General features: G+C 66.8%; 36 protein-coding genes, 1 tRNA gene, 1 riboswitch and 1 other annotated feature (1 of these 39 running past the window's edge). Of the genes, 18 read left to right on the top strand and 19 right to left on the bottom strand.

What is annotated here, in order from left to right; genetic code table 11:
* From dcm to SM191_RS13520, 8 genes are all read right to left on the bottom strand, one after another.
* Positions 1 to 667: the 5' portion of a DNA (cytosine-5-)-methyltransferase gene (gene dcm / locus SM191_RS13555; protein ID WP_341506656.1), read on the bottom strand. It extends 524 nt beyond the left edge of the window; only the first 667 of its 1,191 coding nucleotides appear in the window; its start codon is at positions 665 to 667; the stop codon falls past the left edge of the window.
* A complete protein-coding gene (locus SM191_RS13550) occupies positions 664 to 2,301 on the bottom strand; it encodes a hypothetical protein (RefSeq protein ID WP_341506655.1) in 1,638 nt (545 codons plus the stop codon). Before SM191_RS13550 ends, dcm begins: the two co-directional genes overlap by 4 nt.
* A gap of 132 nt (positions 2,302 to 2,433) precedes the next feature.
* Complete coding sequence (locus tag SM191_RS13545; RefSeq protein WP_341506654.1) at positions 2,434 to 3,015, bottom strand: hypothetical protein; 582 nt, start codon at positions 3,013 to 3,015, stop codon at positions 2,434 to 2,436.
* 4 nt (positions 3,016 to 3,019) lie between these two features.
* Entirely contained in the window at positions 3,020 to 3,181 is a 162-nt protein-coding gene (locus tag SM191_RS13540; RefSeq protein WP_341506653.1) for a hypothetical protein, read from the bottom strand.
* Between the two features lie 3 nt (positions 3,182 to 3,184).
* Positions 3,185 to 3,967: a hypothetical protein gene (locus tag SM191_RS13535; RefSeq protein WP_341506652.1), complete on the bottom strand. Its 783-nt coding sequence runs from the start codon at positions 3,965 to 3,967 to the stop codon at positions 3,185 to 3,187.
* Positions 3,964 to 4,782 carry a hypothetical protein gene (locus SM191_RS13530; protein WP_341506651.1) on the bottom strand — a complete coding sequence of 273 codons (819 nt, stop codon included), beginning with the start codon at positions 4,780 to 4,782 and terminating at the stop codon, positions 3,964 to 3,966. The genes SM191_RS13535 and SM191_RS13530 overlap by 4 nt, the downstream gene beginning before the upstream one ends.
* Entirely contained in the window at positions 4,779 to 5,309 is a 531-nt protein-coding gene (locus SM191_RS13525; protein WP_341506650.1) for a hypothetical protein, read from the bottom strand. Before SM191_RS13525 ends, SM191_RS13530 begins: the two co-directional genes overlap by 4 nt.
* 213 nt (positions 5,310 to 5,522) lie before the next feature.
* Positions 5,523 to 6,176, bottom strand: coding sequence for a hypothetical protein (locus SM191_RS13520; protein ID WP_341506649.1), 654 nt, complete (start codon positions 6,174 to 6,176; stop codon positions 5,523 to 5,525).
* An 87-nt stretch (positions 6,177 to 6,263) separates the two neighbouring features.
* On the opposite strand from SM191_RS13520, the gene SM191_RS13515 reads away from it, so the two are divergent.
* The 6 genes from SM191_RS13515 to SM191_RS19870 all read left to right on the top strand — a co-directional run bounded on the left by SM191_RS13515 (position 6,264) and on the right by SM191_RS19870 (position 10,182).
* A complete protein-coding gene (locus SM191_RS13515; RefSeq protein WP_341506648.1) occupies positions 6,264 to 6,833 on the top strand; it encodes a hypothetical protein in 570 nt (189 codons plus the stop codon).
* 194 nt (positions 6,834 to 7,027) lie between these two features.
* On the top strand, positions 7,028 to 7,807 hold the full coding sequence (locus SM191_RS13510) for a hypothetical protein (protein WP_341506647.1): 780 nt from the start codon (positions 7,028 to 7,030) through the stop codon (positions 7,805 to 7,807).
* 75 nt (positions 7,808 to 7,882) lie between these two features.
* Positions 7,883 to 8,038, top strand: coding sequence for a hypothetical protein (locus tag SM191_RS13505; protein ID WP_341506646.1), 156 nt, complete (start codon positions 7,883 to 7,885; stop codon positions 8,036 to 8,038).
* 89 nt (positions 8,039 to 8,127) lie between these two features.
* Complete coding sequence (locus SM191_RS13500; RefSeq protein WP_341506645.1) at positions 8,128 to 9,183, top strand: tyrosine-type recombinase/integrase; 1,056 nt, start codon at positions 8,128 to 8,130, stop codon at positions 9,181 to 9,183.
* Between the two features lie 288 nt (positions 9,184 to 9,471).
* Entirely contained in the window at positions 9,472 to 9,711 is a 240-nt protein-coding gene (locus tag SM191_RS19875; RefSeq protein WP_445949858.1) for a transposase, read from the top strand.
* Between the two features lie 66 nt (positions 9,712 to 9,777).
* A complete protein-coding gene (locus tag SM191_RS19870) occupies positions 9,778 to 10,182 on the top strand; it encodes an IS3 family transposase (RefSeq protein ID WP_373461698.1) in 405 nt (134 codons plus the stop codon).
* Here SM191_RS19870 and SM191_RS13490 read toward each other — a convergent pair.
* Positions 10,159 to 12,264, bottom strand: coding sequence for a TonB-dependent siderophore receptor (locus tag SM191_RS13490; protein ID WP_341506644.1), 2,106 nt, complete (start codon positions 12,262 to 12,264; stop codon positions 10,159 to 10,161). The genes SM191_RS19870 and SM191_RS13490 overlap by 24 nt on opposite strands.
* A 92-nt stretch (positions 12,265 to 12,356) precedes the next feature.
* Positions 12,357 to 12,908 carry a TetR/AcrR family transcriptional regulator gene (locus SM191_RS13485; protein WP_307003009.1) on the bottom strand — a complete coding sequence of 184 codons (552 nt, stop codon included), beginning with the start codon at positions 12,906 to 12,908 and terminating at the stop codon, positions 12,357 to 12,359.
* A 99-nt stretch (positions 12,909 to 13,007) separates the two neighbouring features.
* On the opposite strand from SM191_RS13485, the gene SM191_RS13480 reads away from it, so the two are divergent.
* From SM191_RS13480 to SM191_RS13470, 3 genes are read left to right on the top strand one after another with little or no spacing between them, the layout of a single operon-like run.
* Positions 13,008 to 13,697, top strand: a complete 690-nt coding sequence (locus tag SM191_RS13480; RefSeq protein ID WP_341506643.1) for a DUF1349 domain-containing protein — start codon at positions 13,008 to 13,010, stop codon at positions 13,695 to 13,697.
* Positions 13,698 to 13,702: 5 nt separating this feature from the next.
* Positions 13,703 to 14,251, top strand: coding sequence for a sugar O-acetyltransferase (locus SM191_RS13475; RefSeq protein ID WP_341506642.1), 549 nt, complete (start codon positions 13,703 to 13,705; stop codon positions 14,249 to 14,251).
* Positions 14,248 to 15,363: an acyltransferase family protein gene (locus SM191_RS13470; RefSeq protein WP_341506641.1), complete on the top strand. Its 1,116-nt coding sequence runs from the start codon at positions 14,248 to 14,250 to the stop codon at positions 15,361 to 15,363. Before SM191_RS13475 ends, SM191_RS13470 begins: the two co-directional genes overlap by 4 nt.
* Positions 15,364 to 15,378: 15 nt before the next feature.
* Here the strand turns inward: SM191_RS13470 and SM191_RS13465 are convergent, their stop codons facing one another.
* Positions 15,379 to 17,634 (bottom strand): TonB-dependent siderophore receptor, encoded by a 2,256-nt coding sequence (locus SM191_RS13465; protein ID WP_341506640.1) that lies wholly within the window; start codon positions 17,632 to 17,634, stop codon positions 15,379 to 15,381.
* 100 nt (positions 17,635 to 17,734) lie between these two features.
* Complete coding sequence (locus SM191_RS13460; RefSeq protein WP_307003000.1) at positions 17,735 to 18,043, bottom strand: hypothetical protein; 309 nt, start codon at positions 18,041 to 18,043, stop codon at positions 17,735 to 17,737.
* Positions 18,044 to 18,129: 86 nt separating this feature from the next.
* Positions 18,130 to 18,347: riboswitch (cobalamin riboswitch) on the top strand.
* A gap of 181 nt (positions 18,348 to 18,528) precedes the next feature.
* On the opposite strand from SM191_RS13460, the gene SM191_RS13455 reads away from it, so the two are divergent.
* From SM191_RS13455 to SM191_RS13435, 5 genes are all read left to right on the top strand, one after another.
* On the top strand, positions 18,529 to 20,706 hold the full coding sequence (locus SM191_RS13455; RefSeq protein ID WP_341506639.1) for a TonB-dependent receptor: 2,178 nt from the start codon (positions 18,529 to 18,531) through the stop codon (positions 20,704 to 20,706).
* A 22-nt stretch (positions 20,707 to 20,728) separates the two neighbouring features.
* Positions 20,729 to 22,129 carry a hypothetical protein gene (locus SM191_RS13450; protein WP_341506638.1) on the top strand — a complete coding sequence of 467 codons (1,401 nt, stop codon included), beginning with the start codon at positions 20,729 to 20,731 and terminating at the stop codon, positions 22,127 to 22,129.
* A 52-nt stretch (positions 22,130 to 22,181) separates the two neighbouring features.
* Complete coding sequence (locus tag SM191_RS13445) at positions 22,182 to 22,853, top strand: glutathione S-transferase family protein (protein WP_307002995.1); 672 nt, start codon at positions 22,182 to 22,184, stop codon at positions 22,851 to 22,853.
* Complete coding sequence (locus SM191_RS13440) at positions 22,840 to 23,199, top strand: tRNA-binding protein (RefSeq protein WP_341506637.1); 360 nt, start codon at positions 22,840 to 22,842, stop codon at positions 23,197 to 23,199. Before SM191_RS13445 ends, SM191_RS13440 begins: the two co-directional genes overlap by 14 nt.
* 140 nt (positions 23,200 to 23,339) lie before the next feature.
* Positions 23,340 to 24,266 carry an alpha/beta hydrolase gene (locus SM191_RS13435; RefSeq protein ID WP_341506636.1) on the top strand — a complete coding sequence of 309 codons (927 nt, stop codon included), beginning with the start codon at positions 23,340 to 23,342 and terminating at the stop codon, positions 24,264 to 24,266.
* Between the two features lie 126 nt (positions 24,267 to 24,392).
* On the opposite strand, the gene pepN is transcribed toward SM191_RS13435, so the two are convergent.
* Complete coding sequence (pepN, locus tag SM191_RS13430) at positions 24,393 to 26,996, bottom strand: aminopeptidase N (RefSeq protein WP_341506635.1); 2,604 nt, start codon at positions 26,994 to 26,996, stop codon at positions 24,393 to 24,395.
* A 137-nt stretch (positions 26,997 to 27,133) separates the two neighbouring features.
* On the opposite strand from pepN, the gene SM191_RS13425 reads away from it, so the two are divergent.
* Positions 27,134 to 28,843: a M28 family peptidase gene (locus SM191_RS13425; RefSeq protein WP_341506634.1), complete on the top strand. Its 1,710-nt coding sequence runs from the start codon at positions 27,134 to 27,136 to the stop codon at positions 28,841 to 28,843.
* Positions 28,844 to 28,993: 150 nt separating this feature from the next.
* Positions 28,994 to 29,833, top strand: a complete 840-nt coding sequence (locus SM191_RS13420) for an NAD(P)-dependent oxidoreductase (RefSeq protein ID WP_341506633.1) — start codon at positions 28,994 to 28,996, stop codon at positions 29,831 to 29,833.
* On the opposite strand, the gene SM191_RS13415 is transcribed toward SM191_RS13420, so the two are convergent.
* The 6 genes from SM191_RS13415 to SM191_RS13390 form a co-directional block, all read right to left on the bottom strand.
* Positions 29,743 to 30,663 (bottom strand): DMT family transporter, encoded by a 921-nt coding sequence (locus tag SM191_RS13415; protein WP_341506632.1) that lies wholly within the window; start codon positions 30,661 to 30,663, stop codon positions 29,743 to 29,745. The two genes, SM191_RS13420 and SM191_RS13415, sit on opposite strands and share 91 nt — an antisense overlap.
* Complete coding sequence (locus SM191_RS13410; protein WP_341506631.1) at positions 30,660 to 31,661, bottom strand: threonine aldolase family protein; 1,002 nt, start codon at positions 31,659 to 31,661, stop codon at positions 30,660 to 30,662. The genes SM191_RS13415 and SM191_RS13410 overlap by 4 nt, the downstream gene beginning before the upstream one ends.
* Positions 31,662 to 31,720: 59 nt before the next feature.
* Positions 31,721 to 33,202, bottom strand: coding sequence for a SulP family inorganic anion transporter (locus tag SM191_RS13405; RefSeq protein WP_341506630.1), 1,482 nt, complete (start codon positions 33,200 to 33,202; stop codon positions 31,721 to 31,723).
* A 70-nt stretch (positions 33,203 to 33,272) separates the two neighbouring features.
* Positions 33,273 to 33,328: a sequence feature (sul1 is cis-regulatory element that is thought to sense ions involved in sulfur or methionine metabolism; They are found in Alphaproteobacteria), on the bottom strand.
* Positions 33,329 to 33,484: 156 nt separating this feature from the next.
* Positions 33,485 to 35,599 (bottom strand): transglycosylase domain-containing protein, encoded by a 2,115-nt coding sequence (locus tag SM191_RS13400; protein WP_341506629.1) that lies wholly within the window; start codon positions 35,597 to 35,599, stop codon positions 33,485 to 33,487.
* A 73-nt stretch (positions 35,600 to 35,672) separates the two neighbouring features.
* On the bottom strand, positions 35,673 to 36,965 hold the full coding sequence (locus SM191_RS13395; protein WP_341506628.1) for a dicarboxylate/amino acid:cation symporter: 1,293 nt from the start codon (positions 36,963 to 36,965) through the stop codon (positions 35,673 to 35,675).
* Between the two features lie 120 nt (positions 36,966 to 37,085).
* Positions 37,086 to 37,160: transfer RNA gene (locus SM191_RS13390), tRNA-Thr, on the bottom strand.
* A 515-nt stretch (positions 37,161 to 37,675) separates the two neighbouring features.
* Here SM191_RS13390 and SM191_RS13385 point away from each other — a divergent pair.
* Positions 37,676 to 39,337: a ShlB/FhaC/HecB family hemolysin secretion/activation protein gene (locus tag SM191_RS13385; RefSeq protein ID WP_341506627.1), complete on the top strand. Its 1,662-nt coding sequence runs from the start codon at positions 37,676 to 37,678 to the stop codon at positions 39,335 to 39,337.
* A gap of 8 nt (positions 39,338 to 39,345) precedes the next feature.
* Positions 39,346 to 57,671, top strand: an 18,326-nt coding sequence (locus SM191_RS13380; RefSeq protein WP_341506626.1) for a two-partner secretion domain-containing protein, incomplete at its 3' end; no start/stop codon positions are given.

Genomic DNA, 57,671 nt, shown 5'->3' with positions numbered 1-57,671 from the left:
ACCCTTGGCACGGTGGCCCACCGACCAGCGCAAGCGGCTTGGTGCGATCACGACCATCGGTCGCTCGCGCGAGATGCTCAATCACCCCATCGTCGTTCATGTCCCCGACGATGGCGAGCGGGGCCACGTTCTGGTTGAACGCGTCGACGGCGAATTTGTTGAAGTCCGTCGCTGCAAGCGTATTCCAACCCTGCCATTTGAAGCCGAGTGACAAGCCGCCGCACCCCGCGAACACATCGACCATGTCACCGGGCCTTCCTAGAGCCTCGGCGATCTGCATCGCAAGGAGCGGGGGTACGGCATTGCCGATCTGCTGGCAGACCGCACGCTGCGATCCGCTGAAGACGAAGTCGTCGGGGAAGGACTGGAGCCTCGCTGCCTCGCGATGCGATACGGTACGGTCCTGGGATGCATCCGGGTGCAGGAAGCATCCGTTTCCAGGGCGTGTGTAGTAGGTGCCGATCGTGTAGCTTGGCGCGTCGGGACGAAGCCGACCATAATAGGTGGACCGCGACCCCTTGCCTGCCGCACAGCTTTCCCGGATCTGTGCGAGCCGTTCTGATGGCACGCTCTCGGGGATGTCCCGCCAGTTGCCACCCGGGGGAACCGCTCTGGCGAATTGTAGATCGAGCGCGCTAAGCTTTGCGCTTTGATGGTTAGGTATCATGACGCCAACTCGTTCCAGGCAGTGCTGTTGGTCAAGCCATCGCGCTCGCTTTCTTCGAGCTTGGGAAAGTCGGAGAGCAGTCGAGCCATGTCCTGTCGATCCAGACCGTAGGCCTTCGCCACGGCTACCTCGAGGCGCTGTTCGGCGACGACGCCACCCCCTTCCAGGACACGGTTGGCTAAGGTCGAGAGTTGCTCGATCAGATTGTCGTCGAGGTCGGGAATTCGGGTCTGCCGCACGACACCGAGTGACATATGGCCGGTGGTGAGCCGATTGCGGACCTGCGCTTCGACCACGAAGGAGGAAAGCAGCGCGTGAAGCGCCGTGGTACGGCGTAGATCGCCGTCTCGATAACATGCCACATGAAGGGAATTGCCCGCGATCCAGCCGGCGGGAATGACGGTTCCGATCATGCGGCGCTTCGAGGTGGCTCGAGCGACATCGCGCCATACGGCGCGCGGACGACCCGCGGAATGGAAGCCCACGCAGAGGTTGGGCCGAACGGACATCGTCGGTTGTTCGACCACACCGTGTCGACCGATCATGCGTCCCTTGATGAACGGATGGCGTGATCCGGATGTCACCTTCTCGACGATCCGAGTTTCATCGAGTTCGCGCCCAAGCCAAAGATCGGATGCGCCCTCGCCTTCGAGGGATTGCAAGGTCGCCAGGCCAATGAACCTATCGGCGAGTTCGTCTGCGCCGGAACGGCGCCCAGTCGGAATCGTCCAGCCACGTGCCTCGAGCTGTCCAGGATCGAGCGATATCGTCTCTTCGGCCGCAGGCAGTCGATCGGCGTCGAACGATCGTATCCGGCCGGTCGAGGAGGTTCGTCGACCGACGCGCATGGTGAGCGCGACGACGGGCTGGTCGACCCGTTCGAAGAGCCTCGCTTCCGACGGGTAGCTCGCGACGTCCACCAGATTATTTGTTGTCAGGGCCTTCCGGCGAATGCCGATGGAGGACTGGTCGCCCATGATCGTCGCAGGAAGGATGATGCCGATGACGCCACCTTTCCGAGTGATGCTCATGCACAGGTCCCACCCGCATCGAGCGAGATTGGTCCCCCATCCACCCCAGGCACCTTCGCCTCGCGCATCAGGAAAGCGCTCGTCGAGAACGCGTGACGAATCTCGGAGATGCCGCTTGTAGCGTTCCGCCCCGCTTGCGGAGAGGTGCTTGATTTCCCTGGTGTCGGGCTTCAGCAACTCCCAGGGCGGATTGGTGATCACCAGATCGAAGCGCGCGGACAGATCGCCCGTGAAGGTGTCGCCCACTATCACCCTGGTTTCGACATCGAGCCCGAGACGGGCGGATGCCGCATGTACGCGCTCGGCCGCACTCTTGGCAGCGGCTTCCTCGCGGTCGCGCATTTCGATGGTCCAGGGCAGCTTCGCCAACTTCGGTATCCGCGCCGCGGCGGAAAGCAGTGCGACGACGAGGCGGCCATCTCCGCAGAAAGGATCCGTTGCAACGATCCTGGTGAGGCTCTGCTTCTTGAACGCGGCGACCATCTGTTCAGCGAGGTCGTCGGCCAACTGAGCGGGTGTATAGAAACGACCGGCCACGCGTTCGGCGAGGGTCTTACCGTTATACGTCTGCCCTCCGGCCATGTGGCTTGCGAGGTCAAGCACGGCCGGTGACCATCGTGGCGGGCTGCTGATGCAGGGGCAGGTGTTGAAGCGACATCTTTTACCTCATTCGGCTGTGATGCCGTCGTCCTGATTCTAGGATGGACAGGAACGAACCGACAACAGGATTTCCGATTATTTTTTTACTTGCGAGCAGTTGGTCCCGTTGACCGACCCCGCACGGGGGAGCTTGGTCGACGATCGCGAGGCAGGGATCTTGTATGTCGCGACTGGCGACCGCACGCGGATGCTGACACCAAGGGCTGGCTGTGCGGCATTCAGGTCGCGAATGGCACGCACGCCGACGGGTAAGGGGTCGAGAAGCGGGTGGCGCAAGATTGCCGTCAGTGGGACGTCGCGAAAGGCCATGACCGTGGCCGGCAGCATGACACCCCAGGTGTGGATTGTGTCGGATGGGTAATGGTACCAACAGGACTTTCCGATCTGCACGATGGCGCGAAAGCCGTCGCATGCGAGATACGCCTGGATGACAAGTGTCCGGTCGGCGGATCGGATGGCATCGTCCTGCCAGATCGATCCCTTCGACAATCGCGTGATGAAGCCGTCAACCGAGATGCCCGCAGCAGCCAGCGCAGCGACGAGGATGATGGGCAGTTCGAGCTCGGTATCGGAGAAACGGGATGTTTGGCCGTCAGGCCCCCTGTGGACCGCCGCGACGGTGGCGTCGCGGCGGTCGTTGGCATGCGATGCAGTCACCGGTTCAAATCCATGAGCTGCGCACGGCCCGATCCATCGTCGTCGTTGGCTCATCGTCATCGTTATCGTCGGCGGGGCATCCGATTGCGGCGACGCTTACGATAGGCCAACTGGACGATCCGGCATTATGTACCTGTGTCATGTGGAGAATGATGATGATGGCCATCGGTCAGGTCCGATCTTTCGATTGTGACGCTACGATCAGCCCGAGCAGATGCTGTGTGAACGCGTCACTGCCCCGGCGGTAGGCCATGCGCCCCCAGTGGTCCCAATGATCGACCCTGGCCGCGATCCAGGCGAACAGGTCATCGCGCACGGCTACGTCATCGAAGGCAAGCGACCAGGCCACGCGCCGTGTCGGCATTCTGGTGGGACTGCCGCTCGCCATCGAGGTCAGGGTGATCGCCTGCGACTGACCCACCGTCTCGCGTGCGAAGACATGACGCCGAAAGCCAACCTCGCGCTCGAAATTCTGTAGCGCCTGCTCGCGCTCCCGATCGGACGGATCGCAAGATGCCGCAACCACCGCCGCCATGACGTCCGCGATGGGTAGATCCTCCCACTCCGGGTCGCGGGTTGCCAGGAGCATCATCAGCACCGACTGACCCTCGGGACTTAGATCGTCCGTCGACCCGCGCTGCAGCAGACCGACGGTACCGAGCCAGCACATGTAGAAAGTCCAGAGAATCAGGTTGCCACGGAAGAGATCGAACCGTCGTTCGCTGTCATGGCGCTCAGCCATATCGATGGACAGCAGTACCCGGAGCAGGAACTCGAGTTGCTCCCGGACTGCGTGCGTGTCGGGAAAGCCCAGCTCGCCCCGCCAGAAGGCGTCGCGCACCGACCCCCACTTGCGGCCATCCTCATCCTCGAAATGAACACCGGCGGCTCGCAGCCACCAGCCCCACGGCAGCTCACCCGGCCGGTGCCGGTCCCGCGCCGTCGCCATCATCCGGCCCTCGGCTCGAGGCCGATGGGCGGGAGCGGCGGCCCGTCGCGGGCCGGGATCAAGCGTCCGTCACGGATCGCTGCGAGCTGCGACGCCAGGTTGTAGATCTCGCGCACGACATATCCGTCATCACGATACATAGCCTTTATCCCCGCACCCGCAGAGCTCTGGCGACCGCGCGATTCGCCGGGTACGATGTCGTAGACGTGGTTGCAGTCGAAGCCGAACCACCACTGGTGCGGGCTAGCGCGATGATCGGTCGCATGCTGCAACGGCACCTCGCCAACGACGACGTGGCAGATGCGGCGCAATTCGGTGATCAGGCGCCGCTTAGGGTTTGGGCCGTCGTCGCAGATGCGCGAGTAGGTCAATCCACCATGCACCTCGATCCCGAGGCTCGCCGGCACCGCGTCATGGTCCCAGCCGAAGAGCGGATGATTGGACGACACCCCGACGAAGCCGCGCAGGAAGCCCTCCGGATGTTCGCGCATCATGATGCACTCCAGGCCCGTCGCCTTGTCGACCCACGCCACCTTGTCTGCCTCGCCGAGCCATGGACCGTGGGAGCGCGGCATTCCCTGCTTGGCGTAGAAGATGTCCGCTTCCGGCACTACGCCGCCGCTCGTCGTATAACCGCGGCCGGTGATGCGGACCACGCCATCCTGGCTGACGAACTCGCCGTCCGTTCCCGACACCCTGGACAGATCGACGCTCGACCCGACCGCTTCCACTAACGCGCGTTCCCCTACTTGGGCGAGCGCTAACGGCTTCGGCACCGCAAGGGCTGTTGACCTGTTGGTCCGCTTGCCGGTCGTCATTCCGCCTCCTCCCAGTCCATAACCGGTTCCGGATCGCGTCCGTCCACCCCAAGCGCCTTCACCCAGTCGACGCGAGACATGACCTTCGCATTCAGCAAGCTGCCCATCTCGGCCAGCCACGTCGCCGCGACGGACAGTCGAATCTCCGGCTGAGCGGAGATGTAGGGTTCGCTGAGTCCCTTCAGCGTTCGCAGTAGCCCGACCGGGTCATAGTCGGCGGCGGCAAGTGCACTGCTGCTGCCCGAAATTTCCCACAGGATGCCCATGCTCATCATGTCCAACCCGAGAAAATGACGGGCGAGGCTGTTATAGACGGCGGTCTTCTCCTCAGTCTGCGCCGTTAGCATCGCCCCGATGAGGTCGGGCGGAGCGAGCCGGCTGGCCGTCACCACCGATGCGACAGCGGCTTCGACGATCGTGCGTTCGGAAATGAAGACATTGGCGGGCAGAGTGCGCCACCAGATCAGCGGCGGCGCTCGATGTTCGGAATGGGCCGCGAGCTCGGCCTCGAGCTGAAGATTTCGCATGATGCATGCTCCGACTGAAGGGTGACGATGACGGACCCTGGTTTACGGATGAGAGGACTTTTCGTCCGGCATGCTGAATCACGAAAAGAGGAATTTGGTTCCTGTTGTGTAGAGGATTTCTGGATAGGACTCCTATTTTTAGGATGGGGCAGGTGGAATGCCTCACCCAATCTTATGGCCTCACCGGCGTATTACCGCCATCCGGAAAGCCCCTCAGCCACCTGATGACGCATCGGCATTTTCAGCCAGCATCCATTTCCGACCGTCCTTGATCACGCGCCCGGCTCGTTCGAGCTGCCGCATGATCGGGTGGAGCGTGGAGACAGGGATGGTGCGCCCGTGTCGCTCGGCGATCATGTCCCGGATTTTCGCTACGGCGATGCCCGTGCGGTCACCGAGTTCCATCGCTTCGACGATCAGTGACTTGATCGTCGGCGCGCTATCACCGGTCGCCCTGAGCAGGTTGGAGGTCGGCGCAAAAAAGCGCGTCCCTCGGTCACGCACGACGCCCTCGTTGCTGAGCGTTTTCAGCGTCTTCTCGATAATGGCCGGGTCGACCCGCACGCCGAGCCTTTCGCGCAGTCGGCTACCGATGAAAGGAAGCGTCGCGCCGGCGTCACCCGCCTCGTACACTGCAAGGCTGACGAGTTCCGGCAGGAACGGCGACCTTTGCCCGCTAAGGGCCCGACGGACCTGCTGCTCATCCATAAGGATAACCTGCCGATCCGCAGCTGCGTACATGCGGTCGATGGCTGCCAGGCGCCGTTTAAGGAGATCGTCGACGATGGCGATTCCCGCATCGATCTGGCGTGTGAGATCCAGGACGTCGGAGATTGCGTCCGCGATCATCTCGGAATCTTTTTGCATGGAGGACCCTTTCGGCTGTTAGAAGGATTTTTAGACGAAGTCATTTTTCAATTGACTACTGTGAGGGTTGCGAGGCATACGGCTGACATGGAGAAGACATTGGACACCGGACTTCCTCAGCGACTCACGATCGAGATCCAGGACGTCGTCGACCGGCTTGAGGTTGGGATCCCAAAGGATCGTATGCGCCTCGATCAGGAGGAGGCGGAGTTGAGGGCGGTCCTTGCCTTCGCGCGTAGCGGTCGCGCGTCAGCGACCCCGTCAACGATCGGTGAGGTGGTCGCCTTCAGGGGGAGGAAAGGCCTTGCGAAGGCTAAGGCAGAGGAGAAGGTGCCGAAGATCACCCATCGTGTCCTCGTGCTTTTGGCTCTCGACGATCGCCCCGAGGGGGCATCGGTGAGCTACATCATCGCATGGACGGCAGCGGTGAACGTGCTGGAGGAAGCGGTTGCAAGAACCTCGATATCGCCACTGCTGAAGAAGATGTCCGACATCGAGAAGGGCAAGGACGAGGTGCGGCACGATCGCGAAGCGCACCGGTGGATGATCACGGACGATGGCAAGGCTGTGGCCGAAGCCTTTCGCCAGCAGTGGCTGGCGGCGGGTCAGAGCCCCTTCTGGAACGTCACCATCGAAGATAGGAAGGATGCGGAATGACACCCCGGTCCTTGAAAAGCCGGTGCTTTTGCCCGGTAGGATGCACCTGAGGTAGTCATTTCAGGATGAGACTGCCGACAAAAATGTAGTCCATCCGGAAACTGTTCCTCAAATGTTCGTTATGGTGGTCTTCCTGCCGCCTGATCAGACGCGCCCGATCGGCGCGAACGGCGGCCCATGTCTGGAGAATCCGTATGTACAGCATCGAAGTGCTCAGTGCGTCTGTCGAAACCGGCCGTGGCTGCCTTGCCCTCGGTCCGTCTGCAGTCGTCGAAGAAGATGGCACCTTCCATATGAAAGGCGTCAGGACGGGCCAGTCGTGTCAGTACGCAACCCCGTTGCATCTCGCCGTCCGCCTCGAGCTGGAGGCGAACCCGGGGCTCGTCGCTATCACGGACGCCGCGGGCATTGCGCCTGGCTGGTCCTTCAGCCGTGGGCAGGGGAGCGTCGCCGACGACATGCCCGATATGCTCGTGATCGGAACGGCGGGCGGCAGGACGCGGACGCAGGCGCTCAATATCTTTTACCAGGACGACCGCCTCGCCGCCGCCATGGCGACGCGAGCCGCGGCTCGCTGTGCGGAGCTGGGGATCGCCCACGGCGTCGCCACCGACGAGATGCGCAGCTGGACCCGTGCAGGATCGCTGCTCTGGCTGTCCTGCTGCGTCAGTATGGGCGCTTCCGTGGCGGCCCGGGCGCATGTGCTGGCCGAGATCGATAGCGGATGGCGTAGCCGACCGCTCGGCGACTGCCTGATCCGCGCGGTGTCGGAGGGTAGGGTCGAGATCGAAGACGCGGTGGCGGCGCTGGGATGCCTGATCTTCGAGGATCGCGTCAGCGTCGACTTCGACGATGGGGTCCTGCTGCTCTCGGAGCCGATCGCCCGGCGTCGCCTCGGCGGAGTCGATCGGTACCCGCAGTCGCTCGTCGATGAGTGGACCTCCTCCCGATCGTGCCTGGCTGCGGCGGCGTAGGCACCATTTGGTTGGGTCGGTGATCTGGAGGCAGTGATGGCAGAGAGGAAGTCCAGGTATCCCGGAAGGGCGGTGGTGGAGCGCACGGTCGCAGCCGCGATGGAAGCTGGCGTCGAGATCGGCGGGCTGGAACTCGACGCGCGGGGCGTGATCCGGATCCTCGCGCCGGGATCCGCGACGCCGCGGCAGGTGGACGACTATGCAGAATGGCGCCGTCAGCGTGACTGGTGATGAATCTAGGACTTCACATAGTCAGATCGCGCCTGCGGCCCGGTAAGCCGGTCGTATGGTACGTCTACGCATGGCGTGGCGGTCCGTGCGTGCACCGATCCACCGGTGTTCGTCCGACGCCGACGCGCAAGATGGTCGAACGCGCGGCGGAACTTCGGCTGGAAGCCAGGAGCCCGGAAAATACCTTCTCCGGTCTCCTCGACGAGTACATGTCCGATAAGAACCCAAAATGGGCGAAATTGTCGCCAAGGACGGCGGCGGGGTATCGCAGTCATCTGGAAGCAGCGCGAGCGAAATTCGGGAAGGCGACCCTGAAGGCCTTCAGCAACCATAAGATGCGTGCAGACCTCTATGAGTGGCGAGACAGCATGTCTGCGCACCCGCGCAAGGCCGACATGGCTATGGAAGCAATGAGAGCGGTGCTGAACTGGGCGATGCGGCGCGGCAAGGTCACGATCAACATCGCTGATGGCTTCGACCGGCTCTATGACGGTGGTCACCGCGCCGATGTCATCTGGGAGCCCGAGGACATCAAGGCCTTCAAGAAGCTGGCCGCCCCCCACGTCTTTGACGGTCTGGAGCTCTGCAGCCTGACCGGGCTGCGCCGTGGCGACCTCGTCCAACTCCCCTGGTCAGTCATCGGCGAGTATGCGATCGACTGGACGACCGAGAAGAGCGGGCGGAAGCGCCGCATCCTTATACCGCTCCTGCCACAGACCAAGGATCTGTTGGCCCGAATCAGGGCGCGTCAGGAAGAAGACTGGAAGAAGAGCAGGGCGAAGCGGCGGAAGAAGCCGCCGGCGACCGTGCTTTTCAACTCGAAGGGCAATTCCTGGACGCGGGATGGATTCAGCACGATCTTCAATCGTACGAAGAAGGAAGCCAAGATCGACAAGCGCCTGCACGACGTGCGTGGCACTTTCGTGACGTGGCTTGCACTGGCTGGTCTCACGGACGAGCAGATCGCCCGCATTGTAGGATGGTCCGAGAAGAAGGTGGCGGATATTCGACGTCGCTACGTCGACGAGAAGCGTGTCATGACCGAACTTGCCAAGCAGATCGCGGACAAGATGGGCGTGGATCCAGATGCTTGGTCAACCGGAGATCCGGACAGCGATGACGACGATGGATATCCGAACCTGTAAAACGCCCTGTAAAACGCCCGATCAGGACGAAGGATAATTGCGCCGCAGGTTCAAATCCTGCCCCCGCAACCATCCCACCACATATACGCCCGCCAAGTCACACAACCTCGCGGGCTTCCCGGCGTTCACGCCAACAGCGCGCTCGACCCACTCGCAACCGAGATCAGGTCCGGCCGGCGGGCCTCCTACGCTTGCCTATATACGCCTTCCGCCGCCCCGCTCTCGGTCGCCTGACCTGCTCCCCAGAAATCATGCCATTGGTAAGTTAGCTCGTCAGGGAGACGCGCGATGCGGCGAAGCCGTTTTACCGAGGATCAGATCATAGGCGGGCGGCATGAGCACGAGGCTCGCGTGAAGACCGCCGAGTTGTGCCGGAAGCACGGCATCAGCGATGCGACGTTCTACAGCTGGAAGGCGAAATATGGCGGAATGACCGTGTCGGAGGCGGCGCGGTTGCGGACGCTGGAGGACGAGAACCGTCGGCTGAAGAAGCTGTTGGCGGGTCGATGCTGGACGTGTCGGCGTTGAAGGATCTGCTGGGAAAAAGCTGACCCGGTCTCTTGATCGCTACGCTACGCTGCGGTGGAGAAGCTGATGGCCGACCACGGCTCCTCCGAGCCTCGCGCCTGCAAGCTGATCGGGGTCAATCGGTCGGCATGGCAATATGAGCCGCTTCGCGGGAAGGACGATGCTGTCCGCGAGCGGATGCGCGAGATCGCGAATGAACGTCGCCGGTTCGGCTATTGCCGGCTGGCGATCCTGCTCAGGCGCGAGGGCAAGGGCATGAACTGGAAGAAGGTGTACCGGCTGTATCGCGAAGAACTGCTGACGGTGCGCAAGCCTGGCGGCCGGAAACGGGCGCTGAGCACGCGAGCGCCGATGGCGATCCCGCAGGAACTCAACCGGCGCAGGTCGTTCGCACTCCATGTCGGTCAAGCCGCCACCGGGGGCAAGGCCGGTGAGGCCAAGACGGGGTTAGAGCCGATATCCCAGCGATAGCATCACGTTGCGCGGGGCCGATACGAAACAGTCCCCGCGGGCGAGGCAGGAGGCATAGCCGCGGTTGTCGAGGAGGTTGGTGGCGTTGAGGCGCAACCGCCAGCGGTCGCGCTCCAGCTCGACCAGCGCGTCGACCATGGTGCGTGCCGGGGTGACGATCGTCCAGGCGGCATTGCCCGACACCTGTTGTCCCAGATAGCGGACGCCCGCACCCAGTCGCAGCGTCGCCCAGTCCCCCTGGAACGTCTTCGTGCCCCAGGCCGACGCGGTATGGCGCGACAGATAACCGATCTCGCCCGTATCGCCGTCCACGTCGTTGAAGCCATAGGCAAGCGACAGGTCGTAATTGCCGGGCAGGGTGCGCGTCGCCTCCAGCTCGAACCCTTGGGTGGTCAGCTCTCCCGCCTGAATCTGGCCGAGCGGGTTGCTGGGATCGGGGACGGGGCGGTTCCGCTCCTTGATGCTGAAGCCGGTGAGCGTGACGAGCGTCGCGCGGTCGGGTTGCCACTTCACGCCGCCCTCGAACTGCTGGCCGGTCTGCGGGCGGAAGGGGGTGCCGGCGCTGGTCTGGCCGGCGACCGGCTGGAAGCTTTCGGTGTAGCTGAAAAAGGGCGACAGGCCCGCGCCCACGTCACCGATGATGCCGGCGCGGAAGGTCGTGGCGGCGTCGGTGGTTCGGCTGATCGCGCCGCTCGTCGTGTTGAGGCTGGCGGTGCGCACATGGTCACGCCGTGCGCCGAGCACCACCGAGACGCGGTCCCACAGTCGGATCTGGTCCTGGACATAGAGGCCGAGCTGCTTCTGCGTGTCGCGGGTGAACGGTGCGGTCAGCGGCGGCTCGACGATCGACGCATAGTCGATGTCATACAGGTCGATGACCTGCGAAAAGTCGTAATTGTCGCTCTTGCGGACCTGGTTCCAGCTATAATCGACGCCCGCGAGCAGGGTGTGCTCCACCGCCGCGCCGGTGTTGAAGCGCCACTGGACATTGTTGTCGGTGGAAAAGACGTTCAGCCGCGCGACCGACGATCCCGCGATCAGGGGAATCAGCCGTCCGTTGCTGCCCGGCACATAAGGGTTGGTCGGATTGCCGTAGCTGTTGGTATAATGGGTAAAATAGTCGAGGTCGCTGTCGATGTAGCGCGCCTTCAGGCTGAGCTTCAGATCGTCGGTGAAGCGATGGGTGATGAGGCCCGATCCCTGAAGAAGCTGCCCGTCATAGCGGTCGTAACCCGGCTTGCCGACGAACAGGTAGCGCGGCAGGCGCGGGTTGCCGGGATTGTCGCGCAGCGTGCCGATGATCGGCAGGAAGTTCGCGGTCGAGCCGCTATGGTCCTTCTGATAGAGGCCCAGCAGCGTCACGTCGGTGCGTGCGCCCGGTCGCCAGGTGACGGACGGGGCGATCATCACCCGGTCGTCGGCGACATGGTCGACATAGGTGTCGGCATCCCGCACCCGCGCGACGATCCGCGCGGCCAGCGTATCGCCCAGCGTCCCGTTGACGTCGGCCAGCACCTCCTTGCGGTCATAGCTGCCATAGACGAGGCTCATGTCGGCGCTGTTGGTGAACAACGGCGTCTTCGACACGAGGTTGACGATCCCGCCGATCGAGCCCTGCCCGAACAGCACCGAGGCGGGGCCGCGCACCACCTCGACCCGCGAGAAATTATAGGGGTCGGACGTGATGCTGGCATAATAGCTGAAGATGTCGCGCATCCCGTCGCGGAATTGCAGCGCATTGACCCCGCGGATGGTGAAGCTGTCGACGCGCGTGTCGCGGCCATAGGCGTCGGAATTGACGCCGGCGGCATAGCGCACCGTGTCGGCGATGTTGATCGCACCTTGCGCCAGATAGACATCATCGGGGATGACGGTGAGCGGTTGCGGCACTTCGATCAGCGGCGTTTCGGTCTTGGTGCCCGCGAATGCCTGATCCCGCCGTCCTTCGACCAGAATCTCGCGCTGTTCGTCGGCTTCGACCCCGGCGGGGGTGCGGCGGTCGAGATCGTCGGGCGCGGCTGCCCAAGTGGGCGATGCGACCAGAGCGGCCAGCGCCGTACCGGCCAGGATGATGGGCTTCATGATGCGGTCCCCTTGGAATCTTTGAGGGCCGATTAGTGATATTGATAACGAATCGCAATGAAGAATGCGGTTATGCGCCGCTCCGCCGGTCCTCAATCGCCTGTGATGCGGTTCACGATCTCGGTGATGGCATCGCGATCCAGCGGGTCGGGATCGATCGAGTTGTGGATTCCGATCCCCTCGACCAGGGCATCGAGCGCGCGGGTCGTCAGCGGATCGAAGAAGCGTTCCAGCGCGGCCCGGCTGTTGTTCATCCATCCCTGCATCACGCTGGACACGGACGGGTGCCGGGCCGCGAAGGCGTAGAGTTCGTAGCTGAGCAACAGGGTGCGGGGCTCGGCCCAGACCGATCCGGCGATGATGTCGATGATCGCCGCGCGAGCCCCGGCGCGGTCCTGCGCGTCGGCCAGGCGGGCCCGGAAGGCGTCGGAGCTCTCCTCGGCCAATTGGGTGAAGGCGGTCGTCAACAGTTCTTCGAGCGACGCGAAATAATAGGTGACCGAACCCAGCGGCACCGCCGCCGCCGCCGCGATCCGGCGATGGGTGGTGCCCGATACGCCATGTTCGGCGATGACATCCAGCGTCGCGGTGACGATACGCCGTCGCCGGTCGGGATCGTTTGGCCGCGATCGTCCTTCCGACATGCGAAAACTCCGTTGCATAAGATGTGTACATTTGTACACATATCGCCCGACGGGGGCAGGGGCTTTCCGCCCGCCCTAACCCAAAAGAGGGAGAGGACCATGCAGGAAGCGCATCTGTCGCGGCGAGCGATTTTAGGGAGCGCGGTCGCCCTGGGCGTGCCGTCGATCGCGGCCGCCGCGCAAGGACCGCAGACGGCGACCGATATCATGGGCCGTCGGGATGGACGGTGGCTGAACGCGCCCCGATCATGGCGGGCCGGGCCGGATGGCGAACTGACGCTGGTGACCGACCGGGGCACCGATTTCTGGCGCGAAACCCATTATGGCTTCACCCGCGACAGCGGTCATTTTCTGGGCTTCCCGGCCGGCGACGCCTTTACCGCGCAACTGCGCATCCGGGGGCGCTATGAAAAGCTGTACGATCAGGCGGGCATCATGGTCCGGCTCGACGCGCGGCGCTGGGTCAAGGCGGGGATCGAATTGTCCGATGGCCGGGCGATGCTCAGCAGCGTGCTGACCGATGGCCGTTCGGATTGGGCGACGGGGCCTTATGCCGGCGATGCCGCCGATTTCTGGATGCGCGCGACCGTCGCCAAGGGCGTGTTGCGGTTGCAGGTGTCGGCGGATGGGAAGAGCTGGCCCCTGGTCCGGCTGGCCCCGTTTCCGGTGGCGAGCGCCTATCAGGTCGGGCCGATGGCGTGCACGCCCGAGCGCGAGGGGCTGGAAGTGCGATTCTCCGACCTGCGGATCACCGCGCCGCTGGGCAAAGACCTGCATGATTTGAGTTGATGGCGATGACCCAGAAAGAACGGATGCTGGCGGGCGAACTCTATCGCGCCGACGATCCCGAGCTGAGCGCGGACGCGGCGCGGGCCGCGGCCTGGATGGCGCGGTATAACGGCGCGGCCGGGGCGGGCGCGGAGGATCGTCATGCGATGCTGGCCGAAGGTCTTGGCCAGGCCGGAGCGGGGGCGGTGGTGCGGTCGCCCTTCCACTGCGACTATGGCTGTAACATCCATCTGGGCGAGCGGGTGTTCCTCAACTTCGGCTGCGTCATCCTCGACGTGGTGCGGGTGGAGATTGGTGCAGGGACCCAGATCGGCCCCGGCGTCCAGATCCTGACCGCCGACCATCCCCGCGATCCGGCCTTGCGCGCCGAGGGGTGGGAGTTCGGCCGTCCGATCCGCATCGGGGCGAATGTGTGGATCGGGGGAGGGGCGTTGATCCTGCCCGGCGTGACCATCGGCGACGATGCGATCATCGGGGCGGGCAGCGTCGTGACCCGCGACGTGGCGAGGGGCGCGACCGTGATGGGCAATCCGGCAAGGCCCGCCCGCGGATGAGCGATCCGATGACGGTGGCGCTGGCGGGGCGCGGCGGAACCAGACCGCATTTTCAGGTGCTGGACGGCCTGCGTGGCACTGCCGCCCTGCTGGTCGTCGCCTTTCATATCCAGGGCATCACCGTTCTGTTCGAGCCGGACCGGCTGTTGTTGCCGCATGCCTATCTGGCGGTGGATTTCTTCTTCGCGCTGTCGGGCTTCGTCGTGGGCTATGCCTATGACGACCGGTGGGGGCGGATGAGCGTGCGGGACTTCCTCGTGCGGCGGTTGGTACGGCTGCACCCGCTGGTCGTGCTGGGTGTGGTGCTGGGGCTGCTCAGCTATTTGCTCGATCCCTTTGCCGGGGATCGGCAACAGGCGTCGGGGATGCTGGTGGCGCTGGCCTTTGTCGCGGGGCTGCTGGCGCTGCCGTCGGGGCCGTTGCCCAACCGGCTGGGGGACAGCCATCCGCTCAATGCGCCCGCCTGGACGCTGTTTCAGGAATATATCGCCAACCTGGCCTATGCCCTGGTGTTGCGGCGGTTGAGTCTCCCCTGGCTGGTCGGATCGACCGCGATCGCCGCGCTGGTGTCCGCCGCGACGGCGCTGACGCTCGGCTCCTATGATACGGGCTGGGGACTCGCCAATTTCTGGGGTGCGCCGGTCCGGCTGGCCTATCCGTTCCTGGCGGGGCTGTTGCTCTATCGGCTGGGCGAGCGGTTGCCGCGCGTGCGGCTGGGCTTTGGATGGTTGAGCCTGATCCTGCTGGCGGTCTTCGCCGCGCCGGTGCTGCCGGAGGAGGGCGGGGTGAAGTGGAACGGCGTCTATCAGGCGGCCTGCGTGCTGTTCCTGTTTCCCGCGATCCTGATCCTGGGACGGCATTCGGACGGGGGCCGGGTGACGCAAGCGCTGTGCCGGGCGGCGGGGCGGCTCTCCTATCCGCTGTACATCACCCATTATCCGTTCGTGTATGTCTATATGAACTGGGTGGCGAGCGAGCGTGCGAGCAGCGGCATGACGGCGATGGTCGCGGTGTCGCTCTATCTGTTCACCATCGCCTTCGCCATGATCGCGCTTCGCGTCTGGGACAGGCCGATCCGCCGGTTTCTGGGGCGGAGGGGCGGCGTCGCGTAACGCCGCCCCCGACGCTCAATAGGTGTAGCGCAAGGTCGCGAACACCGTGCGCGGGTTGCCATAATAATTGCCGCGCGCGGTGGAGTTGATGCGGGCATAATAGGTCTTGTCGAACACATTGTTGACGTTGACCGACAGGCCCAGCCGCTGGTTCACCTCATAGCCCGCGCGCAGATCGACCACGGCATAGGCCCCCTGCCGGACGATGGTGGAGGGCACGAACGCCCCTTGCGCGTTGCGGGTCGCCGCCGCACCGCCATAGGTCTCGCTGAACCAGGTCATTCCGCCGCCCAGGCTGGCCCCCTGGAGCACACCGCCCTGCGGCTTATAGTTGGTGAACAGCTTGACCATATGCTCGGGGATGATCGGGGTCAGGGTCAGCCCCTCGACCACCGGGTTGATGTCCGACAGATATTTGGTGCGGGTCAGGCTGTAGCCGCCATTGATCCGCCAGCCCGGCAGGATCTCGCCCGATGCCTCCGCCTCGATGCCGCGTGCGCGGACCTTGCCGAGCTGATAGACGATCAGCAGGTTGTCGGGGTCGTTGATCGTGCGGTTGCGCTGCGTGATCTGATAGGCCGCGGCGGACAGCAACAGGCGCTTGTCCATCAGGGCCAGTTTGGTTCCCGCCTCATATTGGTCGCCGACCAGCGGCTCGATCGGGCGTCCGTCGGGGCGCTGGCGGCCGCCCGAGCTGACCGGACTGAAGCTGTCGGCATAGCTGGCATAGACGTTCCAGTCGCCGGTCACGTCCCACACCGCGCCCGCATAGGGGGTGAAGCGGCCGTTGAAGCCATAGCGGGTCGGGGCCGGGATCGTGCCCGAGGCGACCAGAAGGGTACGGATCGTCGTGTCCCACCACGTCACGCGCCCGCCGCCGGTCAGGGTCAGGCCCGTGACCGGGCTGAGCCGCATCTGGCCGTAAATGCCATATTGCTCCACGTCGGTCGCGCTGCCGCCATAGACCTGGGTGACGAAGCGGTTGGTGCCCGGCACGCGATAGGGCGCCGAGGGGCCATAGGGCTTCAGCGCCGGTTCGGGCGGCGAGACGGGATCGAAGACGTTGATCGTCGCAAAGTTCGACAGGCGGGTATAATAGGAGGTGCCCGAGCTGGCCTGATAATCCCAACCCAGGATCAGCGTCTGGTCGCGGCCGAAAAGCGGAAAACTGCCGATCGCATTGAAGTCGAAGGCGCGGGTCTGTTGCTTGCTGTCGCCGCGATAGGCGATCTGGTTGGTGACGCCCTGATTGGCGGCGGTCACCGGCTGGCTGCCGATATAGCTGTAGATGTCGATGCGATCGACATCGGTATAGAGCCCGGTCGCGCGCAGCGTCCAGCGGTCGCTGACCCGGTGCGCCAGTTCGGCGAACCCGCTCCACGTCCTGGATTCGAACCGGTTCCATTCCGCACCCAGATAGGTGGAGCGATCGACCGACAGCAGCCGCCCGTCGCTGCCATCGCTGCCGCCCGCATAGCCGGGCAGGCCCGACTGGATCGCGGGGCGGAAGCGGTCGTAATTGCCCCCGACCGTCAGGGTGGTGCGCTCGCCGATCTTGAGCGCGCCCGTGGCATAGGCGGCGACGCGGTTGCGGTGCGCGGTGTCGAAGAACTGGTCCTGATCCTGGCCCATGACCCCGAAGCGGAACCCCAGCCGCTCGCTGGCGGGGAGCGACGCGTCCAGCTCCAGCCGGACATTGTCGAAGCTGCCCAGCCCCGCCACCGCCTGCACCCGCGCGGTGTCGAGCGGGCGTTTGCGGACCAGGTTGATGCTGCCCGCCGGATTGCCCGCGCCGCTGAACAGCCCTGCGGGACCGCGCAGCACCTCGACCCGGTCATAGAAGAACAGGTCGGGCACCACGGCGGGGAAGGCGAGGGCGAAGGTCGGGACACCGTCGATCAGGTAATTGTTGATCGCGAAACCGCGCGAGAAATAGGACGGGTCCTCGCTGCCCACGCCGTTGACGGTGATGCCGTTGGTCGCGGTCAGCGCATCTTCCAGCGTGAACAGATTCTGCGCCTCGATCTGGTCGCGCTCGATCACCGTGACGGTGTTGGGAATGTCCTTGAGCGGGGTCACGGTCTTGCCGACCTCGCGGCCATAGCTTTTGCCGAGCACGACGATGTCGTTGCCGGTCTGGTCCCCCGCTCCATTGTCGGTCGACGGCGTGGCACGGTCCGCGACGATGGGCCGGGCCCCCTCGGCCAGCGCCGGTGCCGCCACCCCCGACAGAGCGAGCGCAAGCGTCTTCAATGCCGAACCAGCCAGCATGTCGTTCCCCAATCTTCTATTGATATGCAGTCGCAATAGTCATGAGGTGCGCGGGCGTAAACCCCCATCATGACAAAATCATCATCTTGGGGTCGGCGGGTCAGCGGCGGCGGCGCGTCTTTCCGCCGGAGGGGGCCATGTCTTCGGGCGGTTCGCCGGACTCGACCAGCTCGACGACCTCGAACGCATAGCCGAGCCAGCCCCGCTGGCGCATCGCCTCGGCCATGGCGGCATCGTTCGCCTTGGCGTCCTTGCGCGACTTGGCATGGCCCCAAAAGACTTCGGTACGACCACCGCCCAGATCGGCGACGATCCGCCAATAATGGGTGAAGGGCGCGGCGGTCGGGCCGATCGTCTTCACATAGCCATCGGCCATGGTGGCGGTCAGATAGCGGGTCTTGCGTGCCATCATGCCGTCATAGCGCGGCTCGGCGCGATGCTCATCACCCTTGACGCCGCTGCCGCCAGCCCCCTACCGATGCGACGCCGGAATAATCCGGCAATGATCGCGCCGGTTCTCCCGACAAGGGGGATTAAAAGGGAACGCGGTGAGGGCGGCGACGCCCGAATCCGGGGCTGTCCCTGCAACTGTAAGCGGTGAGCGGATACGCACGGGGCGGCGATGGCCGGTCCAGCCACTGGGGTGACCTGGGAAGGCGCGTATGCCGCGATGACCCGTGAGCCAGGAGACCTGCCGGCGTCAGGTCGCTCATGCCTGGTCCAGGGGATGGCCGAGGCTAAGGTCTTTTCCGACGAGCGACGCCAACGATGGCGGAGGCGCAATGGTTTGCCATGGCGAGTGCGGAAGAGCGTCCAGTACGCATGGCATCCGGCCGTTCGGAGACGAACGGAAAAGCCTCGGCTTGTTTGCGACGAGACGCTATGGGCAATTGTATGTTATATCATTACAGATTCGGAGCGGTCCATCTGGGCCTGTGGGGTGGCGCGGCGCTTGTCCTGGGGACGGGACCCGCCTGGGCGCAAAAGGTAGAGGGGCAGGGGGCCGATGCCACCGTGCTGGTCGTCGGCACACGCGATAAACAGGCGCTGGATACGCCCAACGGCACGGCCAGTCGGCTGGGCCTGACCCCGCTGGAGACCCCTGCCAGTATCGCGTCGCTGGATGGCGAGACGATCCGCGCGCGGGGTGACCTGTCGATCGTCGATGCGACCACGCGTGCGCCGGGCATCGCCAGTGTCGCCAATCCCGGCAATGGCGGCACCGCGCTGTCGGCGCGGGGCTTTTCGGGGCAGGGATCGGTGCTGCAACTGATCGACGGGGTGCGGCTGTTCCCGGCGGCGGGGACGATCACCTTCCCGACCGATCCCTGGATGGTCGAGCGGATCGACGTGCTGAGCGGTCCCGCCTCGGTCCTCTACGGCCAGGGCGCGCTGGGCGGCGCGGTCAACGTCGTGATGCGCAAACCCACGGCGCAAACGCATGGTCAGGCCGAGATCGGCTATGGCGCACAGGACAGTGTCCGCGCCGCCGCCGGGATCGGCGGACCGTTGGGGGAGGCGCTGGGCTATCGCGTCGATGCCAGCTATCGCCGTTCGGACGGCTATGTCGATCGCGGGCATTCGGACAGCGTCGCCTTGTCGGGGACGCTGAAATGGACGCCCTCGCCGATGTTCGCGGTCACGGTGCGGGGCGATCATGGCGACCAGCGGCCGATCGGCTATTTCGGGACGCCGCTGATCGACGGGCGGCTCGACCTTCGAGTACGCGACCGCAACTATAATGTCGGTGATGGGCGGATGCGGTTCCGCGACGACCGCGCCTCGGTCCAGATCGATTGGACGCCGAGTGCGGTGATCAGCCTGTCCAACATCGCCTATTATCTGACCAGCGATCGCTTCTGGCGCAATCTGGAGAATTATTGCTGGGTGGGCGCGGGCGGCACCTGCACGGATGGTTCGACCGGCACCCCCGGCACGATCCGGCGGAGCAGCAATTACGGCATCCGTCACGACCAGACCCAATGGGGCGATCAGGCGAGCGTGACGTGGCGGACCGGGCTTGCCCCCGGCATCACCAATGCGCTGGTGGTGGGCGGGGAGGCCAATCTGGTCCGCTTCACCCATGAGAACGACTTCGGGTCGGACGCGCAAGTCGATGCGGTCGATCCCTTCGCCTTCGATCCCGGCCGCTTCCTCGATACGCAGGGGATCGCGCCCCGATACCGCACCCGCACGACCGCGCTGGCGGTCTTTGCCGAGGACCGGGTGACGCTGGGGGCGAAATGGTCGGTGATCGGCGGCTTCCGCTATGAGGAGAATCAGGTCCGTCGCTGGGCCATCGCCTATCCGGGCGGGACGCGGACCGACAGCTTCGTCTTCGAAAAGACCTTCCACAATGCGACCTGGCGGGCGGGCGTCGTCTATCAACCGGTGCCGACCCTGTCGCTCTATGCCCAATATGCCACCGGCGTCGATCCGCTGGGCACGTTGACCACGGTGTCGACCGGGCAGGTGGGATTCAGCAACGCGCGCGGCCATCAGGTCGAGGCGGGGGCCAAATGGCTGTTCCTGGGTGGCCGGGGCAGCGCGACGCTGGCGGCCTATCGGATCGTGAAGACCGGGCTGCTGGCGCAGCGTACCCTGTCGAGCCCCGTCGAGCAGGTGGGGCAGCGATCGGCCCAGGGGATCGAGGCGGCGGTGTCGGTCGATCTGCCACGAGGATTCGGGATCGACGCCAACGGCACCGTCCTGGATGCGCGGTTCGACGATTTCCGGTCGAGCGGCGTCGATTATACCGGCCGCACCCCGCCGAACGTGCCCGAGACGCTGGGCAATCTCTGGCTGCGCTGGGATGCATCGGCCAAGGTGCAGGCGCGGGCCGGGCTGCGTTATGTGGGGCCGCGCTTCTCGGACAATGGCAATGTCTTTCGCATACCCGGCTATGCGACGGTGGACGGCACCCTGTCCTATACGCTGAGCCCGCGCCTCGCGCTGGACCTGCGGGTCTATAACCTGTTCGACAAGGCCTATGCGGTCACCGCCTATGGCGACCAGCAATGGCTATTGGGGCGGCCGCGCGCGCTGGACATGGGCATCCGTGCGGCGTTCTGACCGTGCCTGGGGAAGGTCGGCCGTGCGGCTGGCCTTCCTCGTGCATCGCTGGGCGGGGATCGTCGCCTGCCTGTTCTTCGCGATGTGGTTCGCGAGCGGGCTGGTGATGCTATACGTGCCCTATCCCGCGCTGTCGCCCGCGCAAGGCTGGGCGGGGGCGACGCCGATCGACTGGAGCCGGGTCGATATCGCGCCGCGAGGCGAGGGTGGTGCCCGGCGGATCATGCTGGAGATGCGCGACGACACCCCCGTCTGGCGGATCGAGGGGGCGGAGGGGGAGACGCGCATCCAGTCGGCGGAGGCGGGTTCCGCGCCCGCTGCCGTCGATGCCGCCTATGCCCGCCGCGTGGCCGCGCGCTTCGGCCGGGCGGCGGTGCGCGGGGTCGCGCCGATCGGGCATGACCAGTGGACGGTGGCGGGCGGTTTCGACCGGCACCGCCCCCTGTGGAAGGTCGCACTGGCCGATGCCGCCGGGACCGAGCTTTATGTCTCCAGCCTGACCGGGCAGGTGGTGCAGCGGACGACGTGGGATCAGCGTTTCTGGAACTGGCTCGGCTCGGTGCCGCACTGGATCTACCCCACGGTGCTGCGCCGTGACGGCGGGCTGTGGCGGCAGGTGGTGATGTGGGTGTCGGGGCCGTGCATCGCAGTGGCGTTGACCGGCATGTGGATCGGCATCCTGCGCCTCCGGGCGGGGCGGCGGCGCTATCGCGGCGGGCGGGTGAGCCCCTATCGCGGCTGGATGCTCTGGCACCATGTCAGCGGGCTGCTGGGCGGTGTGATGCTGACCACCTGGATCGTCAGCGGTTGGCTGTCGGTTGATCCGGGACATGCCTTTGCGGGGAGCGCCGCGCCGCCCGAGGCGATGCGGGCCTATGCGGGGCAGGCGGGCGAACCCGTCGCGCTGGACCGGCTGGCGCGCCTGGCACGGGGCACCCGCACCGTCGAATGGAGCGGCGATGCGGGATTGCGGCGAATTGCGATCGACCGCGCATCGTCGCATCCGCGCTGGCTGGAGCAGGCGGGCCTGGTCGCCGCGCGGCCGGTCGTCCCCGCCCGCGCGGCGATGCTGGTGCCCGGCGGGCGGCTGGTAACGAGCGAGCGGCTCGACCGGCCCGACTTCTACTGGACCTCCACCGCGCGCCTGCCGGTCGTGCGGATGCGGTTCGACGATCCGGCGGCGACATGGCTGTATGTCGATCCGATGAGTGGCGCGGTGATCCAGCGACAGGACCGCGTCCGGCGCGCCTATCGATGGGTCTATACGTTGCTGCACTGCTGGGACTGGCCGTGGCTGACCGCGCGGCGGCCCGCCTGGGATCTGTGGATGTGGGTCTGGTCGATCGCCGGAATGATCCTGTCGGTCAGCGGCGTGGTGGTCGGCTGGCGGCGATTGCGGCGTCCCGCGCGCATGGGCGGGTGAAAACATGCGTGTCGGGCTTGGCGTGGGGGTGGGCGCCCGCTTAGATGGGGGCATGTGGCAACTCTACCAATTCCCGCTCTGTCCCTTTTCGCGCAAGGTCCGGCTGTTGCTGGGCGAGAAGGGCGTCGGTTACGAATTGGTCCGCGAATCGCCGTGGCAGCGGCGCGACGAATTCCTCGACATGAACCCCGCCGGGCAGACCCCGGTGATGGTCGATGAGGAGCGCGGCGTGTTGCTGGTCGATTCGATGGCGATTTCGGAATTCTTCGAGGAGACGGTCGAAAAGTCGGCGATGATCAACGGCACCGCCATCGGCCGCGCGGAGATACGGCGGCTGGTGACGTGGTTCGACACGCATTTCTATCAGGACGTGACCGGCCCGCTGCTCCACGAGCGCATGGTCAAGCGGGTGGCGCGCACCGGCAGCCCGGATGCCAAGGGCCTGCGCGAAGCGATGAAGGCGGCGGTCGGGCATCTCGACTATACCGATTATCTGCTCGACCATCGCAACTGGCTGGGGGGCGCGACGATGAGCCTCGCCGATCTGGCGGCGGCGGCGCAGATTTCGGTCGCCGATTATCTGGGTGGCATCGACTGGAAGGGGCATGAGCAGACCGCGCGCTGGTATCGCGGGTTGAAGAGCCGCCCGTCCTTCCGCCCGCTCCTGTCCGAGCGGATGGAGATGGTCACCCCGCCTTCGCATTACGACAATGTCGACTTCTGACGCGCCCGCCGATCGGATCGGGATCGAGGATTTCCTGGCGGTCGACATCCGCGTCGGCACCGTCATTGCCGCCGAACCCTTCCCGGAGGCGCGCAAGCCTGCGATCAAGCTGACCATCGATTTCGGGGAGGTGATCGGCGTCAAGCGCTCCTCGGCGCAGATCACCCGGCATTATACGCCGGAGACGCTGGTCGGGCGGCAGGTGGCGGCGGTGGTCAACTTCCCAGCCCGTCAGATCGGGCCGATGATGTCCGAGGTGCTGACCCTGGGCTTTCCCGATGCGGAGGGGCAGGTGGTGCTGATCGCGCCGGATCTGGCGGTGCCCAATGGGGGGCGGTTGTTCTGAAGTCGAAGGCCACGTCCTACCGGTAACCACTTGGCACTGCCTGACTGTTAGCCTTAACATTTTATCTTGCGCCGCGCGCCTCGACGCGTACCATTCCCGCTCGACCGTAGGGACATAACCCACGGAGGACAGGAGGGGATATGAAGTCCAATCGCTGGGTCGGCCATGCCATGGCCGCCATGCTTGCGCTATCAGTCGCGCCACCCGCCATGGCGCAGGGCGACCAGATGGCACCGATCGCCATACCCGCACAGCCGAACGCCATCGCGCTCAACACCGGACCCTTGCCGGGCGCGAAGACCAAGGAAAGCTGGCACAGCCAGTATAACAGCGTCTTCGCCCGCAACGTGACCGAGGCGACGCTGACCCCCTTCCTGCCCGATCCGGCCAAGGCGACCGGCGCGGCGGTGATCGTGGCGCCCGGCGGCGGGTTCCGCACCCTGTCGATGCAGAACGAGGGCTGGGACGTGGCCAAGGCGCTGGCCGACCGCGGTATCGCCGCCTTCGTCCTCAAATATCGGCTGAACCAGACGCCCGCCGATATGGGCGCGTTCGAGAAGTCGATGGCGGAGATGTTCTCCAGCGTGGCGCGCCCCGCCGCACGGCCCAGCCCGCAAGACGCGCTGAAGGGCCTGGCGCCGCAGATCGCCGACTCGCGCGCTGCCTTCGCGCTGGTCCGTCAGCGGGCGGGGGAGTGGAAGGTCGATCCGAACCGGATCGGCATGGTCGGCTTTTCGGCGGGCGCGATGCTGACCGTGGCGACGGTGCTCGACGGACAGGCCAGGCCCGCCTTTATCGGCGACATCTATGGCCCGCTCCAGCCGATGACCGTCCCCGCCGACGCGCCGCCCATGTTCGCCGCGATCGCCGCCGACGATCCGCTGTTCGCGGGCAAGGGCTTCGGTCTGATCGACCAGTGGATGGCGGCGAAGAAGCCGGTCGAGTTCCATCTTTACGGTCGGGGCGGGCACGGCTTCGGCATGTATCCGAAGGCAACGACCAGCACCGGGTGGTTCGACGCCTTTTACCGCTGGATCGTGATGGAGGGGTTCCTGAAGGCGAAATAATCCTCCCCTGGAAGGGGTGGGGGCCAGCGAAGCTGGTGGAGGGGGGAGTGCCACGCGGGACTCGACTTGTCGAAGCCCCCCTCCACCACCGCTTCGCGGCGGTCCCCCTCCCCGTGCCGGGGAGGATCACTCGAGGCTCTTGGACGCCTGCTCGAACAGATCCTTGGACAGCCCCGGCGTCCCGACGATGCGGATCAGTTCCGCGCACATCAGCCGCGACCGCTTGGTGTCGAACCGCCGCCAACGGCCCAGCGGCGGCAACAGCTTGGCCGCCGTTTGCGGGTTGAGCCGGTCGAGCGCGATCAACTGGTCCGCCAGGAACCGGTAACCCGATCCGTCGGCGGCGTTCAGCGCGCGCTGGTTCATCCCGAACGCCCCGATCAGCGCGCGTGCGCGGTTGGGATTGGCGAGGGTGAAGTCGGGATGCTGGGCCAGCCGCTCCACCACCGCGCCCGTGTCCCCCCGCGACGACAGCGCCTGGGTCTGGAACCATTTGTCGAGGACCAGCGGATTGTCGGCATAGCGGTCGTGGAACCGGGCGAGCGCGATCTCCCGCTCGGGCGCATCCGAACTGACCAGCGTGGTCAGCGCGGCCTGCCGGTCGGTCATGTTGTCCGCCGCCTCGAACTGCGCGAAGGCGAGCGCGGCGGCGTCGGGCGCGCCGCTGGCCGCGATATAGCCGAGCGCGACGTTGCGCAGACGCCGTCGCCCCTTGGCCTCGGGCGAATAGACATAGGTCCCTTGCGCCATCTCGGCATAGAGCCGCCGCCACACCGGTTCCAGCGCATGGCCCAGCCGGCCGCGCAGTGCCTCGCGCGCGCTGTGGATCGCATCGGGATCGACCGTCACCATCTGGTCGCCGACGAAATTCTCGGACGGCAGCAGCACCGCCTCGGCCAGGAAGGCGGGTTCCAGTCCCTCGGCCTCCAGCGTGCGCGCGACCGCGTCGATCACCGCATCGGCCTGCACCTCGCCATCGATCGTGCCCGCGACCAGCGTGTCGAGCATCAACTGCTGCATCGCCTCATACCGGGCGAAGGGATCGTCGTCATGCGCCGACAGGAACGCCAGGTCGGCCGCGCTCCGGTCGCTCTCGATCACCACGGGGGCGGAAAAGCCGCGATTGATCGACAGGACGGGGCGCTCGGTGACGGCCTCGAAGGTGATGGTTTCCGCCACCTGGTCGAGCAGGATCAGCCGCTCGTCGGTCAGCGGCCGACCCGTCTCCGCCCCGAACAGCCGCACCTTCAGGGGCAGGACCATCGGCTGCTTCAGGCTCTGCCCCGGCGTGGCGGGGACATGCTGGGCCAGGCGCAGTTCCGCGCGACCGCCGCCGGGCTGGTGGGACAGCCCCGCCGAAATGCGCGGGGTTCCGGCCTGTGAGTACCAGAGGCGGAATTGCGACAGGTCGATGTCCCCCGCCTCCTCCATGCAGGCGACGAAATCCTCACAGGTCGCAGCCGTCCCGTCGAAGCGGCTGAAATACAGGTCGGTCGCGGCGCGGAACTTCACCGGGCCCAGCATCGTCGCCATCATGCGGATCAGCTCGGCCCCCTTGTTGTAGATGGTGGCCGTGTAGAAATTGCTGATCTCGATATAGCTTTCGGGGCGCACCGGATGGGCGAGCGGCCCTGAATCCTCCGGGAACTGGCTGGCGCGCAGGCCGCGCACATCCTCGATCCGCTTGACCGCCGCCGATCCCTGGTCGGCGGAGAAACTCTGGTCGCGATAGACGGTGAAGCCTTCCTTCAGGGAAAGCTGGAACCAGTCGCGGCAGGTGATCCGGTTGCCCGACCAGTTGTGGAAATATTCATGTGCGACGACGGCGGCGATCGCGTCATAATCGTAATCGGTCGCGGTGTCGGGATCGGCGAGGATATAGCGGCTGTTGAAGATGTTCAGCCCCTTATTTTCCATCGCGCCGAAGTTGAAATCGTCGACCGCGACGATGTTGAACACGTCGAGGTCATATTCGCGGCCATAGACCCGCTCGTCCCACGCCATGGCGAGTTTCAGCGCGTGGAGCGCATGATCGGTTTTCGCCAGGTCGGCGGCGCGCACCCAGATGCCCAGCGTCACCTCGCGCCCGCTCATCGTGGTGAAGGTCGATGCGTTGACCGCCAGATCCCCCGCCACCAGCGCGAACAGATAGCTGGGCTTGGGGAAGGGGTCGTGCCACTCCGCCCAGTGGGTGCCGTCGTCATTCTCACCCTTCGCCACCGGATCGCCATTGGCGAGCAGCACCGGATAGCGGCCCCGATCGGCGGTCATCCGCACGCGATAGACGCTCAGCACATCGGGGCGGTCGGGGAAAAAGGTGATGCGGCGAAACCCCTCCGCCTCGCACTGGGTGCACAGATTGCCGCCCGAGGCATAAAGCCCCATCAACTGGGTGTTGCGATCGGGTGCGATCGTCACCTCGGTCTCGACGACATGCGCATCGCCCGACAGCGGCACGACGAGTTGCTCTCCCTCGATCCGCCAGTCGTTGACGGCGACGCCGTCGATCGTGACCGACAGCGGCGTCTGGCCCGCGCCGTCCAGCCGCAGCGGTTCGTCATGCGCGCCGCTGCGCGTGACGGTCAGCGCGGCGCGCACCCGCGTCTCGGCGGGGTCCAGCGCGAAGTCGAGCGCCACCTGCGGCACCGCCCAGGCGGGGGGCGTATAATCCTCCCGCCGGATCGCGGCGGGGGTCATGCTGGGCTGGGCGGCGCTGCGCTGGTTGTCCATTCCGGGAATATAGCCGCGCCGGACCCGTCCGGCCACCGGTGAGGCAGGAAAAACCGGGACATGGCGCGATGGGCGGGGTTGATCGGGGCAGGGGGCGTGTTACGCCTGCGTCCTGTCATCCCCCCGAAAGGTCCTGCATGTCGCGTTCGACGGCTCTGCTGCCGCTGCTTCTCCTCCTGTCCACCGCCGCTGTCGCGCACGATCACGATCACCTGCATTATCAGGCGACGAGCCCTGCTCCCGCGCAAACCGCGCCGCAGCGCAGCCCGGCCGAGCGCAACGCCGTCATCACCGCCCCGCTGCCCGAGGATCAGGCCGCGATGAAGGCGCATGTGATGTTCCTGGCCAGCGACGCGATGGCGGGGCGCGAGGCGGGGACGCGCGACTATGATATCGCCGCGCAATATGTCGCGGCGCAATTCTATGCGGCGGGGCTGCGGCCCGGCGGCGACGAGGGCGGCTATCTGCAAAAGGTGCCGCTGGTCGCCTATCGCGTCGCGGACAAGGGCAGCGCCCTGTGGACTCCGGCGGGCGGGCGGCCACAGGAACTGGCGTTCGGCGAGGATTTCGTGCCCTCGCCCGTGCCCAATGCCAAGGAGACCAGCCTGTCCGCGCCGGTCGTCTTCGTCGGCCATGGCATCGATGCCGCGCCCTATGGCCTGAACGATTACAAGGGCGTCGATGTGCGCGGCAAGATCGTCGCCTTCCTTCCCGGCACGCCCGAAGGACTGGGTGGCGAGGAGCGCGCCTTTTTCGGTTCGGCGGCCAACAAGGCGGCGCTGGCGGCGGCGCGTGGTGCAGTCGGCGCGATCCAGATCGACATGCCCCGCGCGGGGGGGCGGCAGCGGCCCTTCGCCACGCTCGCCCGCTATTATGACGCGTCGCGCGTGACCTGGGCCAACCCGGACGGCACCGCTCATGCGATGACGCCCACGACCCCGGTGCTGGGCACCCTGTCGCAGGCAGGCGCGGCCAAGCTGTTCGGCAAGGGCTGGGACGCTGTGGTCAAGGCCGCGGCGAGCGCCAAGCCCGCCTATAAGCCGCTGATCGCCAAGGGCATGCTGACCGTCGCGTCGAAGACCGGGTTCAAGCCGATGGACAGCGGCAACGTCATCGGCCTGATCCCTGGCAGTGACCCCAAGCTGAAGGACGAGGTGGTCGTCCTGTCCGCGCATCTCGACCATATCGGCACCAATGAGGGTGGCGATGGCGACCGGATCAACAATGGCGCGCTCGACAACGCCATCGGCATCGCCAGCCTGATCGAGGAGGCCAAGCGCTTCAAGGCGGCCACCCCGCCCAAGCGCACCGTCATGTTCTTGGCGGTGACGGCGGAGGAAAAGGGGCTGGTCGGCTCCGACTATTTCGCCAACCACCCGACCGTGCCGCTCAAATCGATCGTCGCCGACGTCAATCTCGACATGCCGATCCTGACCTACAAGTTCGAGGATATGGTGGTGTTCGGCGCGGACCGCTCGACGCTGGGGCCCATCGTGCGCAAGGCGGTGGGGGCGATGGGCCTGCCCGTCTCGCCCGATCCGATGCCGGAGGAGGGGATATTCGTCCGCTCCGACCATTTCCGCTTCGTGCAGAAGGGCATCCCCTCGGTCTTCCTGTGGCCGGGTCAGGCCGGGCCGGGCAAGGCGGCGGTCGCGGATTTCATGAGCCACCGCTATCACAAGGTCGGCGATGAGATCGACCAGGGCATCGACTGGAGCCAGGGGCCGCGCTTCGTCAGCGTGAACTACGCCATCGCGCGCGAGATCGCCGACGCGCCCGAGCGGCCGGTGTGGAACAAGGGCGATTATTTCGGCACCCTCTATAAGGGGCCGATGGCGGCGAAGTGATCTGGGACCAAATGATCCAACCTCCGTCCAGCCTGAGCGAAGTCGAAGGCCAAGCGATGAACTTCGCCAAGTTGCTAGTCCTGGGCGTACACTTCGACTTCGCTCAGTGCGAATGGAGGTTGTCATTATGACGGCGGGCAGTTTCGAGGCATGAGCAGGTTATTTGTCTTCGGCCTGGGCTATGCCGCCGGGCACCTTGCGGCGCTGTTGGAAGGCCGTGGCTGGTCCGTCGCGGGCACGACCCGCGACGGGCGCGGTGGTACGCTCCGTTTCGACGACCGCGAAAGCGTGGAGGCGCAGATCGCCGCCGCCACCCATATCCTGTCCTCAGTCCCGCCCGAGGGCGAGCATGATCCGGTGCTGGTCACCTATGGCCCGCAACTGGCGCGGTCGGAGGCATGGCTGGGTTATCTCTCCTCGACCGGCGTCTATGGCGATACCGGCGGGGCCTGGGTGGACGAGAGCGCCCCCATCGGCTCCGGGCGGCGCGCGGCGCGGGCGGCGGCGGATGCGGACTGGCAGGCTTTGGGCGCGCGGGTGTTTCGCCTGCCGGGCATCTATGGCCCCGGCCGCTCACCGATCGACCGGGTCCGGGCGGGACGCGCGCACCGGGTCGGGCTACCCGGCCAGGTGTTCAGCCGGGTGCATATCGCCGATATCGTGTCGGGCGTGATCGCCGGGTTCGACGGCCCGGCGGGGGCGTATAATCTGTCCGACGATCACCCCTGCGATCAGGACGCGGTCGTCTCCTACGCCGCCACGCTGGCCGGGCTGGAGCCGCCGCCTCTGGTGCCGCTGGAAAGCCTGTCGGCGGCGGCGCGCGGTTTCTATGCCGAGAACCGGCGCGTCGCCAACGGCAAGGCCAGACGGGTGCTGGGCTGGCGGCCCCGCTATCCCGATTACCGGTTGGGCCTGCGCGCCTTGAGCGCGATGACCAGCCCCAGCGCGGTCACCGCCGCCCCCGCGCCCGCCAGCAGCGACCAGCGATAGCCCTCGAACACCGTCGACAGGCTCATCGCGATGACCGGCACGATGACGCTGGAATAGGCCGCCTTGGCCGGGCCGATGGCGCGCAGCACCCGGTAATAGAGCGGAAAGGCCAGCGCCGAGGCGAACAGCCCCAGATAGAGGATGCCCAGCACATAGCCGGTCCGCATCTCGAACACCGGCGGCCCGTTCAGGCTATAGGCGATGATCGCGTCGAGCGCTGACCCGATCAGCATCGCGACGCTGATCGTCGCGTGCATCGGGAAGCGCTTGGCGGTCTTTGTCGCCTGCATGACATTGGCGATGGAGGCGGACAGGATCGCGACGATGGTCAGGGCGATGCCGGTCAGCGCGCGGGCAGGCCCCGCCGGATCGACCCGCGCCTCATGCACGAACAGCAAGGCCGCCCCGGCCATCGCGATGGTCGAGCCGACCAGCAACTGCCGCCCCATGCGCTGCCCCAGGAAGATTCGCGCGAAACCGGCATTGGGGATCAGCAGCATCGCGAAGACGACCGCCACCAGCCCGGAGGTGATATACGCCTCCGCCCGGTAGACGAAGTTGAAATTCAGGACGAACTGGAACAACCCGATTCCGGCGGCGAACAGGAAGCCGGTGGTGCCCAGCCGAAAGCTCTCCCGCCGGGCCAGCGCAAAAGCGCCCATCGCCAGTCCGCCGATCAGGAAGCGATAGCTGACCGACCAGGTGGCGGGGACGACGGTGATCTGGTCGCGGATGACCAGCCAGGTCGATCCCCATATCAGCGTGACGATCGCGAAGGGGATCAGGACGGCGGCGCGGGTCGAGCGTGGGCCGGTGTCGAACTCGCTCACAGGGCGGCGATCGCATCGGCGAGGCGGGCGACGTCGCGGCCGTCACTGTCCCAGGCGGTGACCAACCGGATTTCGCCCTCCGCCCAGTCGTAAAAGTCGAAGCCTTGCGCGCGGAGTTTCGCGGCCTCCTCGGGCGTCGCGCGCAGGAAGACCTCGTTCGCCTCGACCGGGTGAACCAGTCGGTCGCCCGCCGCCCCCGCCAGCCGCTCGGCGCATGCATTGGCCAGCGCGCCGTTGGCGACCCACAGGTCGTTCTCGACCATCGCCAGCACCTGTGCCGCCAGATAACGTCCCTTGGACATGAGCAACCCCGCGCGCTTGCGGCGGCGGCGGGTGACATCGGCCAGGCCGGGCTTGAAGAAGACCAAAGCCTCGGCGCTCATCGCGCCGTTCTTGACGAAGCCGAAGGACAGCGCCTCCACCCCCGCCTGCCAGGTCAGTGCCGCAGGCGTGCAGCCCAGCCGCGCCACCGCATTGGCGAAGCGCGCTCCATCCATATGGAAACCGAGGCTCCGGTCCTTCGCCAGCGCGCCGATCGCGGCGACCTCGTCGGGGTTGTAGACCCGGCCATATTCGGTCGCGTTGGTGATCGAGATGGCGTGCGGCTGGACCCGGTGGACGTCGTTGGCGATGGCGTCGATCACCGTCCGGATCGTATCGGGGGTCAGCTTCGCGCCGTCACCATCGGCCAGCATCAGTTTCGCGCCATGGGTGTAGAATTCGGGCGCACCGCCCTCGTCATTCTGGATATGCGAGTCGCGGTGGCAGACCACACCGCCATAAGGCGGGCAGAGCGCGGCCAGCGCCAGGCAATTGGCGGCGGTGCCGGTGGGGACCCACAACACCTCCACGTCATGGCTGAACAGATCGGACAGCCGCTCGTCCAGCGCCCTGGACCAGCGATCGCCGTCATAGGCGGTGTCCATCTGGTCGGCCCCGGCGATGGCCTCCATCACCTTGGGGTGGATACGGGCGGCGTTGTCCGAGAAGAAGCGCATGGCTCCCGCGTTTGGGGGAGGCGCCCCCATGCGTCAACACTCCTCTCCCATTCCGGGCGTCAGTGCGGGGCGATGCCCAGTTCGACACCCGTCTTGTCGTGCAGCGCGAAGCGGTCGACCAGATCGGCGCTGGCCCGGTTATAGCCGATCACCTCCACCGCCGATCCGTCCCGCCGCAACCGCGCGACGATCTTGTCGAGCGCCCCCACCCCCGAGATATCCCAGAAATGCGCCGCCGACACGTCGATCGTCACGCCGCGCCCCTGCTCGGCCCGGAAGGCGCGGGTGAAGCGATCGACCGAGGCGAAGAAGATCTGCCCCGTCACCCGGTAGCGGACCATGCCCGCATCCTCGATCCGCTCGACCGCGAACAGGCGGCGGACCTTGCCGGCGAAGAAGATGCCGGACAGCAGCACTCCAGCCGCCACGCCCTGCGCCAGGTCGCGCGTGGCGACGACGACCGCCACCGTGACCAGCATCACCACCGAGGAGGTCGGCGGATGGCGGCGCAGGTTGGGGATCGAATTCCAACTGAACGTCCCGATCGACACCATGATCATGACGGCGACCAGCGCGGGCATCGGAATCCGCCCGACCACGGGCCCAAGTCCCGCGAGAAGGATCAGCAGCACGACCCCGGCGGTCAGCGTCGACAGCCGCTTGCGCCCTCCGGACGTGACGTTGATCACCGACTGGCCGATCATCGCACAGCCGCCCATGCCGCCGACCAAAGCGGCGGCGATGTTCGCGCCGCCCTGTCCCATGCACTCGCGCCGCTTGTCGCTGTCGCTGTCCGTCATGTCGTCGACGATCTGCGCGGTCAGCAGCGATTCGAGCAGGCCGACCGCCGCCATGGTCAGCGAATAGGGCAGAATGATCCGCAACGTCTCCAGGGAGAGGGGGACATGCGGCAGCGTCAGGCTGGGCAATCCTTCGGGCAGGCGGCCCATATCGCCGACGGTGCGCACCGGCAGGCCCATCGCGATGCTGATCGCGGCCAGCACCAGGATCGCGACCAGCGGCGAGGGCACCGCCTTGGTCACGCGCGGCAGCAGATAGATGATGGCCAGCCCGGCGGCGACCATCGCATAGCTGTGCCAGGTCACGCCGGTCAGTTGCGGCAGTTGCGCCATGAAGATCAGGATGGCGAGCGCGTTGACGAAGCCGGTGATGACCGAGCGCGAGACGAACTGCATCACGAGATCGAGGCGCAAGGCCCCCGCGACGATCTGGATCAGGCCCATCAGGATCGTCGCGGCGAAGAGGTAATCGACGCCATGGTCGCGGACCAGCGGCGTGACGACGACCGCGACGGCGGCGGTCGCGGCCGAGATCATCGCGGGCCGTCCGCCCAGGAAGGAAATGACGATCGCGATCGCGACCGAGGCGTAGAGCCCGACACGCGGATCGACGCCCGAGATGATCGAAAAGCCGATCGCCTCGGGGATCAGGGCGAGCGCGACGACGAGCCCGGCCAGCACGTCGCGGCGCGCCTCGCGGGCGCTGGTGAACCATTGGGTTCGATAGGTTTCAACGGTCATGAGAATACCAGAATTTCGCGCATGGCGAACGCGCTCACGGGCGGGGCGCGGGATGAAGAGCCATGCATTCTGTTGTCCGGCGGATCGGCGGCCGGAATAGCCACCCGGAATTTCACCGGGTCCTTGCGAATGACGCGGCCTTTAACGGGACGGGGGCGGGGAGGGCAAGTCCTGCGTGGATTGTTCAGCCCCTGCCGTCATCCCAGCGAAGGCTGGGATCTTTCACCCAGTTCCATGCGCCATCGAGAGAGGCCCCAGCCTGCGCTGGGGCGACGGTTCCCCCTATTCCTCGCCTTCGCCGCCATCCCGCTCGTCGGGCGGGCGGCGGTCATCCGGGCCGGGGGCGGGGCGGTCGCCGCGGCGGCGGCCGGGGCCAACGGTGATCGAGCCGTCCTCACCCATCCGCATGTCCAGTCCCATGCCCTGGATGATGTCGCCCACCGGATCGCTTTCGACCGGCATGACCTCTTCGTCCATCCCGTTGGCGAGCGCGTCGGGATCGACCTCCTCCTCCTCCACGACCGGTGCGGGCACCGGCGGGATGTCGAGCGCGGACTGCATGAAGGCGCGCCAGATCCGCGCGGGCACGCCGCCGCCCGACAGGCCGGGATTGGGCTTGTTGTCGTCATTGCCGACCCACACGCCCACGACCAGATCGCGCGCGAAACCCATGAACAGCGCGTCGCGCGAATCCTGCGTCGTGCCGGTCTTGCCATAGGCATCGACGGTCAACAGCGCCTGCCGCCCGGTCCCCGTCTTGATCGAGGAGGAGAGCAGGTCGAGCATCCCGTCATGCACGGCCGAGGAAAAGCCGGTCTTGCGATCGGTCAGCGACTGATACCAGGCCTTGTCGCGCACCTCGGTCAGGCCATGGGGCGTGACCGGATAGCTTTCATTGGCGATGGCGGCATAGGCGGCGGTCAATTCCAGCAGGCTGACGGTGGAGGTGCCGAGACCGATCGTCGCCTCGTTCGCGATCGGCGTGGTGATGCCCAGATCGCGTGCGGCCTTGATGACCGCCTTCACCCCGACCGCCTGGGTCAGCCGCGCGGCGGCGACGTTGGACGAACGCGCAAAGGCCTGGCGTAGCGTGATCTTGCCCAGATAGCGCCCGTCGCTGTTGCGCGGCTTCCACCCGGCGATGTCGACCGGCTCGTCCTCGATGGTCGAATCGGGCGTCATGCCCGAGCGCAGCGCGGCCAAATAGACGAACAGCTTGAACGCCGATCCCGGCTGGCGCCGCGCTTGCGTCGCGCGGTTGAACGGGCTCTTGGAATAATCCTTGCCGCCGACCATCGCGACGACGCGGCCATCGGGGCGCATCGCGACCAGCGCGACCTGCGCCTGTTGCAGACCGGCGCTGCGCACCGTGCGCTCGGCGATTCGCTGGAGACGCGGGTTGAGCGTGGTCTGGACGGTCGCCTCGGTCTTGATCTCGCCCGCCTGGTCGCGCGCCTCGGGCAGCACCCAGTCGGCGAAATAGGTGCCGCTGGGCAGCGTCTCGGGCCGCGAGGCGAGCACCCGCTGCGGCTGGACCGAATCCGCCTCCGCCTTGGTCAGGAAGCCCGCATCCTCCATCGCCGCGACGACCACCGCCTGCCGGGCGCGGGCACCCTTCAAATTGCTGGTGGGGGCGAGGCGTGAGGGCGCCTTGACCAGCCCCGCCAGCATCGCCGCCTGGCCGATGTTCAGCTTGTCCGGCGTCCGACCGAAATAATGTTTCGCCGCGGCGGTGATGCCGTACACATTGTCGCCGAAATAGACATTGGACAGGTACCGCGACAGGATCTCGTCCTTGGTCAGCCACGCCTCCAGCCAGAAGGCGATCATCGCCTCGCGGATCTTGCGCCCCGCCGTGCGGTCGGAATCGAGAAAGGCGTTCTTCGCCAGTTGCTGGGTGATGGTCGATCCGCCTTCGCGCACCCCGCCCGACCCGACATTGTGCCAGGCGGCGCGCAATATGCCGCGCGGGTCGATGCCCCAATGCGAATAGAATCGCCGGTCCTCGATCGCCATGAACGCCTCGCGCACATGGGCGGGCAGCTTGGCGGCGTCGACCGGCGCGCCGATGATCGCCCCGCGCCGCGCGATCGGCGTGCCGTCATCGGCGGTCAGCGTGATCGAGGGCGGCGTCGGCGGCTGGAGCGAGCGCGACAACGGCGCGGTGACGGCCAGCCAGATGATCGCCAGCACCAGCAGGATGATCCCCGCGCCCGTCCCGCGCGCGATCCACCGGCCCCAGCGGATCGGACGGCGCGACGCCTCCTGACCCTCGGACGGATCGTCGCCGAAGGACCAGCTTTGCGTCTCCGCATCGTAAAGCGGATAATTCTGCCCGACCGGCTCATAGGGACGGTCGATCGGGGTACGGTCGGGATTGAACGGGTCGGGGCGCATCACAGGGTTCCGGTGGTCGGCCACTCGCGTGTATTACTCCACCAGAACACCGCGCGCAAGCTCATGCGCGTGTTTACCCCGTTTGCGGCACCTCGGGCAAGCGTTCCGCCGGGGGTGTGTCCCCGATCAGGCCAGCACGGTGCGCGACGATGGTCGGGACCAGCGCCTGCCCCGCCACGTTGATCGCGGTCCGCCCCATGTCGAGGATCGGATCGATGGCGAGGAGCAGCCCCGCTCCCTCCAGCGGCAGGCCCAAAGTCGACAGGGTCAGCGTCAGCATCACCACCGCACCGGTCAGCCCCGCGGTCGCCGCCGAACCCAGCACCGACACCAGCACGATCAGCACATAATCGCCGACATGCAGCGGCAGGCCATAATATTGCGCGACGAACAGCGCGGAGATGGCGGGATAGATGGCGGCGCACCCGTCCATCTTGGTCGTCGCGGCAAAGGGCACCGCAAAGGCCGAATAGGCGCGCGGCACGCCCAGCCGCCGCTCCACCGCATCCTCGGTGACGGGCAGGGTGGCGATCGACGAGCGCGACACGAAGCCCAACTGGATCGCGGGCCAGGCGGCGGCATAGAAACGCTTCGGGGAAAGCCCGTTGGCGAGCAGGAGCAGCGGATAGACCACGAACAGGACGAGGCCGAGCCCGATATAGACGGCCAGCGCGAAGCTGCCGAGCGCGGACAGCGACTGCCACCCGTAGCGCACGATCGCATTGCCCAGCAGCGCGCCCGATCCGATCGGCGTCAGCCGGATCACCCAGGACAGGATTCGCCGGAAAATCGCGAGCGCCGAGGCGTTGAACGACAGGAAGCTTTCCCCCTTGTCGCCGACCCGCACCGCCGCGACGCCGATCGCCACCGCCATGACGATGATCTGGAGGATATTGAACGACAGCCCGGTCTTCAGCGCCCCGCCGTCGCCCGCGCTGGTCGAGGCGGAAAGGCCGAGGATGTTGGACGGAATCAACCCGCGCAGGAAATCGAGCCACGATCCGGCGGTATCGGGCCGCACCGCGCTGCCCGGCGCGACGCCCGCATGAAGTCCGGGTTGCAGCACCGTGCCCAGCGTCAGGCCGATCGTGACCGCGATCAGCGCGGTGATCGCGAACCAGATGAAGGTGGCCGCGACCAGCCGCGCGGCATTGTTCAGGTCGCGCAGCGCCGCGATCGACGCGACGATGGCGGTGAAGACCAGCGGCACGACCAGCACCTTGAGCAACTGGACGAAGCTTTCGCCGATGATGCGCAACGCCTCGGCCAGCCCCGCGACATTCTGGCTCCGCGCGAACAGCCCGAGCAGCAGGCCGACCGCCATGCCGAGGAACACTTGCGCCCCGAAGGAAAAACGGAATTTCATACGCCGATAGCTAGCGAACCAGCGAAACGATCCCAACCAAGATTTGCAAGGGGGCGGGATAGTTGGGGGATCGCCCCTCAACCCGTTGTCCGGGTGCCCATTTTAGGGGCGGGGGGAGAATGGTGCTGCCGGTGAGGATTGAACTCACGACCTCAGCCTTACCAAGGATGCGCTCTACCACTGAGCTACGGCAGCACTCGCGTCTCGACGCGGGAAGCGCGCCTAAAGAGGATCGGGCGGACATTGTCAAGCGCTTGTTGTTGGGATTAAGCCGATCGCATGGCAAAAGACGAACGCGCGGAACGGCTGGCGGCGGCGCTCCGAGAGAATCTGAAGCGTCGCAAGGTCCAGGCGCGTGGGTTGGACGATGGCCCGGACGGTGAAGGCAAGGGTGCAGCCCCGGCCACCGATCGGAGGCCTTAACGCGACGCGATCACCGCCAGGATCAGCGCCACGTACATTATTCGGGCAGAAACCCCGCGATGCTCCAACACGGCCCTAAAAACCGACATCGTAAAACAAACAACCAATTTGGTTGAAATATAACATGAGTTTCAACCATCAGTTAGATGATGAATGAGAGGTTAACCATCATTTTGTATCGCAGATGAAAACGATTTTACTATTGATGCGGCGTGGGGAGCCGTTCGAAACAGGGGATAGCCGCGTTAGGGCTATATGGCAGTGCCGCGCTGGCCGTTTCGATACCTTTGCCGGTCGTTGCTCAGGCCGCGCAGATCGACCGCGACGCGCAGCGGATTCAGGAACAGCAACAGCAGCAGGCGCGTGATCGGGCCGAGCAGTTCGATCGCTCGCAAAGCCGCGCTCCGACTGGCGAGGGAATCCGATCGCCGGATACCGCAGGCACCGATGGCGGCGGTTGTGCGGAGATCAGGTCGGTCCGACTGGTCGGGGCGAGTCGTTATCCGTTCAAGAGCTTTTCCGCGATACTCGATCCGCTGCGTGGGTCATGCGTCGGTATCGCGGCCATCGATGCGGCGCTTCGGGCGATTACCGACCGCTATGTCCGTGACGGATTCGTCACCACCCGGGCCTTTGTCGGGCCGCAGGACCTGAAATCGGGGGCGCTGACGATCACGGTCATCGAAGGCCGGGTCGGCGGTTTCAAAGGGGCTGGAGACGGTCGGAGCTACGGTACGGGCGAGATGGAGGCGGCCTTTCCCGCGCGTCCCGGCGACCGATTGAATCTGCGCGCGCTGGAACAAGGCGTCGACCAGCTCGCGCGTCTGGCCAAGGGCGATCCGAAGATCGACATCGCGCCGGGCGACGTGCCCGGAACCAGCCTGGTCCTGGTGGATCGCCAGCCGCTGTCGCGCTGGATACGCCCGTCGATCACCATCAATGATCAGGGCGCGGCCAATACCGGACGGTGGCAGGCGTCCGCCGGATTGGAAATCGATTCGCTGCTCGGCGTCGCCGATAGCTGGTCGCTCTACTATCAGGGCAATGCCAGCCCCGATCGCGAACGGCGCGCCTATGCCTATGGTGGGTTCCTGTCCCTGCCGCAGGGTTGGTGGACGGTATCCATGTCGGCGGGGGCGTCGGGCTATCGATCGGTGCTGGAGGGCAACGGCCTGCGCTTCACGGCGAGCGGGCGGACCCTGACCGGCTCCGCGACGCTGGACCGCATGATATTCCGCGACGCCCAGACCAAGCTGTCGCTGTCCGCCGGACTGTCGCTGCTCGATACGCGCAATCTGGTCCACGGGATCACCCTGCGATCGGGCAGCTATCGGATCGTGACGGGCGACGTCGGGATACGCTGGCAGCGGCGGGTCGCCAAGACGCAGTTGAGCGTGTCGGGCAGCTATGACCAGGGGCTGGGCGCCTTGGGCGCGCATACGGTCGACGCCGGACCGGGTGGGGCGACGGGGCGCTTCCACCGATTGCGGCTCGACACGATGGCACAGACGCCCTTCGAAATAGGGAAGTCGCGACTGACCAACGTCTTCGTGCTGCGCGGGCAATGGTCGCTCGACAATGTCTTTCCCGCCGACCGGTTCAGCCTGGGTGGCCCGTCCACGGTCCGGGGGTTCCGCGATGACGGGATTTCCGGGCGGACGGGCATCGCGTTTCGCGATCAACTGGGTATCGGCCTGATCGATCTGGGCAAGGCGTATCCCGAGTTGGCGACGGCGGTGTCCGCCTATCTCGCCTATGACGTCGGGGCGATCCGGCCCGTTCGCGGGGACCCGTTCGAGCGCGGATCGCTCCAGTCGCTCAGTGCCGGGCTGATGGCGCGCGGACGGCGTGTCCAGGCGGAATTCACGCTCGCGGTGCCGCTCTCCGCACCGGTCTGGGTGCGGCATTCCCCTACCTTGTTCAGCACCAATATCAGGATCACCCTGTAATGTCGGCGATGGTCGTTCGTGCCCTGGGTTCTTCTTGGGCCGGGGAGCGGCGATGCGGACGCCGAAGGGCCCTTCGCGCCCTGGTCGCGACCGCGCTGGCGTCCTCGGCGCTGTCGCCTGCGCTGACCCAGACCACCGCACCGGTCGCGGTGGCGCCCGTTCAGCCCGCCAATGCCCGAACGGGGATGGACGTGACGGCCGGTGGCACGCCGATCGTCAACATCGCGAAGCCTGACGCGAACGGCACCTCCTATAACGTCTTCAACCGCTTTTCGGTGGGCAAGGAAGGGCTGGTCTTCGACAACAGCCCGACGACCGGGAACAGCGCGACCAGCGGCTTCCTGCTCGCCAATCCCAATCTGGTCGGCGGCAAACCGGCGTCGCTGATCCTCAACGAAGTCACCGGCGGCGTCCGCACCACGATCGCGGGGCCGGTCGAAATTTTCGGGGGGCGGGCCGCGCTGGTGATCGCCAATCCGACCGGCATCGCCTGTGACGGTTGCGGATTCATCAATACGAGCCGGGTCAGCCTGGCCGCCGCCACGCTGCGCTTCGGTGCGGACGGGACGTTCAGCGGCTTCCGGATCGCCGAGGGCGGCGACGTGACGGTGGAGGGGCAGGGGCTGCTGGCGGGCAATGTCGATTATTTTGATATCATCGCCGCCGCCACGCATATCAATGCCAGCCTCTATGCCAAGGACGTGGTGATCGCCGGCGGCGCGGGCGTGTTCGACTATGCCGGTCGGGCCATGAGCGCCGACAATGGTGGTGCGCGCACCGGGGTCGCCATCGACTCCTCCGTGCTTGGCGGCATGTACGCCAATCGCATCCGCCTGATTGGAACGGGCGCGGGGCTGGGCATCAATCTGCGGGGGATGGTCGCCGCGATCGACGGACCGCTGGTCATCACCAGCGATGGCGATATCGCGCTGGGCTCTACGACGGCATCGGGTGACGTGTCGCTGACGGCGGTGCGAGGAACGGTGACGCTGTCCGATCTGACCTATGCCGGTGGCGCGCTCGACATCACCGGACGGTCCATCCGCCAGGGCGGGGGCTTTGCCGGAGCGCTCGGCCATGTCGCCTGGCGCGCGGAGGACGGCGTCACCCTGGATGGCGGCAAGGGCATCTATGCCGGGCTCGACGACCAGGGCGCGTTGATCGGAACCGGGGCGCTGTCGATCGGGGCCGGGGGCGCGATCGGGCTGGGTAATGCGACGCTGGCGTCGGCGGGCGTGACACGGATCGATGGCGGTGCGTTGAGCCAGGCGGCGGCGGGGCGGATGTTTGCAACGGACATCGCGCTGGGCACGACCGGCGCGCAGTCGTTGACGGGCACGCTCAGCGCGAGCGGAAGCCTGACACTGTCGGGCGGGCAAGTGGTTGTCGGTGGCCCCACGACCGGCCTGACCTCTGCCACGGCCAGGGCCAGCGACCATTTCACGATCGCCTCGGGCGGCGCGTTCCGGACCAATGGCATTGCCACCCTGACCGCGCCGACCCTCGACCTGGCGGGTACGGTGTTGGGCGGCGCAGGGCTGGCGCTCCAGGCGACGGGCTTGAATGCCAGCGGGCCGGTGCAGTCGGGTAGCGACTTGAACGTCACCGTGGCCGGTGACGCGGCGTTGGGCGGCAATTGGACGGCGAACGGCGATGCGACGCTTACCGTCGGCGGCGCGGCATCGGTCAGCGGCGCAATGCTGGCGACCAAGCGCTTCGGCTTGCAGGGGGGGACCATCGGCATCGGCGGTTCGGTGCAGGCGGGGGGTACGCTTTCGCTGCAAAGCCGGGGCACGCTTATCACCCAGGACGGTGCCAGGCTGCTGGCGAATGGTGCGGTCGATATTCGCACGGCTGGGGCGATCGCCCTGGCGGGTCAGGTCAGCGCGAACGACACGCTGACCATCCGCACGGCGGCGGGGCTGGACGCGGGCAACGCGACCCTTGCCGCGACCCATGGACTTCTCTTGAACGCCGCATCCCTGCATCACGGGCAGGGGGGGCAGATATCCGGTGCGGGGGTGACCCTGACCACGACCGCCGGGCAGGTGCTGGAAGGCGCGATCCGCTCCTCCGGCGACGCCGTGTTGCAGGGCGATGCCATTGACCTGTCGGGCATTGCTGAAGCCGAAAGCGGCCTGACGCTTTCGGGGCGGCAAGTGCTGGTGTCGGGGACGGCGACCGGGCTCGGGGCAATGTCCGCCCGTGCGAGCGAGAGCCTGTCGATCATGACCGGCGGGGCGGTGCAAACCAATGGGTTGGCGACCATCGATGCGCCGACCTTGGCCCTTGCGGGGACGCTGCTCGGCGGGAGCGGGGTGTCGGTCGTCGCGAACGGCCTGACCGGCAACGGTCTTGTCCGGTCAGGCGGCGACCTGAGCGCGACGCTTGCCGGGACGGGATCGATCGGCGGGCAGTGGACGGCGAGCGGCGATACGCGACTGACGGTTGTCGGCGACCTCGCTTTGTCGGGTAGACTGCTGACCGGCAAGGTGCTGACGGTCGGCGCGGCCAGCGTCACGATCAATGGCGATGTCGAGGCGGGAACGACTCTGTCGCTGGATGCGGTGGGCAATCTGTCGAGCGGCGCGTCCGCCAAGATTCTCGCCAATGGCGCGATCGGCCTGATTTCGGCCGGCGCTGTGTCGTTGGCCGGACAGGTCGGCACGAACGATTCGCTGACGATCCGCGCCGCCGGATCGCTCGATGTAGGGACAGCGGCCATCACCGCGACGGGGGCGCTGGACCTGAGCGGCTTGTCGCTGACTCAGGGGCAGGGTGGCCGGATATCCGGCGCGGGCGTGACTTTGACCACGACCGCCGGGCAGATGCTGGGCGGCGCTATCGGCGCCACCGGCGATGCATCGCTGACGGGGGACGGGATCGACCTTTCGGGCACGGTCGGGGCGAGCGGCGCGCTCGATCTTTCCGCGCGTCGGCTTGTCGTGTCGGGCACGGCGTCCGGGCTTGGCGCGGTCGGCGTGACGGCCGGGGAGAGCCTAACGATCCGGGCGGGCGGTACGGTCGAGACCAACGGCGTTGCCACCCTGGCGTCGTCGGCCTTCGACCATGCCGGGACGGTCCTGGGCGTGAGTGGGGTTTCGCTGCGGGCGAGTGGGTTGACCGGTAACGGCGCGGTCCAATCCGGGGCGACGCTGACCGCCGTCGTGTCGGGCGATGCGACGCTGGGTGGAAGCTGGACGAGCAAGGGCGATGCGACCCTGTCGGTCGTGGGGGACGCCACGTTCACGGGCGCGCTGGTGGTGGCCAAGGCCCTGACCTTCGAGGCGGGTAGCCTGTCGCTGGGCGGGGTGGTCCAGGCCGAGGGTGCGTTGTCGCTGTCGACCATCGGCAATCTGGTCATGGGCGAGAATGCACAGCTCCTGGCGAACGGCCCGGTTGGTGTGACGGGCGGCGTGGCGACGCTGGCGGGACGCTTGGGGTCGAATGATGCCCTTTCCATCCGTGCAAATGGTCTGCTCGACGCCGGGAGCGCAGCGATCGCCGCAAAGGGCCTGCTGCGGCTCGAAGGCTTGTCGCTTGCCCAGGCGGTGGGTGGCGACATCGCTGGGAACGGCGTCACACTTGTCGCGCAGAACGGGCAAAAGCTGGCCGGCACGGTCCGTTCCACCGGGGATGCGACGCTCAGCGGCGATGTCGTCGACCTGACCGGGACGCTGAGCGCAAACGGCAATCTGACCATCGCCGGACGCCGGTTGGTCGTCAGCGGAACGGCAACCGGGCTGGCCGCCGCTGCGGGGACGGCGACCGAGGGATTCGCGATCGCCTCGGGCGGCGCTTTCCAGACCAACGGCATTGCCACACTGACCGCGCCGATCCTCGACTTGGCGGGCACGGTGCTGGGCGGTGCGGGGGTGGCACTCCAAGCGACGAGCCTGAACGCGAGCGGCGTGGTGCAGTCGGGTGGCCACTTGAACGCCACCGTGGCCGGTGACGCGGCGCTGGGGGGTGGCTGGTCGGCGGCCGGCAATGCGACCTTCGGTGTTGGGGGGACCGGATCGGTCAGTGGCACGATCCTAGCGGCCAAAACCTTTCACTTGCAGGCGGGCACGGTCGCCATCGACGGTTCGGTGGAGGCGGGCGGTATAGCGTCGCTGACGAGCCTGGGCGCGCTGACCACATCCGGGGGTGCCAGGCTGCTGGCGAATGGCGCGGTCGATATCCGCGCGGCTGGGGCGATCGCCCTGGCGGGTCAGGTCGGTGCGAACGATACGCTGACCATCCGTGCGGCCGGGGCGCTGGAGGCGGGGAATGCGATCCTCACCGCGACCCATGCGCTCGACCTGAACGGAGCGTCTCTGCACCAGGGCCAGGGCGGGCAGATATCCGGTGCGGGGATGACCCTGACCACGACCGCCGGACAGGTGCTGGCAGGCGCGGTTCGTTCGTCCGGCAATGCCGTGCTGCAAGCCGATACGATCGACATGCCGGGTATCGTCGAGGCGGATGGTGCCCTGACGCTGTCGGGGCGCGTCTTGTCGGTGTCGGGGATGGCGACCGGGCTCGGGGCGGTATCCGCCCGTGCGAGCGAGAGTTTGTCGATCATGCCCGGCGGGGCGGTGCAGACCAACGGGTTGGCGACCATCGGTGCACCGAGTTTGGTTCTTGCGGGGACGCTGCTTGGCGGAACCAGCGTGTCGGTCGTCGCGACCGACCTGAGCGGCAGCGGCCTCGTCCGGTCGGGTGGAGACCTGAGCGCGACGCTTGCCGGTACGGGATCGATCGGTGGGCAGTGGACGGCGAGCGGCGATACGCGCCTGACGGTTATCAGCGATCTCGCTTTGTCGAGTGGCCTGCTGACCGGCAAGGCGCTGACGGTCAGAGCGGCCAGGGTCACGGTCGATGGCGATGTCGAGGCGGGGACGACGCTGTCGCTGGATGCGGCGGGTGATCTGTCGAGCGGCATGGCGGCCAAGATCCTCGCCAATGGCGCGGTCGACCTGACTTCGGGTGGAGCGGTGTCGCTGGCGGGACAGGTCGGCACGAACAATGCGCTGACGATCCGCGCCGCCGGGGCGCTCGACCTGGGGGCAGCGACGGTCACTGCTGGAGGAGCGCTGGGTCTAAGCGGCCTGTCGCTGCTTCAGGGGCAGGGCGGCACGATCAGCGCCACCGGCGATGCATCGCTGACGGGGGACGGGATCGACCTTTCGGGCACGGTCGGGGCGGGTGGCGTTCTTGGTCTTTCCGCGCGTCGGCTTGTCGTGTCGGGCACGGCGACAGGGCTTGGCGCGGTTGGCGTGACGGCGGGCGAAAGCCTGACGATCCGGGCCGGCGGCACGGTCGAGACCAACGGCGTCGCCACCCTGTCGTCGTCGGCCTTCGACCATGCCGGGACGATCCTGGGCGTGGGTGGGGTTTCGCTACAGGCGAGTGGATTGACCGGTAACGGCACCGTCCAATCGGGGGGGGCGCTGACCGCCATCGTGTCGGGCGATGCGACGCTGGGCGGAAGCTGGACGAGCAAGGGCGATGCGGCCCTGTCGGTCGTGGGGGACACCACGCTCACGGGCATGCTGGCGGTGGCCAAGGCCCTGACCTTCGAGGCGGGCAGTCTGTCGCTGGGCGGGGTGGTCCAGGCTGAGGGTGCGGTGTCGCTGTCGACCGTCGGTAATCTGGCCATGGACCAGAATGCGCAGCTTCTGGCGAACGGTCCGGTTGGCGTGACGAGCGGCGGCGTGGCAACGCTGGTGGGGCGGTTGGGGTCGAATGATGCCCTTTCCATCCGTGCAAGTGGTCTGCTCGACGCCGGGAGCGCGGCGATCGCCGCAACGGGTGCGCTGCGGCTCGACGGCTTGTCGTTTCGCCAGATGGTGGGTGGCGACATTGCAGGCGACGGCGTCACCCTGGTCGCTCGGAACGCGCAAAAGCTGGGCGGGAAGATCCGGTCGACTAGCTATGCTGCCGTTAGCGGCGATGTGGTCGACCTGACCGGAACCCTGAGCGCGAACGGCGATCTGACGGTTTCCGGACGCCAGGTGGTCGTCGGCGGAACGGCCACCGGGCTGGTCTCCGCCACGGGAATGGCGACCGACAGTTTCACGATCGCCTCGGGCGGCGCGTTCCAGACCAACGGCATCGCCACATTGACGGCCCCGACGCTCGACCTGGCGGGTATGGTGCTGGGCGGCGCGGGCGTGTCGCTCCGGGCGACGAACATCAACGTCACCGGCGGGATCCAGTCGGGCAGCGATCTTGCCATGACCTTGGCGGGGGACGCGCGGCTCGACGGTAGCTGGGTTGCGGACGGCAATCTGACCCTGGGGATCGGGGGGCAGGCCGTGATCGGTGGGACGATGTCCGCGGCCAAGGCACTCACGGTCAACGCCGCTGGCCTGACCATCGGCGGCGGGTTGCAGGCGGGCGGGACGCTCTCGGTCGAGTCCCAGGGCGATCTCGGCACCAGTGCGTCCTCCCAAATCCAGGCGAACGGCGCGATCGGGCTGACGGCGGCTGGATCCGTGTCGCTGGCGGGGCAGGTCGGCGGCAACGGCATGGTCGGCGTGACCGGACGCGCCATCGTCGTGCCCGGAACGGTGCAGGCGATCGGCAATCTCTCGCTCAGCGGCGAAACTCTGAGCCTCACGGGCAAGGCGCTGACCGCGGCGGACGGCGCCGTCGCGATGACGGGCGCGGTGGGGATCGACGGTACGCTGTCGGCGGGTGGAAATCTGACGCTGGATGCCGCCGCCTTGTCGACGCGTTCGACCGGTCAATTGCTGACCAACAAAGCCTTCGCACTGACTGCGTCCGGCGCGTTCGATCATCGCGGCACGCTGGATGCCGCCTCGATCCAGGCCTTGGCGGATTCGATCGCCAATGACGGCACGATGGCGGCCAGCGCCGATCTGGCCCTGTCGGCAAATGCCGACATCATCCAGGCCGGTACGGTCCAGGCGGGGAGGAATCTGACACTGGAGGGCGCGGCCCTGACCTTGTCGGGCAAGAGCTATGGTGCGGTCGCTGGGGGCACCGGTACCGGCCTCACGATCCGCAGCGATGCGATCGGCTTCAACCAGACATCGGACATCCAGTCGGGCGGCACGCTCGATATCGTCGGGACGCAGGGTTTCGCGACGCTGGGCAGGATCGTCGCGATGGGCCGTGCCGGCATCCATAGCGACGGTGCACTGACGCAAGGAGCGGTGGCGAGCGGCAATGATCGCTTCGCGTTGACGGCGGGTACGACGCTCGACCAGACGGGGGCGCTGGCGGCGATCGGCCGGATCGATCTGTCCGGGGCGGCGATCCGCAATAGCGGCAGTGTGACCGGCAATGACGAGCTGGCGCTCGATGCGACCAACGCGTTGACCTCGACGGGTATCCTGCAATCGAGCGGCGCGCTTCGGCTCGCCGCGCCGATGCTGACCCTGTCGGGCAAGGCCATCACCAACGATGTGCTGTATCTCGACGGTACGGCGATGACCCTGTTGGGTACCGCCTCCGGCCTGAAGGGAATCGATGCGCGGCTCGGCGATCTGAGCCTGGATAGCGCTGGGGTTCTGCAAAGCGGGGAGGGCTTCGCGTTAACCCTCGCCCGGCTCGACAATGCGGGGTTGATCGCCAGCGACAAGGCGCTGTCGGTTTCGACCAGCGGTGGATTCGCCAATAGCGGCCAGATCGCCGCCGAAACTGCTCTGACCGTCGCGGTCGGCGGGGACGGCGTGTCGAGCGGACTGCTGCAAGCCGGTGGCGATCTCGACCTCCGGATCGACGGGGCGGCCAGCCTGTCGGGCACGCTTTACGCAGGCAGCAACGCCACGATCGGTGCCGCAAGCCTGCGGTCGTCGGCGGCGATCACGTCGCAAGGCGCGATGAGCCTGACGGTCGGCGGCGAAGCGGCCCTCGCGGCGGCGTCGACCACCCATGCCAAGACCGGCATGACGCTTTCGGCGGGTGCCATCTCCGCATTGGGGACGCTGCAGAGCGACGCAGCGCTGGCATTCACCGTCGGGGGCGGGTTGACGCTCGGGGGGCGGACGCAGGCGAGCGGGACGACGCGATTCGACATCGGGGGCGCGGCGAGCGTCGACGGGACGCTGGCCAGCGGCGGCGCGCTGACCCTGAACGCGACCGCCGTGTCGATCCCCGGCCGGATATTGGCCAACGACGGGGTGTCCATCACGGCCTCTTCGTCGGACCTCGACCTGACCGGCACGATCCAGGCGGTCAAGGACGTGGCGTTGAACGCGGTCGCCTGGCTGCGGATCGGCGAAGCGACCCCGGCGTCAGCGGGCGGGTCGAGCGGCAGCGGCTCGGGCTCCAGTTCCAATTCCAGCGGGACAGGGGGCGGTTTGGGCTCCGGCGGGGGCGGAACATCATCCTCGGGCGGCGGGTCCGGCTCGGGCGGGACGGTCGGTGCGATCGCGATGACCCTGCCGTCGCTGGGTTCGTCGATGACCTATGGGTCGCTGGCATCGAACGGCGAGGTCGCGCTTCGGGCGGCCAATGTCCAGATCAACGGTACGGTCGCGGCCAAGGGCGCGCTGTCGCTGTTGGCCGACCACCTCCTGTCGGTTCAGGGCGGTGCCTGGAGCGATACCACGCTGATCGCCCAGGGCAGCGAGGTGACGTTGGGTCTGTTGGGCAGCATGGCCGCCGCCGGTGCGGTCGGTGTCACGACTCAGGGCGATCTGGTCAATCGGGGCATCGTCGCGTCCAATGCCGGCGCGCTGACGATGACGGTCGGCGGAGCGTTCGACCACCGGGGCACGCTGTCCGCCAGCACCGACCTGCGCATCCACACCGGGCTCGACTATGTCGCGAGCGGCACGGTCTCGGGTGGTTCGGTTGCGATCGAGGCGCGCGACATCACGCTGGACGGTCGGACGGTCGGCGTCGGCGGGCTGTCGGTTTCGGGTCGCACCCTTACCCTTGGCGAGGCCAGCGATATCGAGAGCAAGGCGGCGCTGACGCTGCGAAGCCGGGGGGCGACCTCACTGGCGGGCAAGCTGCTTGCCGAGGGGAATCTCACCGCCACCACGGACAGTTTACTGTCGCTCGCCAGCACCGCCGATATCCAGTCGGGAGGTATGCTGAAGCTTGAGGCGCAGGGCGATCTCCTGACCGCCGCGAGCAGCCGGATCGTCGCGATCGGCGCGGCGCGGGTGAAGGGCGATGCGGTGACGCTGGCCGGCTCGCTCGCGGGCAACGCCGCGCTCGACCTGATCGCGGCGAGCGGCCTGACGCTGACCGGCTCGGCCACGGCACTGGGCGAGGTGACGGCCTCCGCGAGCGTGACCAACCTGTCGGGCCGATTGGCGAGCGGTGCGGGCCTCCGCCTTGCCGGGGGTGCGATGGTGTTGGGAGGCACCTCCACGCTTCAGGCGCTCGACGGACTGACGCTATCCGCGACGGTGCTGACGGGGAACGGCACCATCCAGGCGGGCAAGAACCTGACCATCGCCAGCCAGGGGGGCGTAGGCCTGGGCGGGACGCTATCGGCGGGCCGAGTCGACGATCAGGGCAGGATGACCAGCCTCGGCGACTTGGAGGTGACGGCCGGCGGGGCGCTCGACCTGAATGCCGTCGTCAGTGCGACCGGTCGTACGACGCTTGTCGCGCAAGGGCTGGCGCTTGGCGGAACGCTCACCGGGTTGGGCAATCTGTCGCTGGACGCGGCGACGCTGGCGACGACGGGCAGTGCCAAGGTGGGCGGGACGATCACCGCCGCCGTTCGGGGCGACGTGACGCTGGGCGGTACGATGACCGGGCTGACCGGGCTGGCGATCACGAGCGGCGGGGCGCTGGTCCAGAATGCGGCGCTCGCCACCAATGGCGCGCTGACGCTCGGCGCTGCCGGCACGCTCGGCCATGGCGGCACCAGCGATGCGGTCGGCAAGCTCGAACTGACCGGGCGCGATTTGGCGCTGGGCGGAGCGCTGCGGGGCAACGCTGCGGTGACGCTGACCAGCAACGGAGGCGGTATCGATCTCGCGACCGGCGGCCAAGTGACGGCGCGGACGCTAAACCTGATGTCGGCGGGGAGTGCGACAGTCGCGGGCATGATGGGCGCCACGGACGCTCTGTCCATCCGCACCACGGGTGCGCTGATGCTCGGGGCGAGTGGCACGCTCCAGGCAGGGACTTCCTCTTCGGAAGGGCAGGTGACCAGCGTCGGCAGCCTGACCCTGACCGTAGGGGGCGACTTCACCCAAGGCGGGTCGATCCTGTCGACCGGCGTGCTGAACGCGACCGCGTCGAGCGTGACCGGGAATGGCGGTTTCTCCGTCATGGGCGACATGGATCTGGCGGTCGGCAGCGGCACGATCGGCGGCAACGTCGTCGGCGTGGGCCAAGTCGCGATCCGTTCGACGGGCGGCGCGCTGACGCTGAACGGCGGCGTGGAAGGGCGGAACGTCACTGTATCCGCGACCGGTGGCGACCTGACGCTTGCTGAGGGCACGCGCCTCAGCGCCTACGGCACCGGCAGCGACGGCATGGTTCGGCTGTCGAGCAGCGGCGCGATCGAAGCGCTGGGGATGATCGGCGCGAACGGCGATGCCACGCTGAATGCTGGAGGCCGCGTCCATATCGGTGTCGATCCATCGGGCGCGATCCGGGCGTTCAGCACCTTGGGCAAGGCGACCATCGATGCGGGGGGAATGTTCTTCAACGAAGGCAGTGTCGCGACGGACGGCCTCCTCGACATCACCGCCTCCGGCATGGATAGCGCCAACCTGCAGGCAGGCGGCGGCGCCACCGCGACGATCGCCGGGGGGATCACGCTGCGCGGGGCGACTGCCGGGCTGAACGGCACCGACCTGAAATTTGAGGCCAATGGCGGTAATTTCGTCGTCTTGCGCGGGGCGACGGTGGAGACGAAGGGGGCGATTCGCCTTTCGGCGACCGGCGCGTTGACGAATAGCGGGGTCATCGCGGGCGGTACGGTGGGGGCGGCAAGCCCGGTCGGCAGCGTCACCCTGACCAGCGGCGGGGGGCTGACCTCGACCGGCGCCATCCTGTCGAACAACGGCAATGTGTCGTTGAAGGGGGGCAGCGTCACGCTGGGCGGTGTGCTCGACCAGGGCGGGGGCGTCTATGCCGCCGGACTGCTGTCGCTCGACGCGACGACGTTGACGGTTCAAGAGGGCGGGCAGGTGGTCGGCAATACCGGCCTGACCTATGCGGGCACCGGCCTGGATCTCGGCGCGGGCAGCCTGTTGCAGTCGAACCAGGACATGACGGTGACGCTGGGCGGAGTGTCCGCACCGGGAAGCTATGGCTCGGCAGGCAGTCTGGTGGCGTTGGGCGATGTGTCACTGACCGTCACTGGAGGGGCGATCTCGAACCGACAGGGCGCGGGGATTTTCGCCGGAGGATCGGGCCCGACCGCGCGGGGCGGCGCGATCACCCTGCGCGCCGGCACGATCACCAATGCCGGTTCGATCGTCGCAACCGCGTCGGCCAGCAAGGTGGGCGGTGGTGCGTCGCTGACCGCCGCCACGATCGACACGAGCGGCCTGCTTCATGCCGATGGCATTCTGGGGGTGAGCACCGACAGCCTGACCATCGGTGGCGGAGTCGAGACGGCGCAGGGCATCGACTGGTCGATCCCTGCACTGTCGATCACCGGCAGCGGCTCTTTGAAAAGCCTGGGCGGTATCATCCTTTCCGGCGCGACCTTCACTCATGCGGGCCGTCTCGCCGCCGGTGGCGATCTGAAGATCACGACCAGCGGCGACCTGACCTCCAACGGCACCTTGTCGTCGATCGGCGCCGCCAGCCTGTCCAGTGCCACGCGGTTGACCCTGGGAGCGACCAGCGAGACGCGGGCGGGCGAGGAGCAGGCGGTGCCCGCGATCGGTACGGGTACGATCAGCTTGCGCGCTGGCACCGTGGTGAGCCTGGGCGCGCTGTCGGCGACGGGATCGCTGGCCATCACCGGTGACAGCGTGACGATCGGGGGCAGCAGCGTCGCCAACGGCGATGTGACGATGGCGAGCCATAGCGGCGCGGCGCCGTCGCTGACCATCGCGGCGGGGGGAACGCTCACCAGCCATCTGGGCGATGTGCGGCTGGGGACCCTGTCGGCGATCGATCTGGGCGGTTCGCTGACCGCCAGCAAGGGCAGCATCGGCTTCACCACCGGTCGCACCGCCATCGCGACCGGCGGACGATTGGTGGCGGGGCGCGACGTGGAGATCACGACCACGGGCGGGGGCACGCTGTCGGTCGAGGGGTACCTTGCCGCCAGCAACGACGTGATCCTTAAGGACGGTATCCTGTCGATCGCCTCGGGCGGCATCGTTGAGGCCAATCGCGATGTTTCGTTCACGACGAGCGATGCCAGCAGCGGGACCCGCGTCGTTTCGATCAATGGCACCAGCCATGACCTGAGCGGCACGTTGGTTTCCGCGATGCTGTCGGGCAAGATCGGCGGGGGACGTAATGTCAGCCTGACCATGCCCGGCGCCCTGGTCGCACAGGGAACGTCGCAGATCGTCGCCGCCAACGACATGAACCTGACCGCAGGCTATCTGCTCATCGGGTCCCGTTATATCGACGACGTCTCGGCACGCGGGGTGGTCGCGGGCCATAACCTCAGCATCGTAAACGATATGCGCCTGGTATCGGGCAGTGTTCGCGAACGAGGGCTGTTGCTGGATGGCTCGGTCCAGGCGGGGAACGACCTCACCGTGCAGGTCAGCGGCGCGGTGAGCTCGACCACCGCGTCGCAATTCGTCGCCGGGAAAAGTCTGAGCCTCACCGGTGCGGGGCTTGACCTGAGCGGGTTCAATTCCGGTCAGGACGCCATCGGGATGACCGCCCAGGCGGCGGACGGAATTAAGCTCGGCGGGAAGACCGCCTCGGACGGGCGGGTGGCAATCTCCGGCCAGAGCGTCACAATCGCCGCTACGGGATCGATCACGACCCATGGCGGAGGTGGCAATCCCGTCGCGATCGGTCGCGATATCGGTGACTTGGCCAATATTGCTATCAAAACCAGCGGTGTCCTCACCAATCAGGGCAGCGTCTGGTCCGACGGCGTCGTCTTCCTGAAATCCAGCAGCGGCGATATCGTCAACAATGCGACCGGTGCGAATGGCGGCATCACCGCCAAATCGATCGTGAGCCAGACCGATGCGGGCAATTTCCTGAACACCGCCGGTGCGTTCAAGGCCGACGATGTCGCGCTGTTCCTCGGCGGAGACTTCAACAACAGGGGCAGTTTCACGCCATCCGGCAATTACCGGATCAGCGCGGCGAACATCAGCAACACCGGCACCATCGCGACCTCGGGCAACCTAACCCTGGAGGCGGTCGGCGCGCTGTACAATGTGGGGACGATCTATTCGGGTAAAGGGCTGACCCTCACCGCCGGAGGGGCGCTGACCAATGATTATGATGGCGACGATCAGGGTAATGGCAGTCATGGCCTGATTTTGGCGCAAGGCGATATCGGGATCACTGCGCATGACGTGAAGAACCAGTCGGCGACGATCCAATCACTTGGCGGGAGTGTCGCGATCAGCCTGACCGGTGGGGATTTGGTCAATACGATCAAGAAGCTCGATATTACCGCGTCTTCGAATGCTATGGGCTACTATGTACCGAATGGTGGCGGTCCGGCTGTTTCAGGCTCTACTTTCGCTAGTGGAATACTGCGCAAAGCATTTAGCGATGATACCGCCATCATAATTACGAAGGTTACTGGTAGTGATATAAGCACGGTACAAAGTTGTCTCGATATCTCTGAGAGTAAAATCGATTTCTTCTCATGTGTCGGAGATTTTAGTTTTAAGTATATCATTAAACTTAGAGAGTACCATAAATCAACATCGTCAGGAGAATCTGATACCATTATACGGGGTATAACCGGTTCTTCTTATTTATCTGCAGGTAGCAACATCTTTATTTATGCAGATTCGGGTAATGTAATAAATCAAAATTCAGCAGTTCTCGCTGGCGGGATCATTACCATAGATACGACCGGGAACGTCAAAAACATCTCCGATCTGCTCGTTGAAAACGGCGCTAACAAGGTCATCCTCTCGGCCCCGACGCTTATCCAGGCGGGTGGCGCGCTGACGATCCATGCCGGTAGCTTCGCCAACACCGCGAACAATCTGGTCGGCGCAGACACTTTCACCGGCTCGCAGGTCGTTCATAATCAATCGCCCACGTCGAACAACCAAACAGTGCCCGGTACCGGAAGCACCGGGATCGACGCATCCGCATCGTCATTGAACCCCAACACGGCCTCGACCGGCAGCGTGTCCACCGATGGCAGTGCGGCGAGCGGGGCGGGCGGCGCGCCGACGATGACGGCGCGGGCTCAGGGTAACGCGTCCTCCGGGCGGTGGAGCGGTAATGCCTATTCCGACGCGGACTCCGTGACGCGCGGGGGCGGGCGCTTCTCCGCCTCGGTTGATGGTGCGGCGGCCAGTGGTGGAGTCCAACTGGGCGCGACCGCCGATGCGGGGCCGAACGGCCAAGCCATTGGCAGTGCAGGTGCGGGCGTCAACGGCGCGACCGCCATGAACCTGGGCAGCGATACGGTCACGGGTCGTGCTGCCGATGGGGGAAGCGCCACCTCGGTCGCGTCGACTGTCAGAGCCGCGGGGACGTCTCGCGCCTCGCTGTCCGGAGCAGCACGAAACCGGTCCGCATTCGACGTCGAGGTCGATTCCTATTCGAACGGCGGCAACGGGTCCCCGTCGCTTCAGGGCGGCGGGAGCATTGCACCGGGCACGGTGTCCGGGTCCGGCTCGTCGCTATCGAACGTCTCGCAGCAGGGCGGCGCGGCGTCCGGCGTCACCACCTCCGCGATCGGGAGCAATCCGGCCGCCACCCTGTCCGGTGGGGCATCGGGAGGCCCAGGCTCGGTATCGGGTCTGGACGGCCTCGCCCCGCACGCCGTTTCGGGGCAGGGGAGTGCGACCTTCCTCGACGGTGCCTCGCCCGATGGTGGCGCGGTCGGCAATGTCGCCTGGAGCGGGTCGCCGGGTGGATCGGTCTCCCCATCCGGCGCCCTATCCGGCACGGGCTTCTCGTCCGTCCAGCCGGGGGCTTCGGCGATCCTGCCCGCGCTCGTCGCGGGTTTCGATCGGGCGGGCGTGCCGTCGATCGGCAGCATCGGCTACGGGACGTTTCTGGGCGGCTTCCTGGCGAGCTTCAACCTGACCGGCAACACGCCGTCGCTGTTCACCTATTCCGCCAATCCGAATTCCGCCTATCTGTTCTCCACCATTTCGGCGCTGTCGTCCGAGGCGAAGCTATACGACTCCGCCTGGTTCTTCGACCGCGTCTCGCCGGATCGTGCGACCACCTACACGCGGCTGGGTGACGGCTTCATGGAAGCGATGCTCGTCTCGCGCGAGGTTCAGGCGCGAACGGGGCAGGCGCAGCTATCGTCCTATGGCTCGGTGCTCGACCAGTATCAGGGGCTGTTGAAGAGCGCCGAGGTGCAGGGGAGCAAGCTGGGGCTGCAACTCGGCATCGCGCTGACCGCCGAACAGGTCGCGGCGCTGACCGAGCCGATGGTCTGGTACGTCAAGAGCAACGTGGCGGGCCGCGACGTGCTGGTCCCCGTGGTCTATCTGACGGCGGCGGACCCGAAGGCGATCACCGGCGGTGCGCTGATCGGCGGCTCCGACGTGGCGATCGTCTCCAGCGACGGGATCACCAACAGCGGGACGATCCAGGCGCGCAACATCGTCGCGCTGGCCGCGCAGGGCGGCGATCTGATCAATGCCCAGGGCGGGACGATCTCGGGCGGATCGGTGGTGGCGAGCGCGGCGCGCGACATCGTGCTGGCGGGGGGAAGCACCATCCAGGCCGCCGCCGGGCTCGTGATGCGGGCCGGGCGCGACATCACGACCGAGACCGTCTCCGGCACCAGCCAGTCCGCCACCGCGAGCTATCAGGACAGCCGCCACTGGGCGAACAGCGCCACGACCACCGAGCGGATTACCGGCGCGACGATCGCGGCGGGCGGCGACCTGTCGATGCGGGCGGGGAACGACATCACCCTGAACGCCGCGACGCTGAGCGCGGGTGGCGCGGCGCAACTGGCGGCGGCGCGCAACCTGTCGCTAGACGGCACCAGCGCGACCACGACGACGACCGAGTCGGGCCGCACCGGCAAATATACCGGCTATAACGCGACGACGACCACGACCAGCTTCACCGGCACCAGCCTGACCGCGGCGGGGCCGATCTCGCTGGCGGCGGGGGCGGACCTGTCGATCACGGGCAGCACGATCCGCACGACCGATGCGAGCGATGGCGGGATCACCCTGTACGGCGGGCAGGGCATCTCGATCGTGTCGGCGCTGGAGACGGCGACGCTGTCGCGCTCCGAGCGGACGGGCAAGAAGAGCAACACCACCATCAACGCGACGAGCACGACCAACCTGTTCTCCGATGTGGAGGCGGCGGGCGACCTGACCATCGTCAGCCCCGGCGCGGTCCGGATCGCGGGGGCGAGCGTCGTCGGCCAGGGCGCGCTGGCGGTGGACGTGGGCAGCCTGACGCTGACCGGCGTGGTCGACACGGTCGACTCTACGGTCGGCACCTATTCCAAGAAGTCGGGCCTGTTCTCCTCGACCGTCCGGCGGACGACCACGACCAGCCATGACGAGACGGCGGTCGCCTCCACCCTGTCGGGCGACAGCGCGGTGGTGACGGCGGGCGGCGCGGTGACGATCACGGGCGCGAACCTGGTCGCGGCGACGGGCCTGGACCTGTCGGCGACGGGCCCGGTGACGATCGGCGCGCTGGCAACGACCGACAGCGAGGCCAGCCGATCCTCGGTGAAGAAGAGCGGCTTCTCGCTGGGCGGCGGCGGGCTGTTCCTCGGGGTGGCCAAGACCAATGTCGCGCGCACCGTCACGGACCTGGCCCATGCCGGTTCGGTCGTCGGTACGTCGGCAGGGGATAGCTCGATCGTCTCGGGCGGTGCGCTATCGATCAGTGGCAGCAAGGTGGCGGCGGCGAACGACCTGTTCCTCCAGGGGTCATCGGTCAGCATCGCCAATGTGCTGGACGCGCGCGACACGAGCCAGACGACCAAAAGCTCCAGCATCGGCGTGTCGATCGGGGTGCAGAGCCCGCTGCTGCAAAGCGTGGGCAATCTGGTTGATATGGCGAAGATCGCCACCGGGACCGGCAATGCGCGGGTGGCGGCGGTGGCGGGTCTGGCCGGCGGGATGGCGGTGGTCAACGCGGTCGATGCGGGCAAGGACCTGGCGCGGACGCTGTCGAAGGGCAGCGGCGATCTGGGCGTGACGGCGAGCGCGAGCTTCGGCGTGTCGAAGTCGCGCGCGACGGACCGGTCGCATGACGAAACCGTGCTGGGCAGCGAGATACGCGGTCGCGACGTTTCGATCGTGGCGACCGGGACGGGGGGCGCGGGGACGATCGCGGTGCGCGGTTCGGAGGTGGCGGCGGCGCGTGACCTGACGCTGGCGGCGACCGGGCCGATCACGCTGTCTTCGGCGACGGAGACGGACGGTCGGAGCGGGAGTGCGAAGAGTTCGGGCTTTTCGCTGGGTATGTCGGCGGATCTGGGGCTGAACAAGGGCGGGCTGGGCCTGTCGGGTCCGAAGGCGACGGTGAGCCTGTCGTCGTCGAAGAGCAGCTATGACGGGACCGAGGTCACGCATGTCGAGACGCTGCTGGACGCGGGCGGCACGGCGCGGCTGACGACGCCGGGAGCGCTGTCGCTGGAGGGGGCGCTGGTATCAGGCGATCGGGTGCGCGTGGATGCGGGCAGCCTGTCGATCGCGAGCCTTCAGGACATGGCGAGCTATCGGTCGAAGTCGAGCAGCGGTTCGCTGGGGGCGAGCGTGGGGCTGGCGCCCGGCGGGCAGGTGTCGGTCAGCGGCCATGTCTCGCAGGGTAGCCAGACGGGGGACTTCGCCAGCGTGGGCGAGCAGTCGGGGCTCTACGCCGGTGACGGGGGCTTTGCGATCCGGGTGGGCGGCGACACGGTGCTGAAGGGCGCGGTGATCGCGAGCACGGCGGAGGCATCGAGGAACAGCCTGGTGACGGGCACGCTGGAGGCGCAGGACATTGCGAACCGCGAGCAGTGGAGCGCGGACCAGGTGTCGATGGGCGGCGGCATCGGCGGGATCGGGATGGACCGAGGTGGCGCGGCGACGGCGACCGGTGGCACGGCGCTGCCGGGTGTATCGGTGGCGGGCGTGGGGACGGTGACGGCGACGCCGCCGATGGCCTTGTCGGCGGGGGGCTCGCAGTCGGGGACGACGCGCTCGGCGATCGGGGCGGGGACGATCGAGGTCACGGGCGACGCGGCGAGCCGGTCGGTGGCGGCGACGATCTCGCGCGACACGGGGGCGGCCAATGA

The sequence above is a fragment of the Sphingomonas sp. 2378 genome, assembly GCF_038084995.1.
Classification (GTDB): domain Bacteria; phylum Pseudomonadota; class Alphaproteobacteria; order Sphingomonadales; family Sphingomonadaceae; genus Sphingomonas.
The sequence above is the reverse complement of the archived record's forward strand: the minus strand, read 5'-3'. Positions and strand labels throughout refer to the sequence as shown.

Coding starts and splice junctions, on each gene's coding strand:
- SM191_RS13535 (WP_341506652.1), bottom strand. CDS start 3,967: ATGATGGCGACGGCGCGGGACCGGCACCGGCCGGGTGAGCTGCCGTGG.
- SM191_RS13525 (WP_341506650.1), bottom strand. CDS start 5,309: ATGCGAAATCTTCAGCTCGAGGCCGAGCTCGCGGCCCATTCCGAACAT.
- SM191_RS13520 (WP_341506649.1), bottom strand. CDS start 6,176: ATGCAAAAAGATTCCGAGATGATCGCGGACGCAATCTCCGACGTCCTG.
- SM191_RS13400 (WP_341506629.1), bottom strand. CDS start 35,599: ATGCGCCCCGACCCGTTCAATCCCGACCGTACCCCGATCGACCGTCCC.
- SM191_RS19875 (WP_445949858.1), top strand. CDS start 9,472: ATGCGGCGAAGCCGTTTTACCGAGGATCAGATCATAGGCGGGCGGCAT.
- SM191_RS13455 (WP_341506639.1), top strand. CDS start 18,529: ATGTTATATCATTACAGATTCGGAGCGGTCCATCTGGGCCTGTGGGGT.
- SM191_RS13460 (WP_307003000.1), bottom strand. CDS start 18,043: ATGGCACGCAAGACCCGCTATCTGACCGCCACCATGGCCGATGGCTAT.
- SM191_RS13440 (WP_341506637.1), top strand. CDS start 22,840: ATGTCGACTTCTGACGCGCCCGCCGATCGGATCGGGATCGAGGATTTC.
- SM191_RS13540 (WP_341506653.1), bottom strand. CDS start 3,181: ATGGCCATCATCATCATTCTCCACATGACACAGGTACATAATGCCGGA.
- SM191_RS13395 (WP_341506628.1), bottom strand. CDS start 36,965: ATGAAATTCCGTTTTTCCTTCGGGGCGCAAGTGTTCCTCGGCATGGCG.
- SM191_RS13445 (WP_307002995.1), top strand. CDS start 22,182: ATGTGGCAACTCTACCAATTCCCGCTCTGTCCCTTTTCGCGCAAGGTC.
- SM191_RS13420 (WP_341506633.1), top strand. CDS start 28,994: ATGAGCAGGTTATTTGTCTTCGGCCTGGGCTATGCCGCCGGGCACCTT.
- SM191_RS13475 (WP_341506642.1), top strand. CDS start 13,703: ATGACCCAGAAAGAACGGATGCTGGCGGGCGAACTCTATCGCGCCGAC.
- SM191_RS19870 (WP_373461698.1), top strand. CDS start 9,778: ATGGCCGACCACGGCTCCTCCGAGCCTCGCGCCTGCAAGCTGATCGGG.
- SM191_RS13465 (WP_341506640.1), bottom strand. CDS start 17,634: ATGCTGGCTGGTTCGGCATTGAAGACGCTTGCGCTCGCTCTGTCGGGG.
- SM191_RS13515 (WP_341506648.1), top strand. CDS start 6,264: ATGGAGAAGACATTGGACACCGGACTTCCTCAGCGACTCACGATCGAG.
- SM191_RS13435 (WP_341506636.1), top strand. CDS start 23,340: ATGAAGTCCAATCGCTGGGTCGGCCATGCCATGGCCGCCATGCTTGCG.
- pepN (WP_341506635.1), bottom strand. CDS start 26,996: ATGGACAACCAGCGCAGCGCCGCCCAGCCCAGCATGACCCCCGCCGCG.
- SM191_RS13510 (WP_341506647.1), top strand. CDS start 7,028: ATGTACAGCATCGAAGTGCTCAGTGCGTCTGTCGAAACCGGCCGTGGC.
- SM191_RS13485 (WP_307003009.1), bottom strand. CDS start 12,908: ATGTCGGAAGGACGATCGCGGCCAAACGATCCCGACCGGCGACGGCGT.
- SM191_RS13490 (WP_341506644.1), bottom strand. CDS start 12,264: ATGAAGCCCATCATCCTGGCCGGTACGGCGCTGGCCGCTCTGGTCGCA.
- SM191_RS13405 (WP_341506630.1), bottom strand. CDS start 33,202: ATGACCGTTGAAACCTATCGAACCCAATGGTTCACCAGCGCCCGCGAG.
- SM191_RS13470 (WP_341506641.1), top strand. CDS start 14,248: ATGAGCGATCCGATGACGGTGGCGCTGGCGGGGCGCGGCGGAACCAGA.
- SM191_RS13480 (WP_341506643.1), top strand. CDS start 13,008: ATGCAGGAAGCGCATCTGTCGCGGCGAGCGATTTTAGGGAGCGCGGTC.
- SM191_RS13530 (WP_341506651.1), bottom strand. CDS start 4,782: ATGACGACCGGCAAGCGGACCAACAGGTCAACAGCCCTTGCGGTGCCG.
- SM191_RS13410 (WP_341506631.1), bottom strand. CDS start 31,661: ATGCGCTTCTTCTCGGACAACGCCGCCCGTATCCACCCCAAGGTGATG.
- SM191_RS13425 (WP_341506634.1), top strand. CDS start 27,134: ATGTCGCGTTCGACGGCTCTGCTGCCGCTGCTTCTCCTCCTGTCCACC.